This is a genomic window from Alteromonas sp. ABH4_456, assembly GCF_056160645.1.
In genome coordinates, this window is record NZ_JBSWXO010000011.1 from 115,343 (window position 1) to 167,654 (window position 52,312).

The 52,312-nt window shown below is 47.8% G+C and carries 41 protein-coding genes and 2 tRNA genes (1 of these 43 only partly in view); 29 read left to right on the forward strand and 14 right to left on the reverse strand.

What is annotated here, in order from left to right; genetic code table 11:
• The 4 genes in view from ACXAG2_RS16450 to ACXAG2_RS16465 are tightly spaced (at most 41 nt apart) and all read left to right on the forward strand, a layout consistent with a single transcriptional unit that may run on beyond the window.
• On the forward strand, positions 1–23 hold the end of the coding sequence (locus ACXAG2_RS16450) for a molybdenum cofactor biosynthesis protein MoaE (RefSeq protein ID WP_474868731.1). 454 nt of this gene lie to the left of the window's left edge; only the last 23 of its 477 coding nucleotides appear in the window; its start codon lies beyond the left edge, outside the window; its stop codon occupies positions 21–23.
• A gap of 41 nt (positions 24–64) precedes the next feature.
• Complete coding sequence (gene modA, locus ACXAG2_RS16455; RefSeq protein ID WP_474868733.1) at positions 65–817, forward strand: molybdate ABC transporter substrate-binding protein; 753 nt, start codon at positions 65–67, stop codon at positions 815–817.
• A 1-nt stretch (position 818) separates the two neighbouring features.
• The gene (modB, locus tag ACXAG2_RS16460) at positions 819–1,484 is read left to right on the forward strand and encodes a molybdate ABC transporter permease subunit (protein ID WP_474868811.1); all 666 of its coding nucleotides are present in this window, start codon (positions 819–821) and stop codon (positions 1,482–1,484) included.
• The gene (locus ACXAG2_RS16465) at positions 1,472–2,485 is read left to right on the forward strand and encodes an ATP-binding cassette domain-containing protein (protein ID WP_474868736.1); all 1,014 of its coding nucleotides are present in this window, start codon (positions 1,472–1,474) and stop codon (positions 2,483–2,485) included. The genes modB and ACXAG2_RS16465 overlap by 13 nt, the downstream gene beginning before the upstream one ends.
• On the opposite strand, the gene hemN is transcribed toward ACXAG2_RS16465, so the two are convergent.
• From hemN to ACXAG2_RS16490, 5 genes are all read right to left on the reverse strand, one after another.
• On the reverse strand, positions 2,478–3,851 hold the full coding sequence (gene hemN / locus ACXAG2_RS16470; protein ID WP_474868739.1) for an oxygen-independent coproporphyrinogen III oxidase: 1,374 nt from the start codon (positions 3,849–3,851) through the stop codon (positions 2,478–2,480). The genes ACXAG2_RS16465 and hemN overlap by 8 nt on opposite strands.
• Before the next feature lie 133 nt (positions 3,852–3,984).
• Positions 3,985–6,540: a TonB-dependent receptor gene (locus ACXAG2_RS16475; protein ID WP_474868741.1), complete on the reverse strand. Its 2,556-nt coding sequence runs from the start codon at positions 6,538–6,540 to the stop codon at positions 3,985–3,987.
• Between the two features lie 263 nt (positions 6,541–6,803).
• Positions 6,804–7,088: a hypothetical protein gene (locus ACXAG2_RS16480; protein ID WP_474851871.1), complete on the reverse strand. Its 285-nt coding sequence runs from the start codon at positions 7,086–7,088 to the stop codon at positions 6,804–6,806.
• Between the two features lie 391 nt (positions 7,089–7,479).
• Positions 7,480–7,875 carry a DUF3718 domain-containing protein gene (locus ACXAG2_RS16485; RefSeq protein WP_474845640.1) on the reverse strand — a complete coding sequence of 132 codons (396 nt, stop codon included), beginning with the start codon at positions 7,873–7,875 and terminating at the stop codon, positions 7,480–7,482.
• A 330-nt stretch (positions 7,876–8,205) separates the two neighbouring features.
• Positions 8,206–8,601 carry a DUF3718 domain-containing protein gene (locus ACXAG2_RS16490; protein ID WP_119501013.1) on the reverse strand — a complete coding sequence of 132 codons (396 nt, stop codon included), beginning with the start codon at positions 8,599–8,601 and terminating at the stop codon, positions 8,206–8,208.
• Positions 8,602–8,870: 269 nt separating this feature from the next.
• Here ACXAG2_RS16490 and ACXAG2_RS16495 point away from each other — a divergent pair, with 269 nt between their 5' ends.
• From ACXAG2_RS16495 to rpsO, 11 genes are all read left to right on the forward strand, one after another.
• Positions 8,871–9,176 (forward strand): 4a-hydroxytetrahydrobiopterin dehydratase, encoded by a 306-nt coding sequence (locus tag ACXAG2_RS16495; protein ID WP_474868744.1) that lies wholly within the window; start codon positions 8,871–8,873, stop codon positions 9,174–9,176.
• 161 nt (positions 9,177–9,337) lie between these two features.
• A tRNA-Met gene (locus ACXAG2_RS16500) sits at positions 9,338–9,414 on the forward strand.
• A 37-nt stretch (positions 9,415–9,451) separates the two neighbouring features.
• A tRNA-Met gene (locus tag ACXAG2_RS16505) sits at positions 9,452–9,528 on the forward strand.
• A 184-nt stretch (positions 9,529–9,712) separates the two neighbouring features.
• A complete protein-coding gene (locus ACXAG2_RS16510) occupies positions 9,713–13,033 on the forward strand; it encodes an MHYT domain-containing protein (RefSeq protein WP_474868746.1) in 3,321 nt (1,106 codons plus the stop codon).
• 2 nt (positions 13,034–13,035) lie between these two features.
• On the forward strand, positions 13,036–14,049 hold the full coding sequence (locus ACXAG2_RS16515) for a response regulator (RefSeq protein ID WP_474868749.1): 1,014 nt from the start codon (positions 13,036–13,038) through the stop codon (positions 14,047–14,049).
• Positions 14,050–14,334: 285 nt separating this feature from the next.
• Positions 14,335–14,793, forward strand: coding sequence for a ribosome maturation factor RimP (rimP, locus tag ACXAG2_RS16520; protein WP_119501016.1), 459 nt, complete (start codon positions 14,335–14,337; stop codon positions 14,791–14,793).
• Between the two features lie 45 nt (positions 14,794–14,838).
• Positions 14,839–16,341 (forward strand): transcription termination factor NusA, encoded by a 1,503-nt coding sequence (gene nusA / locus ACXAG2_RS16525; RefSeq protein WP_303574330.1) that lies wholly within the window; start codon positions 14,839–14,841, stop codon positions 16,339–16,341.
• Between the two features lie 16 nt (positions 16,342–16,357).
• Positions 16,358–18,967 carry a translation initiation factor IF-2 gene (gene infB / locus ACXAG2_RS16530; protein ID WP_474868752.1) on the forward strand — a complete coding sequence of 870 codons (2,610 nt, stop codon included), beginning with the start codon at positions 16,358–16,360 and terminating at the stop codon, positions 18,965–18,967.
• 83 nt (positions 18,968–19,050) lie between these two features.
• The gene (gene rbfA, locus ACXAG2_RS16535) at positions 19,051–19,449 is read left to right on the forward strand and encodes a 30S ribosome-binding factor RbfA (protein ID WP_474868754.1); all 399 of its coding nucleotides are present in this window, start codon (positions 19,051–19,053) and stop codon (positions 19,447–19,449) included.
• On the forward strand, positions 19,449–20,426 hold the full coding sequence (gene truB, locus ACXAG2_RS16540; RefSeq protein WP_474868757.1) for a tRNA pseudouridine(55) synthase TruB: 978 nt from the start codon (positions 19,449–19,451) through the stop codon (positions 20,424–20,426). The genes rbfA and truB overlap by 1 nt, the downstream gene beginning before the upstream one ends.
• A 97-nt stretch (positions 20,427–20,523) precedes the next feature.
• Positions 20,524–20,793: a 30S ribosomal protein S15 gene (gene rpsO / locus ACXAG2_RS16545; protein WP_070125244.1), complete on the forward strand. Its 270-nt coding sequence runs from the start codon at positions 20,524–20,526 to the stop codon at positions 20,791–20,793.
• 158 nt (positions 20,794–20,951) lie between these two features.
• Here the strand turns inward: rpsO and ACXAG2_RS16550 are convergent, their stop codons facing one another.
• Complete coding sequence (locus tag ACXAG2_RS16550; protein ID WP_474868759.1) at positions 20,952–21,743, reverse strand: hypothetical protein; 792 nt, start codon at positions 21,741–21,743, stop codon at positions 20,952–20,954.
• Between the two features lie 196 nt (positions 21,744–21,939).
• Positions 21,940–23,493 carry a bifunctional GNAT family N-acetyltransferase/carbon-nitrogen hydrolase family protein gene (locus ACXAG2_RS16555; RefSeq protein ID WP_303574325.1) on the reverse strand — a complete coding sequence of 518 codons (1,554 nt, stop codon included), beginning with the start codon at positions 23,491–23,493 and terminating at the stop codon, positions 21,940–21,942.
• Between the two features lie 162 nt (positions 23,494–23,655).
• On the opposite strand from ACXAG2_RS16555, the gene ACXAG2_RS16560 reads away from it, so the two are divergent.
• Entirely contained in the window at positions 23,656–24,315 is a 660-nt protein-coding gene (locus ACXAG2_RS16560) for a 2OG-Fe(II) oxygenase (protein ID WP_474868762.1), read from the forward strand.
• Here ACXAG2_RS16560 and ACXAG2_RS16565 read toward each other — a convergent pair.
• The gene (locus ACXAG2_RS16565; protein WP_474868764.1) at positions 24,296–28,042 is read right to left on the reverse strand and encodes a PAS domain S-box protein; all 3,747 of its coding nucleotides are present in this window, start codon (positions 28,040–28,042) and stop codon (positions 24,296–24,298) included. The two genes, ACXAG2_RS16560 and ACXAG2_RS16565, sit on opposite strands and share 20 nt — an antisense overlap.
• 92 nt (positions 28,043–28,134) lie before the next feature.
• Between ACXAG2_RS16565 and ACXAG2_RS16570 the strand changes: the two genes are divergently transcribed.
• The 4 genes from ACXAG2_RS16570 to ahpF all read left to right on the forward strand — a co-directional run bounded on the left by ACXAG2_RS16570 (position 28,135) and on the right by ahpF (position 33,548).
• Complete coding sequence (locus ACXAG2_RS16570) at positions 28,135–29,082, forward strand: diguanylate cyclase domain-containing protein (protein WP_474868767.1); 948 nt, start codon at positions 28,135–28,137, stop codon at positions 29,080–29,082.
• Between the two features lie 198 nt (positions 29,083–29,280).
• On the forward strand, positions 29,281–30,957 hold the full coding sequence (locus ACXAG2_RS16575) for a response regulator (RefSeq protein WP_474868770.1): 1,677 nt from the start codon (positions 29,281–29,283) through the stop codon (positions 30,955–30,957).
• A 361-nt stretch (positions 30,958–31,318) separates the two neighbouring features.
• The gene (gene ahpC / locus ACXAG2_RS16580) at positions 31,319–31,882 is read left to right on the forward strand and encodes an alkyl hydroperoxide reductase subunit C (protein WP_119501027.1); all 564 of its coding nucleotides are present in this window, start codon (positions 31,319–31,321) and stop codon (positions 31,880–31,882) included.
• 82 nt (positions 31,883–31,964) lie between these two features.
• Entirely contained in the window at positions 31,965–33,548 is a 1,584-nt protein-coding gene (gene ahpF, locus ACXAG2_RS16585; RefSeq protein WP_474868772.1) for an alkyl hydroperoxide reductase subunit F, read from the forward strand.
• Between the two features lie 69 nt (positions 33,549–33,617).
• Here ahpF and ACXAG2_RS16590 read toward each other — a convergent pair whose 3' ends face one another.
• Complete coding sequence (locus tag ACXAG2_RS16590; protein WP_119501029.1) at positions 33,618–34,127, reverse strand: hypothetical protein; 510 nt, start codon at positions 34,125–34,127, stop codon at positions 33,618–33,620.
• A 133-nt stretch (positions 34,128–34,260) separates the two neighbouring features.
• Between ACXAG2_RS16590 and ACXAG2_RS16595 the strand changes: the two genes are divergently transcribed.
• The 5 genes from ACXAG2_RS16595 to ACXAG2_RS16615 all read left to right on the forward strand — a co-directional run bounded on the left by ACXAG2_RS16595 (position 34,261) and on the right by ACXAG2_RS16615 (position 41,146).
• The gene (locus tag ACXAG2_RS16595; RefSeq protein ID WP_474868774.1) at positions 34,261–34,830 is read left to right on the forward strand and encodes a TetR/AcrR family transcriptional regulator; all 570 of its coding nucleotides are present in this window, start codon (positions 34,261–34,263) and stop codon (positions 34,828–34,830) included.
• Positions 34,814–35,914 carry an efflux RND transporter periplasmic adaptor subunit gene (locus ACXAG2_RS16600; protein ID WP_119501031.1) on the forward strand — a complete coding sequence of 367 codons (1,101 nt, stop codon included), beginning with the start codon at positions 34,814–34,816 and terminating at the stop codon, positions 35,912–35,914. The genes ACXAG2_RS16595 and ACXAG2_RS16600 overlap by 17 nt, the downstream gene beginning before the upstream one ends.
• The gene (locus ACXAG2_RS16605; RefSeq protein ID WP_474868776.1) at positions 35,911–38,955 is read left to right on the forward strand and encodes an efflux RND transporter permease subunit; all 3,045 of its coding nucleotides are present in this window, start codon (positions 35,911–35,913) and stop codon (positions 38,953–38,955) included. Before ACXAG2_RS16600 ends, ACXAG2_RS16605 begins: the two co-directional genes overlap by 4 nt.
• Positions 38,956–39,182: 227 nt before the next feature.
• A complete protein-coding gene (locus ACXAG2_RS16610; protein ID WP_474868779.1) occupies positions 39,183–39,740 on the forward strand; it encodes a hypothetical protein in 558 nt (185 codons plus the stop codon).
• The gene (locus ACXAG2_RS16615; RefSeq protein WP_474868781.1) at positions 39,737–41,146 is read left to right on the forward strand and encodes a PepSY-associated TM helix domain-containing protein; all 1,410 of its coding nucleotides are present in this window, start codon (positions 39,737–39,739) and stop codon (positions 41,144–41,146) included. Before ACXAG2_RS16610 ends, ACXAG2_RS16615 begins: the two co-directional genes overlap by 4 nt.
• Before the next feature lie 35 nt (positions 41,147–41,181).
• On the opposite strand, the gene ACXAG2_RS16620 is transcribed toward ACXAG2_RS16615, so the two are convergent.
• Together ACXAG2_RS16620 and ACXAG2_RS16625 are read right to left on the reverse strand one after the other, a co-directional pair.
• Positions 41,182–43,383: a YgiQ family radical SAM protein gene (locus ACXAG2_RS16620; RefSeq protein WP_474868783.1), complete on the reverse strand. Its 2,202-nt coding sequence runs from the start codon at positions 43,381–43,383 to the stop codon at positions 41,182–41,184.
• A gap of 160 nt (positions 43,384–43,543) precedes the next feature.
• On the reverse strand, positions 43,544–44,005 hold the full coding sequence (locus tag ACXAG2_RS16625) for a hypothetical protein (RefSeq protein ID WP_474845679.1): 462 nt from the start codon (positions 44,003–44,005) through the stop codon (positions 43,544–43,546).
• A 165-nt stretch (positions 44,006–44,170) separates the two neighbouring features.
• On the opposite strand from ACXAG2_RS16625, the gene ACXAG2_RS16630 reads away from it, so the two are divergent.
• The gene (locus tag ACXAG2_RS16630; protein ID WP_474868786.1) at positions 44,171–44,644 is read left to right on the forward strand and encodes an EVE domain-containing protein; all 474 of its coding nucleotides are present in this window, start codon (positions 44,171–44,173) and stop codon (positions 44,642–44,644) included.
• A 69-nt stretch (positions 44,645–44,713) separates the two neighbouring features.
• Here the strand turns inward: ACXAG2_RS16630 and ACXAG2_RS16635 are convergent, their stop codons facing one another.
• Positions 44,714–46,462: an amidohydrolase family protein gene (locus ACXAG2_RS16635; RefSeq protein ID WP_474868789.1), complete on the reverse strand. Its 1,749-nt coding sequence runs from the start codon at positions 46,460–46,462 to the stop codon at positions 44,714–44,716.
• Positions 46,463–46,680: 218 nt separating this feature from the next.
• Between ACXAG2_RS16635 and ACXAG2_RS16640 the strand changes: the two genes are divergently transcribed.
• The 3 genes from ACXAG2_RS16640 (at position 46,681) to rluF (ending at position 49,045) form a co-directional block, all read left to right on the forward strand.
• Positions 46,681–47,826 (forward strand): sensor domain-containing diguanylate cyclase, encoded by a 1,146-nt coding sequence (locus ACXAG2_RS16640; protein ID WP_474868792.1) that lies wholly within the window; start codon positions 46,681–46,683, stop codon positions 47,824–47,826.
• 98 nt (positions 47,827–47,924) lie between these two features.
• A complete protein-coding gene (locus ACXAG2_RS16645; RefSeq protein WP_474868795.1) occupies positions 47,925–48,143 on the forward strand; it encodes a hypothetical protein in 219 nt (72 codons plus the stop codon).
• 146 nt (positions 48,144–48,289) lie between these two features.
• Positions 48,290–49,045, forward strand: coding sequence for a 23S rRNA pseudouridine(2604) synthase RluF (gene rluF / locus ACXAG2_RS16650; protein ID WP_474868797.1), 756 nt, complete (start codon positions 48,290–48,292; stop codon positions 49,043–49,045).
• Positions 49,046–49,184: 139 nt separating this feature from the next.
• Here the strand turns inward: rluF and ACXAG2_RS16655 are convergent, their stop codons facing one another.
• Complete coding sequence (locus ACXAG2_RS16655; protein WP_474868799.1) at positions 49,185–50,603, reverse strand: hypothetical protein; 1,419 nt, start codon at positions 50,601–50,603, stop codon at positions 49,185–49,187.
• 11 nt (positions 50,604–50,614) lie between these two features.
• A complete protein-coding gene (locus tag ACXAG2_RS16660) occupies positions 50,615–51,808 on the reverse strand; it encodes a hypothetical protein (protein WP_474868801.1) in 1,194 nt (397 codons plus the stop codon).
• Between the last annotated feature and the right edge of the window lie 504 nt (positions 51,809–52,312).

A 52,312-nucleotide genomic window follows, 5' to 3' on the forward strand; every position in this document is an offset into this window, starting at 1 on the left:
AAGGTTTATCAGACAATTTATGAAGAACAGGATGTGTCGGGCGTATAAAGTCTGTCTGTGTGTCATGCTACTTCTGGCAGGTAAAGGATTTGCCGCAGATCAGGTAGTAAATATTGCCGTTGCCGCCAATTTTGCCGGGCCGGTTAAACATTTCGCCAGTGCTTTTGAAGAAAAAACCGGTATCCGTCCGGTTATCACCGTCGGTTCAAGCGGCACTTTATTTGCGCAAATTGGCCACGGTGCCCCCTTTGACGTATTTCTTTCTGCTGATGCAGCCAGACCTGAAGCGCTGGTGGCCGAAGGCAAAGCCGATAAACAAAATCTGCGCAGTTACGCCAGAGGGCGTCTGGCACTGGTAACCAGACAGTCAGCGGCGTCTGGCCTGGATGAATTTCTGACAAGGCAGTTCAGCAAACCTGTTGCCATTGCCAATCCCAAACTCGCGCCTTATGGTCTGGCGGCTGAACAGGTGCTCTCCACGCTGCCTGAAAATACTGCACTTCCTTTTAAACTGGTGCGTGGAAAAAGTATTTTACAAGCGTGGCAGTACTTTACTGCAGGTAATGTGGACGATGCGTTTGTAGCGTGGTCCCTGGTGAAAAATTCGAAAGCAAATTACTGGTTAATCCCTGCCTCCATGCACGATCCCATCGTGCAAAAAATGGTGATTGTAAAACACAACCAGCACCCTTATGCCGCACGGCGGTTTATGCAATACATGATGTCACCGGCGGTGCAGAACGCGCTGGCAGACTGGGGATACCAGCCGGTAAAAGCGCGGCAAAAGAAAAATAAGGATAAAACCGGTGAGCGGTGACATGGATGCTATCTGGCTGACACTGGAACTGGCACTGATCACCAGTCTGGTGCTGATGTTGATTGCCACGCCGCTGGCATGGAAGTTATCCCGCTGGCAGCATAAAGCAAAGAATCTGGTACTTGCTGTGGTGGCGTTGCCGCTGGTGTTGCCGCCTACTGTGCTGGGTTTTTATCTGCTGGTGGTGTTTTCCCCGGATGCACTGGCAGGGCAATTATGGCAGGCCGTTACCGGTCAGCAACTGGCCTTTTCTTTTTCCGGTCTGGTGGTGGGTTCGGTGATTTATTCACTGCCCTTTGCCGTACAGCCTCTTTATGCCAGTTTTATTCAGCTGGACAGTCGTTATATCGATGTAGCCCGAACCATGGGAATGTCCAAATGGTCACGTTTCCGTCGCATCATTATGCCTATCTGTAAACCCGCCTTTATCGTTGCACTTGGATTAAGTTTCGCCCACACCATCGGTGAATTTGGTGTGGTGCTGATGATAGGCGGCAATATTCCGGGTGAAACTCAGGTACTGTCTATTGCGTTGTTTGAGCATGTGGAGGCACTTGAATACGGTCAGGCTCATGCGCTTGCTCTTGGCTTGCTGGTCTTTTCCTTCCTCTTGATGGCGCTGCTTTACCGCTATAACCGAAACGGAGTGTCGTCATGGAAGTCGTAGTGCAGGCAACATGGGACAATCTGCAACTCAATGCCAGTATTCAGTTACCGGCAACGGCACAATTTATTGGCCTGAGCGGACCATCCGGCGCCGGTAAATCAACATTTCTGCGTTGCCTGGCCGGACTTACCGGTTCTGCAATAGTCACCGGGCAGTGGGAAAATAGTCGCATTGCCAGGGTCCGCACAGGGCTCGTGTTTCAGGACAGTCTGTTATTCCCCCATTTATCAGTGGGGCAGAATTTACTGCTGGCGGCAGATTTTGCAAAACAGCAGACCTATCACTTTGACGAGGTGGTTCTGGGGTGTAAATGTAATCACCTGATGACACGTATGCCCGATACACTCTCGGGAGGCGAAGCGCAGCGGGTAGCCATTGCCAGAGCCATTTTAAATTCACCGCAAATCCTGTTACTGGATGAACCGGTGAGCGCGCTGGATGATACGTTAAAACACGATGTGCTTAAGTATTTAACAAAGCTGGCCCGCAGCGGTCTGAAAATGCTGATGGTGTCCCACGACCTCCGTGAACTGGCTTTGTACAGTGAATACATGGCATGGATGGAGCAGGGCAGTATTGTCCATCAGGGCGCATCAAATGATGTGCTGGCACAGTTAACTCCGTCTATGCCAAATTTCGAACAGCAGTTCAGTGTGCTTAAAGGCGCACTAAAAGCACATCTGCCCGAGCAGGCTTGTTATGCCATAGAATGCGAAGGGCATACGCTCTATGCACGCTATCCTGTGGTCAGTAAGGAACAGGCCATGCTGACCATCGACGCCAGGGATGTCAGTATCGACCGGCAGGAAGCTAATGCCTCTTCCATTGTCAATGCCTTACCCTGTGTCATTGAGTCCGTGTCTGAAAGCCGGGGCGGGCAGGTAATGATAAATCTGATGTGTGGCCGCAGCAGATTGTTTGCGCTGATCAGTCAGTTGTCCCAGGAACGGTTACAGTTCCGTGAGGGAGAAGCTGTAACCGCCAGGTTTAAACTCAGATAACTCGGGAATACCGGTGCTGAATTGCGGCGCTGCCTTTAAGGTAAGCGTCGAAAGTCATACAGATGATGCGGATAAACAGTCTTGCTGACGGAAATACCTCGATACCCGTTCCGGTTACCTGTAATAAACCATCTTCTTCAAATTCTTTCAGTGCCGCCAGTTCCGGCTCAAAATGCTGGCGGAACTGAATACCGAAAAGCGCCTCTGTTGCAGAAAAGTCCACGGTAAGATTGCACATTAATTGTTGGATAACGTAGCGTCTGAGCAAATCTGAGGGCGACAGAAACACGCCTTTTTCTGCAATTTCTTCATTGTTATCAAGTTTGCCGTAATAGTCATTCAGGGTTTTCGGGTTTTGCAGGTAAGCATTGCCTGCGGCACTGATAGAGGAAACGCCCAGTCCCAGTAAATCCAGATCCCCCCGTGTGGTGTAGCCCTGAAAATTCCGGTGCAATTTTTTATTCCGTTGCGCTTCGGCCAGTTCGTCAGACGGCAGGGCGAAATGGTCCATGCCAATCATTTCATAACCTGCCTGTGTAAGGCTGGTGATGGCTTGTTTCATGAGCCCTGTTTTTACCTGTGCAGAAGGCAGCCACTCATCTTTTATTTTGCGCTGGGCAGCAAACCGCTCAGGCAGATGGGCGTAGCTGAACAGGGAAATCCGCTCCGGCGTCATCGCCTTTACCGCTGCCAGTGTAGAAGCAAAGGTATCTGCTGTCTGATGAGGCAGGCCGTAAATCAGATCCAGATTCACAGATTTAAATCCGGCGGAACGGGCGCAATCTACCAGCGTGGCGATATGCGATGTGCTCTGAACCCGGTTTATCGCTTCCTGCACACGGTAATCCGTATCCTGTACGCCAATACTCAGGCGGTTATAGCCTAAAGAGGCAAGGTGTCGCAAATAAGCAGGCGTGGTACGGCGGGGATCGATTTCAATACTCATTTCTGCATCGTTGACCACATCAAAAGCCGATTTCAGCATACCTGCCAGGCGTGTTTGCTGTTGCTCTGTGAGGAACCCCGGCGTGCCCCCTCCCAAGTGTATTTGTTCCGCTTTACGGTGCCGGAAAGCAGGCGCGCGCCGTTGAATTTCTTTTTCCAGATAATCCAGATAACGATCTGCTTTTTCCTGATGTCTGGTCACAATTTTATTGCAGCCGCAGTAATAACAAAGGCTGTGGCAGAAAGGAATATGTACATACAGCGAAACGCCGCTGGCCTGAGTGACACTCAGTGCTTTTTCCAGAGGCGCTGGTTCAGATAACCCGGAAAACGTTAATGCGGTTGGGTAAGAGGTATAGCGCGGCCCGTTAATATTGTATTTCTTCAGGCGTGCGGGATCGAATAATTCGTTTGCTGACATGGTTATTCCGGCTTGAGTAGAATGCACGGAAAGTATAATCAGCAGACAAAGAGGTGTTGTTGATCTACTTCAAGTTTTCGCCAGCCAGTTTTGTAAAACGCAACCGGCCGGCGTTTACTCTTCGAAATGACAATCAGAACTTGCGGGTAACAGTGACACCCCAGGAGAGCGGCTGGCCGGGATAAGCCATAAGCTTGCCGGCCTGAACAGGTACATCGAAACCGTTTCTGGCGATGTACTCTTTATTTGTCAGATTCCTGCCCCATAACGTGATGCGTGTATCCCACTGCGGGACTGACAGTTCAACCCGTGCGTTCACCAGGGCATAACTGCTGCTGTGTTTATACGGATCGTTAGTATCATCAAGGAACAAGTCTCCCGTATATTGATAATCTGCAGCCATGACAACCGGATACCCGCCTGCCATTAATGTGTGTTGCAACGTCAGGCTGGCAGAGGTTTCCGGTTCAAACCCCAGGCGATCACCGGTTCTGGAGCAGTAGGGTGTATCTGCAGAAGGCCGGCCGGGATCATCCGTCCCGGTATGCCAGGGATAAGCAACCTGGCAGGTGCCTTTTTCAAAATCGTCAAAACCGGTAAGGGTACGGGCAAGGGTCAGGCCGGCACGGGTATCGGAAACAGGAAACCAGACAATTTCAAGTTCATACCCTTTAGTATGTAAGTCGCCGGCATTTTGTAAATTAAAACCAAGACCGGTAAAAGTCGAGGCCTGAAAATCTTTGATTTGGGTGTAATGCAGTGCACCGTTAATGCGCAGGTTTTGCTCCGGAAATTGTTTTTTCACACCCAGTTCGTAAGCGGTGGCTTTTTCTGCGTTAAATTGGGGGCTTAACCCTTCGGCAATACGATCTGTATTCATGCCTCCCGATTTAAACCCTGTGCTGGTACTGGCATACCAGAGGCTATTGTTATCTGGTTGCCAGCTTATTTTCAGCGTCCCTGTAAGTTGTCCGTCGTTACGTTTTTCGTCCAGATCACTACGGGGAAGTACCGATGCTGTACCGAGAAAGTAATAGCCCCAGCCCGCCTGAGTAAAAGGAAGCAGCGCACTGAGTTGCGTGTAATCAGGGGGATTGCCGGTTGCCAGGCTCTGAGCAAAAGAGCCAAGGGCGACAGCGGCACTCAGCGGATCAGGAATGTTTTCAGTACCTGTTGGTAATCCGTCAATGCCAGGACCCTGTTCATCAAAGCGGGCGGTCAATGTTTTATCCTCGCGGGTGTATCGTAATCCGGCGGTGAGGGTAAATTCTTCAGCAAATTGCCAGTCAGTCTGGCTGAATACGGCCAGGCTGTCCTGCTGCTGATAAGCATTGTGGGCAAACTGAGTCTGGCCGGGCGTGGCTGATGCAACAGCGGGGACAAGGCCGGATGTTGCTGCACTCAGGGCATTTACGCCGTCAGTCAGGGGTTGCAGTTCAGCCGCAGACGCTGCGAAAAATGCCGGAAATGCGTCACCGGTGGTGATAGCAAAATCCAGGTCAAGGTTCTGGCTGAAATACCACAATCCGGCGATGGTAGTGACATGCTCACCGGACCAGGTTGCCCGCAACTCCTGGGAAAACGCCTGTTGTCGGGCGTTATTGGTAGTGGAAAGCAAGTCTGCATCAGTAAAATCTGTATCTGTCTGGTCGAAGCTGTCAAAGCCACGCCAGGCTGTGATGGAGGTGAGCAATAATGCGGGGGATGTTTGCCAGTTTATTTCTGCAGAAAGCCCCTTGTCCTGCATGCGGGATTCGGGCAGGGAGCTGAGTGCCGTGGTATAGCGGTAAAACTCATCACCGGTAAATAAGGTGGCATTGTACGGTGGCATCATCAGCAAGGTGTCTGTTCCGTATTTCCCTTCGACACCGTTTGCTTGCCGGTTATCCTGCAACGTTAATGCGCCGCAACAATGTTCATCGAGTTCTGCGTAATCGGCAATTATCCGCACTGATACGTCGTCTGACGGCGTATACAGGGTTTGAAGACGCACACCGGAACGGTTCCTGTCATTAATTGTGTCGTCACCATAGCCTGTGTCATCAATCCATCCATCCCTGCGCGTACTGAAGCCTGATACTCTGGCAGCCAGTTTATTATCAATTACATTAATTGACGTTGCTCCGCTTAGCCGGATCAAATCACCATTGCCGGCGGTTACTGTAATAAAACCATTGCCGGTTTCAAAATCAGGTTGTCGCGTTCTGAAAACCACTGCACCAGCCGGTGTATTTTTACCGAAAAGTGAGCCCTGAGGGCCGCGAAGAATTTCTACAGTATCAATATCGACTAAATCATTGATCACCGCATTCTGACGAGACCGGTAGACGCCATCTACATAGAGACCGGTAGAAGACTCAAAACCGTAATTCTGCGAAGAGGTACCAATTCCCCGAATGGAAAAACTGGAGTTGACCGCACTTTGACTTTGAAAGGCAGAAAAAGCGGGTACGTAACCCTGAATGTCGAAAACGTCCATTGATGCTGTTTCATTAATCATCTTTCCGGTGATGGCAGACATGGCAACAGGCACATCCTGCATATCCCGCGGGCGCTTCTGAGCGGTAACTTCAATATGTTCAAGTTTGGTCGGAGAAGGATCTTGCCGGGCAATACTTTGAAAAGAGGTGATTAAGGCGGTACTGATCAGAGAAAAATAAAACAACCTGCCTGTTGAGCTGTGCGACATGAACAATTCCTGTTTCTTATTTTGTCCGGTCCTTCGCTGCGATGAATAGGTTTTTCAGACTCCTTTTGAAAAACGGCCATTATTCTGCCCGAATAATCAGCAACTTTCATGACAATTTTATAAAAACAGAAACAGGTATGAGCAGGGCGGGAGGAACTATATACGGATAGCACAAAAAATTGCGGCCCGTAAAACGGGCCGCGGAGATGCAGATGTTACTCTGCTTACCATGTTGAAAGGTTCAACACCTTCCCTGGTGCATGTTACGGGTTAGCCGCAACAAGATGGTCTGGTAAATTTTTTAAAAGAAGTGTCTTTTTGTTTTCCTGCAGGGAGCTGAAGATGTCTGCAGTTTGTTGTTCTTCTACGGCTGCCGCCGTCAGAATAGTTTTGTCTAAGGATTTACCTGCGCGAACTTTCTTTTTCACTGAAATCTCTGCAACACCGGAAGCCGCTGCTACGGAGGCTGTTTCGCTAGTGCCGGCCAGAACAACATTGCTGGAAGCCAGCAGAGATAAACCGATTAGTGTTGCTTTGATAGTTTTCATTCTGTTTATCCTGTTTAAAAAACAGGGCGCCGGAAGCGCCCGTAATGATGTTGTTTGTTCGCTATCTATTAAAGGCGATAATGACGCCGTTAGATACGCCTGGGCTGATACTTGGGTATTTGATAATATACGATAAATTTGGTATCTATATATTTTACAACTAGTTACGTCATTTTGGCGGGTGTGTTTTCTCCCGAAAATTGTTGTTTTTTACCCTGTGACCAGCTTTATCCAGCTATTTCGTATTTTCAACTATAACTTTTATGATGGGGTGAATTTTTATTATTTATCAATTCTATAAAAGAAAAAAGCGACGTTCCCGTCGCTTTTTAGAGTGCAGGCGTTAACCTGCTACCATGTTGAAATGGTATCTTCTGTTTCGTCTTAATCCTTAGAGGCGCTTAGACAAAACATCCGCGATAGGGCTTCCCTGGTTACCGGTTTCGTTTACCCAGGCCTGAAGGGTTTTGCCATCAGCTTCCGGTGCACTCAGGTCGCTCTTGGGCATTTTCTTCACCAGCAAGGTGCCGGTTTCTACTGCGTTGCTGCTGATGGCAGTACGGATAAGGCTGTTGCCACCACAGCTGATGCCAGAGTAGTAATCACGCAGCTTCAGGCGGTAATCAGATTCTACCAGACGAATTTTCTTACGCAGCTCACCTTTATCGTCAGCTTGTACAATAGTGCAAATGTTAGCCAGATCATCATTGATGTCCGCTTGCGCTACGCCAGTAAAACCTAAACCCATTGTTGCTACGATGAGAGAAGTCTTAACAATTTTCAACATGGTTAATTCCTCAGAAATAAAATTAAAAAGTGGTGTTGTTTGTTCGGGTTTAATTAAACTAAATTAATGCAGAATGAAAAATAGCAGGATGAATACTAAGGTATGCCGTGAAATACATTAATCTGATGATTGTTAGATAAGTAATTGTATTTGTTTGCTTAATTATCTTTTTGCGGTCTGGCATTTTAATGTTTTTATCTCAGAGCATCAGCGAAAAAGACCTGGCCGGATTTAAGACGAAAAAAAGCGGCGTTTCCGCCGCTTCTTAAGTGCAGGCTTTCGCCTGCTACCATGTTGAAATGGTACTTTAAATTTTTAGTCGTAATAAAATTACAGACGCTTAGCCAGTTCGTCAGCGATAGGGCTGCCCTGGTTACCAGTTTCGTTAACCCATGCCTGCAACGTTTTGCCATCAGCTTCCGGCGCACCCAGGTCACTCTTAGGCATTTTCTTAACCAGTAGCGTACCAGTTTCTACTGCGTTACTGCTGATGGCAGTACGGATAAGGCTGTTGCCACCACAGCTGATGCCAGTGTAATAGTCGCGCAGTTTCAAACGGTAGTCAGATTCTACCAGACGAATTTTCTTACGTAGTTCACCTTTGTCGTCAGCCTGAACGATTGTGCAGATGTTAGCTAAGTCGTCGTTGATATCAGCCTGAGCTGCGCCAGCGAATGTTAAACCCAGAGTTGCAGCGATGATAGAAGTCTTAACAATTTTCAACATGGTTAAATCCTCGAAGTAGTTAAAAGTTTATGTTGTGTTGTTTGTTCGGGACCTATTAAACAAAAGTTGAAGAGAAAGAAAAATACCAGGGGATAAACATGGGTATTTGAACTGATACCTAACTGAAGGGGCTTGTAAAGTTTGCAGCCCGGACTGGACTTCACTTTCTGCCGACGAAAACTTGAAGAGTGAATCCGCTAAGGACAAAGTAAGCGTAATAACTATATAGACAGATTTACACTTCTAATAATGAAAGCAGGAGCAATGACATGACAGAAAAGCTAGATGATCAGGCGATTGCCGCAGCGCTCACGGAATTGAACGAAGGTTTAGCAGAAGATAAGCAGTGGGTTTTAAAAGAAGGGAAGTTGACGAAGCAATTTGCTTTCAGAAACTTTATCCGCGCCTTTGGCTGGATGTCTCAGGCTGCCATATGGGCTGAAAAACTACGCCATCACCCGGAATGGTTTAATGTTTACAATAAAGTAGATGTTGCATTGACGACCCATGATGCAGGTGGAATTACCGAGCTGGACTTCAAATTAGCTACCAAAATGGAGAGTCTTTTACAGTAATTTGTATGCGGTTTGAGCGGTCTGCCGGAATATTGTCCGAACAGTCAAAAAATTGCAATATTCTTACTTCTATCCCTTGCCAAGGATTAATGCCTATGTATAATACGCACCACTCAACGGCAGGGGGCTTTCAAACAGCCAACAGCCGGTAAGTAAACGGACGCGGGATGGAGCAGTCTGGTAGCTCGTCGGGCTCATAACCCGAAGGTCGTTGGTTCAAATCCAGCTCCCGCAACCACTTTACTTCTTTGAGAGCACAATCTATTTAATTCGGACGCGGGATGGAGCAGTCTGGTAGCTCGTCGGGCTCATAACCCGAAGGTCGTTGGTTCAAATCCAGCTCCCGCAACCACTCCGAATGTTTAAATTCTAATTTATTCCCGTATTTTTTCCACAAATAAGTCATCACTTTTTATTAAGTTGCGCTTCACCGTACTTTTTCGGCAACTTCACGACTTTCGCCCTGCAACTAATTTGTACTTCACTCAATAGCTGTTACGCTAACTATTGATAATAAACTATACACGGACTTACTGATGCTCGAATGGCTGATGTCTTTTTTTGTCATTCCTGACACCTCTCTGTTACTTACCGGCGAATATTCACCTGTTCTGGTAACTATTTCCATTTTTATATCGGTTGCTTCTTCTTATATGGCTTTCCGCGTAGCCGGTCAGGCCGCAGAATCTGAAGACAATAACCGGAGACTAATTTTGCTTGGTCTGGGAAGTCTGGCGCTGGGAGGCGGAATTTGGGCCATGCACTTCATTGGCATGCTGGCTTTTGAATTGTGTACTCCCGTTAGCTGGGCTCCGTGGACAACATTTATGTCCTTTATTCCCGGCGTGCTGGCAGCATTTGTTGCATTGCAAAGTTTGACTCACCGGAAAGTGAAATTTTCACAGATATTTATTAGCGGCGTCCTTGTCGGCTCGGGTATCGGGGCGATGCATTATACCGGGATGGCGGCTATGGAAATGGCGCCTCTGTTACGGTACAACCTGCCTGTTTTTGCCTTATCCATCGTTGTGGCGGTATTGCTGGCCATGTTGTCTTTATGGATAAAGTTCGGTCTGAAGCGATTTGCAATTTCCCGCGGATTTAAAGGTACCCGTGTTATCGCCAGCGTTGTGATGGGTTGTGCGATCACGGCAATGCACTATACCGGTATGGCTGCCGCCCGCTTTGTTGCCCCTCCCGGACTGGAAACCTCTGATCAGGATCAATCTCTGTCGTACATCCTTGCTGGCTATGTGAGTTTCTTCACGTTATTGATTATTGGCATTGTGATGGGCGTTACATTGTTGTTCCGTTACATGGATATTTCTCAAAAGGCTGAGAACAGCCGCCGTACCCAGCTTGCGCTGATGGATACTGCTATTGATGGCATCCTTACCGTCAATGGCCAGGGAACTGTGCTGAATATGAATCAGGCGGTGACAACCATACTGGGCTGGACAGAGGAAGATCTTACCGGTCACTCTATTCATCGTATGATTCCTGAAGAAATGCGCAGCCGCTACAATGAGCAATTTTTCCGGCAGGAAGTGGTTCCTGTTGATGAACAAATTATCGGAGTTAGCCGTGATGTGGAAGCACTTAATAAAACGGGCCAGCGGGTTCCGGTTCGGGTGGGTGTGGGCCACACCCGATTAGGTGAACAAAATCTGTTTGTGGTCATCGTGGGCGACAACCGCGAACGCATCGAAATGGAAAAGACTATCAGGGACAACGAAGCTAAGTTCCGGTCTTTTTTCCATAATATTCCCGGCATTGCTTATCGCAGTATGAATACACCCGGCTGGCCTTTCGAATTTGTCAGTGCGGCTGTTGAGGAATTCAGCGGATATCCGGTTTCAGCATTTATCCGTTCAGACTCACCGGTTACCCTTGAGCAACTGGTGCATGAGGACGACCGGGAGTCGTTCCTTACTGCCCGCCGTTCCGGCGCTGACTTTTATGTGGAATACCGTCTTGTTCATAAAGACGGAACAATAAAGTGGTTGCGCGAGTACGGCAACGTTGTACACAGCACCGACAAGTCAGTGAGCTGGGTCGACGGCTTTATTATGGACATCACTTCCCGTAAGGAAATGGAGGAAGAGCTGCGTCATGCGAAAAATGATGCCGAGCAGGCCGCTGCGGCCAGAGCCAGCTTCCTTGCTAATATGAGTCATGAAATCCGTACACCCATGAATGCCATTATCGGTTTCAGTGATATTTTACTGGATGAAAAACTCACAGACGGCCAGCATAAACACCTGACAACCATTAACCGGTCTGCGCGCTCGTTACTTCATTTACTGAACGATATTCTCGACAGTGCCAAACTTGATAAAGGCAAGCTTGATCTTGAATATCGTGATTTTTCAATTACCGAAGAAATTGACACGGTGATTTCTACCTACTGGCTTGAAGCGAAGAGAAAGGGGCTGATGCTGGGGGTCAGTGTTTCGCCATCTTTGTCTGATTACTATTACGGTGCTCCTGAGCGTATCCGGCAGGTGCTGAATAACCTTATCAGTAATGCCGTGAAATTCACTGCCCACGGCGAAGTTGATGTAGAAGTCTACCCGGACGCCGACGGTATGATCGCATTTTCCGTCAGCGACAGCGGTATCGGCATGACCAGCGACCAGGTGAGCCGGGTTTTTGATGCCTTTGCACAGGCAGATGCTTCCATGAGCCGCAAATATGGCGGTACAGGTCTTGGTACGACAATCAGTAAACAACTGGTTGAGTTAATGGGCGGCACGATCTCGGTGTCCAGCGAACCGGGAAGAGGCACTAATTTCACTTTCACGCTGCCTCTCACTGCGGTGGAAAAACAGGTCAGCGAAATCCGTGCAGCAACCGTTGAATTACCGCCACTGCACATTCTGGTGGTGGATGATATCAGCCAGAATATTGATCTTATCAGTTTGCTGCTAAACCGCGCCGGTCACACTGTTGATTTTGCAGAGAACGGTGCCAGAGCACTGGAAAAAATGAATAAAGGCAGTTTCGACATTGTGCTGATGGATTTACAGATGCCGGTAATGGACGGTTTGACAGCGGCGGCACGACGCCGTGAATATGAGCAGGTACATCAGCTGAAACAACTGCCTATTGTGGCCTTAACCGCCAGTGTACTGGTACAGGATAAACAGGATGCGATAAATGCCGGTATGGAAGGCTTTGCGAACAAGCCCATCGATTTTCCTGTACTGGTGAATGAAATTGCCAGAGTGCTGGGTTTTGAAACAAAGGAAAGTGTGCGTGAAACAGAAACAGCCAGAGAGGCCTGTGCAATAGATTATCGCCGCGGTGTGCAGCTTTGGGGCGATAAGGATACCCTGAATAAGGAAATCTCACAGTTCCTGCGCAACAGTCATGAAACTCTGACTAAACTGGTGAATTTCTTCGCTGATGATGATTACGAGCAGGTTGTGAAATATCTGCACGGCATGAAAGGTGTCAGCGGTAATCTGGGCTTAACAAAGCTGATGAATTTGTGCGGTGAGTTCGAGCGCAGCGCAAGAAATGATCATTTAAGCGCCGAAGATATTCCTACCCTTAAGACGGCATTGCGGGAAGTCGAAAATGAACTCAACCGGCAGACGGAAGAGCCTGCTGCAGAAGAGTCCCGTGAGGAAGTCGACATTACTGCCTTGCGTAACACACTGAATGCACTGCTGGTTTCAGCGGCGCAGAATCAGTTTGACGAATCTACCTATCAATATTGTGAAGGCCAGTATTTTGGCAGCTACAATGTACAGGTGCAGGGGATTTTACAGGATATGGATGATTTTGAATTTGAGCGTGCCGTTGAACGAATTAAGCAACTACTTGCATCTACAGAACAAACAGGGGAATAAGTGTGTTTGGTGAACCCGGAAAACCCAAATTACTGCTGGTAGATGACGAACCGGTTAACTTGCGGGTACTGAAACAATTATTAGGTAAAGACTACACCCTCTATTTTGCAAAAAGCGGTGATGAAGCCTTAAAGCTGGCTGAGAAACAACGTCCTGATCTTATTTTAATGGATGTGATGATGCCGGAAATGACAGGTTTCCAAGCCTGTACACATCTTAAAAAAACATCCGGTCTTCAGCATATACCGGTTATATTCGTTACTGCTCTTAACGATGCGACTGATGAAGCAGAAGGGTTTGCTGTCGGAGGTGTGGATTATATCACCAAGCCAATTTCGCCACCTGTGGTGCTGGCGAGGGTAAAGACCCACCTTTCCCTGGTGCAGTCAGACGAATTACGCCGCACCCGTATGCAAGTCATACAGCGACTCGGCCGGGCGGCGGAATATAAAGATAACGAAACAGGCATGCACGTGCTGCGCATGAGTCACTTCTCAAAAATCATCGCGCTGGCGTACGGTTTTTCTGAGGCGAGGGCAGATATGCTGCTTCACGCTGCCCCCATGCACGATATTGGTAAAATCGGGATTCCGGACAGTATTATGCTCAAACCCGGCAGACTCACTGATTCAGAATTTGAAGTCATGAAGACCCATCCCAAAATTGGTGCAGAAATACTCGGTGATGCAGACTCTGACCTCATGAATCTGGCGCGAATTGTTGCACTGACACACCATGAAAAATGGGATGGCACCGGGTATCCTGAAGGTCTCGCCGGGGAAGACATTCCCATTGAAGGGCGTATTGTGGCAGTGGCGGATGTTTTTGATGCGCTCACAAGCCGGAGACCATATAAAGAAGCCTGGCCGGTGGATAAAACCCTCGACTTTATGCATTCTCAGAGTGGTATTCATTTCGACCCGGCACTCATCGTATTACTCGACCAGTGTCTGGATGATATTTTAGAAGTGAAAGAACGCTGGAAAGATGATGATCCGAACCCGTTACTGAGTTGATATCTGGTCTGAGTACCAGTATAATGCGCTCCAACTAGTTAGTTAGCGGGCTTACTGGAGTATTTTACACGGTATACGCCTAACTATTTTGCAAACTTTTCTGCGTATTTTGCGTAGTTAAACCTGTATTGTTTGCAACTGCCTCTGGCAGACAGGGTTCAGATTCTTGCAAAAAGCCCCGCTAGTACGGGGCTTTTTGTTGTATTTAAACTGATTTATTCCCTTTTCAGGCAGTAAATTAAGTAGTTGGGCTATATGCCCTTTTTTCGTTTTTGGAGGTAAGGATTGGCAAAGCTTGAAGATAAACTGACCGAGATGCTTGAGCCGGGTGTTGAAGCCCTGGGTTACGAACTGGTAGGCGTGGAATTTGTACGTGCAGGTAAGCATTCGATTTTGCGTGTTTTTATCGACCATGAAAATGGTGTAACCGTTGATGATTGCGCGGAAGTCAGTTACCAGGCAAGTGCGATTCTTGATGTTGAAGATCCAATTACTACGGAATACAACCTGGAGGTGTCTTCTCCGGGTATGGATCGACCTTTGTTCAAGGCCAGGCACTATGAGCAGGCCGTGGGTGAAGTTATTCAGGCGCGTTTGACTGTGCCTATGGATAACCGGCGGAATTTCAAAGGAAAGTTATTGTCATGTGAAAATGGCATGATCAATATTGAAGTGGATGGCCAGCAGTTCCAGTTAGCTGTGGCGAATATCGAAAAAGCAAACATTGTTCCCACATTTGACTAATGGAACAGCACGCTTTCAGCGTAAGAAAGCATCAGTGAGGCGAAAATGAATAAAGAAATTTTGTTAGTGGCAGAAGCCGTTTCAAATGAAAAACAAGTGCCTAGAGAAAAGATCTTTGAAGCACTGGAGTACGCGATTGCCAGCGCAACGAAAAAGAAAAACGAAGGCGAAATTGAAGTACGCGTAAGCATTAACCGCACCACCGGTGATTTTGATACGTTCCGCCGCTGGGAGGTTGTTCCTGACGATCACGAACAGGAAAATCCGTATGCAGAAATGTCGCTGTCTGCCGCACAAGTTGACGATCCTGACGCACAACTGGGCGATTATGTTGAAGAGCAGATTGAATCTATTGCATTCGACCGTATTACTACGCAAACCGCCAAGCAGGTTATCGTACAAAAAGTACGTGAAGCTGAACGCGCGCAAATGGTTGCAGAATACGAAGACAAGGTTGGCGAACTGGTTACCGGCACGGTGAAGAAAGTTAACCGTGACAACATTATTATCGACCTGGGTAATAACGCTGAAGGTGTTATTTACCGTGACGATATGCTGCCCCGCGAAACCTTCCGTCCGGGCGACCGTGTACGTGGTCTGCTTTACGTTATCCGTCCTGAAGCCCGCGGTGCACAGCTGTTTATCAGCCGTACTCATCCTGACATGCTGGTTGAACTGTTCCGTCTGGAAGTGCCGGAAATTGCCGAAGAGACGCTGGAAATTAAGTCCGCTGCCCGCGATCCGGGTTCACGTGCAAAAATCGCTGTGAAGACAAACGATAAGCGTCTTGATCCTGTCGGTGCCTGCGTAGGTATGCGTGGTTCACGTGTGCAGGCTGTATCCGGCGAACTTGGCGGTGAGCGTGTTGATATTGTGCTTTGGGACGAAAACCCGGCACAATTCGTTATTAACGCAATGGCACCTGCTGAAGTGGCTTCTATCGTAGTAGACGAAGACGCCCATGCGATGGATGTTGCAGTGGAGCAGGACAACCTGGCACAGGCCATCGGCCGGAGTGGTCAGAACGTTCGCCTTGCAAGCCAGCTGACCGGCTGGGAACTGAATGTCATGACAGTTGCCGACCTGAACAAGAAGCACGAAGAAGAAACTGCCAAAGTACTTCAGGTGTTTGTTGAAGGTCTGGATATTGACGAAGATTTTGCAGAATTATTGGCTAGCGAAGGCTTTAGCACACTTGAAGAAGTAGCTTATGTCCCTGTTAGCGAACTGCTGGCCATTGACGGCCTTGATGAAGACACTGTTGAGGAACTGCGTAATCGTGCACGTGCTGCACTGACTACCCGTGCTCTGGCGAATGAGGAAACGCTGGAAGGCGCTGAACCGACTGAAGCGCTGTTGAACCTTGACGGTATGAATAAACACATAGCCTATGTCCTTGCTAGCCGTGGAATTACTGACCTTGAAGAGCTGGCTGAGCAGGGAACAGACGATATTAGTGATATCGAAGGATTGACCGAAGAAGACGCCGGAAAACTCATCATGGCGGCACGGAATATTGTCTGGTTTGGTGAAGAAGAAGGTCAATAAGGGGAAAAAGACTAAGATGGCAGAAGTATCCATAGAAAAGCTCGCCAGCGACATTGGAACAACCGTTGACCGACTGGTAACTCAGTTTAAAGATGCCGGTATTACGAAAGCAGTTGATGATTCCGTTACAGAAGATGAGAAACGTCAACTTCTTGAGCACCTGAGCAAGCAACACGGTAGCGCCGGTTCTGGCGAACCGACACGAATGACGCTGCAGCGTAAAACTACCAGCACGTTAAGTGTAGGCAAGTCTAAGTCTGTAAAAGTTGAAGTACGTAAGAAACGCACGTACGTGAAGCGCAGCGAAGTTGATGAACAGAAAGCGGCTGAAGAAGAGGCCCGTCTGGAAGAAGAACGCGCACGTCTTGAAGCTGAACAGAAAGCAGCAGAAGAAGCCGCTGCTGAAGCCGCCCGCAAAGTGGCTGAAGAAAAAGCGCGTGTAGAGGCGGAAGCGAAGAAGAAGGAGGAAGAAGAGCGTGCCCGTAAAGCTGCTGAAGAGAAAGCCCGCAAAGAATCTGAAGCGCCCGAGCTGAGTGCTGAAGAACTGGCTGAGCAGGAAGCTGCACGTCAGGAAGAAGAGCGCCTGCGTAAGCAACAGGAAGAAGAAGCGAAGAAAAAGCTTGAAGAAGAAGCAAAGCGTGCGGCTGAAGAAGCCCGTAAGCTGGCTGAAGAAAACGAGCGTCGCTGGAAAGAAGAAGAAGAGCGTCGTAAACGTGATGAGGCTGCTGAAGTTCATATGCACTCAAACCGTTACGCGCAGGAAGCGGAAGACGAAGAAGACATGCAAGTTGAGCGTTCTTCACGTCGCCGTAAAAAATCGAAGAGAAATGCCGGTGAGCATCTGAAGCAAGGCTTTAATAAGCCGGCTCAGCCAGTTGAACGTATTGTTAAACTAGGTGCGACTATTACCGTTGGTGAACTGGCTAACCGTCTGGCTGTTAAGTCTAACGAAGTTATCAAGACCATGATGAAAATGGGCGAGATGGCTACCATCAACCAGGTATTGGATCAGGATACTGCCACACTTGTTATTGACGAAATGGGTCATAAGTATGAGCTGGTTAATGACAATGCGCTGGAAGATGAACTGATGTCAGAATCCGGTCAGGGTGAGAAAATTACCCGTGCACCGGTTGTTACCATCATGGGTCACGTTGACCACGGTAAGACGTCATTACTCGACTACATTCGCCGCGCTAAAGTAGCCGCAGGCGAAGCCGGTGGTATTACTCAGCACATCGGTGCATATAAAGTTGAAACGGATAACGGCGAAATTGCCTTCCTGGATACACCGGGACACGCCGCGTTTACTGCAATGCGTGCACGTGGTGCAACCGCAACTGATATCGTAATCCTGGTTGTTGCAGCAGATGACGGTGTAATGCCGCAAACTAAAGAAGCGGTACAGCACGCGAAAGCGGCTGGCGTACCTCTGATTGTTGCCGTTAACAAAATGGATAAAGAAACAGCGGATCCTGATCGTGTTAAAACTGAACTGTCTCAACTGGAAGTTATTTCAGAAGAGTGGGGCGGTGAACACCAGTTTGTAAACGTATCTGCGAAAACAGGTATGGGTGTTGATGAGCTGCTTGAAGCCATCACGCTGCAAGCTGAACTGCTTGATCTGAAAGCTGTACCGAATGGTCCGGGTCGTGGTCTGGTGATTGAGTCGCGTCTTGATAAAGGCCGTGGTCCCATTGCATCGGTTCTCGTTCAGGAAGGTGAAGTGCGTGCCGGCGATATCTTATTGTGTGGTGAAGAGTACGGCCGTGTTCGTGCTATGCGCGACGAAAACGGTATCGAGCTGAAAGTAGCTGGTCCTTCTACACCTGTTGAAGTACTGGGTTTATCCGGTGTACCGGTAGCCGGTGAAGACGCAGTCGTTGTACAGGACGAGCGTAAAGCCCGTGAAGTAGCTGCCAAGCGTCATCAGAAGAAACGTGAACTGAAACTTGCCCGCCAGCAGAAAGCGAAACTGGAAAACATGTTTGCAAACATGGAAGCCGGTGATATCAGCGAACTGAACATCGTACTGAAAGCTGACGTACAAGGTTCTGTGGAAGCGATTTCTGAATCACTGCTGAAACTGTCTACTAACGAAGTTAAAGTGAACATTGTTGGTAGTGGTGTAGGTGGTATTACTGAAACTGACGCCACACTTGCAGCGGCCTCCGGCGCTATCATTCTTGGTTTCAACGTACGTGCCGATGCAACTGCCCGCCGCGTCATTGAAGGTGAAGAAATCGATCTGCGCTACTACAGCGTTATCTATAACCTGATTGACGAAGTGAAAGCGGCAATGAGCGGTATGCTTGCCCCGGAATTCCGTCAGGAAATCATCGGTCTTGCTGAAGTACGTGATGTGTTTAAATCACCGAAACTGGGTGCCATCGCAGGTTGTATGGTTACTGAAGGTATCGTGAAGCGCAGCAATCCAATCCGTGTTCTTCGCGACAACGTAGTTATCTACGAAGGTGAGCTGGAATCACTGCGTCGCTTTAAAGACGACGTGCAGGAAGTACGTAACGGTATGGAATGTGGTATCGGCGTTAAGAACTACAATGACGTAAAAGTTGGCGACCAAATCGAAGTATTTGAAGTCATCGAAGTTGCACGTCAAATTTAGTCCTGAAATGGCTGAATGACAAAGCGGGGGCGTTAGCCCCCGTTTTTGTCCTTATAGCCTGATGCAGGTATGAGGAGTTAACTATGGCACGGGAATTTTCTCGTACAGACAGAGTGGCGCAACAGGTTCACAAAGAAGTTGCCAGCATTCTGCAAAATGAATACAAGCACCGGGTGGGTAATATCCCTATTATCACGGTGGCAGACGTGGAAGTCTCCAGAGATTTGGCACACGCGAAAATCTTCATTTCAATTTATGGTGCCGAAGAAGAAGAGGCCAAAGCGCATACAAAACAACTGGAAGAGTCAAAGGGCTTCGTTCGTTCGTTGCTGGCTAAACGCTTGCGCATGCGCAGTGTGCCGCATTTGCATTTCTTCCGCGATGAATCGCTTACCGAAGGTATTCGCATCTCTAACCTGGTCTCTAAAACAATTGCGAAAGATGAAGCGAAAAGTAAACAGCGGGACGAAGAGCAGGATTAATGGGCAGACGTCGTAAGGGCCGTAGTATCAACGGTGTATTGCTGTTGAATAAGCCAACAGGCGGTTCATCTAACCAGATTTTACAAAAAGTACGCTGGTGCTATAAAGCGGCGAAAGCCGGTCATACCGGCGCGCTGGATCCGCTGGCCAGCGGCATGTTACCCATATGCCTGGGCGAAGCGACAAAATTTTCCCAGTTTCTGTTAGATGCTGATAAAACTTACGAAGTCACCATGCACCTGGGCGTCAGAACGACCACGTCCGATGCTGACGGCGAAGTCGTGGAAGAAAAGCCGGTAAATGTTTCTGAGGATGAAGTCCGCAGTGCCTGCATGGCGTTTCTTGGTCAAAGCAAGCAAATCCCTTCCATGTTTTCAGCATTGAAGCACCAGGGAAAGCCGCTTTATTACTATGCGCGTCAGGGCATTACAGTAGAAAGAGAAGCCCGGGATATCACCATTTTCGAGCTGGAAATTACCCGCATGGCGCTGCCGGATGTTGACATGCGTGTGCGTTGCAGCAAAGGTACTTATATCCGTTCACTGGTGGATGACATTGGTCAGCAATTGGGTTGCGGCGGTTACGTTACCCGTCTGCATCGTACGGAAGTTGCTGATTATCCTGCAGATAAGATGGTATCTCTGGATGACGTAATTGCTATGCAGGAAGCTCTGGATGAGGGGGAGTTTGACACCCTTGATCAACTGCTGTTACCCATGGACACGGCTGTTTTATCATTACCGGAAATCATGCTGGACTCGCAGCAATGTGCCCGTTTTGAACATGGTCAGAGTGTTCTGCCTGACAGCACGGCAACACTTGTTGCCGGTGAACAATACCGGGTGTATACCAGACAAGATGATGAAGTATTGTTTCTGGGAGTTGGAGAAGGCGTGTTATCGCCGAAAGACCAGCCCCGTGCAGATGCCGGTGAGGTATTTGTTTCGCCGAAACGCAGAGTCGTCTACACAGATTGATTTTACTTGCGTATGGTAACGTCATCGTTATAATACGCGCTCTCATAATTTCGCTGAATTAGTGATCGGCGGGATTTAATCCAATCAGGAGAAAATTATGTCACTAACTAAAGAAGAAACAGCACAAATCGTAGCTGATTATGGCGTTAAAGAAGGTGATACTGGTTCACCTGAAGTACAGGTTGCACTGTTGACTCACAACATCAACAAACTGCAAGGTCACTTCTCTGGCCACAAGAAAGATCACCACTCACGTCGTGGTCTGCTGCGCATGGTTAGCCAGCGTCGTAAGCTGCTTGATTACCTGAAAGGTAAGAACGCAGAACGTTATCTTGATCTGATCAAGCGTTTAGGTCTGCGTCGCTAAGACACAGTTCTGAACGAAAAAAGCGCCGTAAGGCGCTTTTTTTGTGTCTGCAGATTTTTCTAGCCGGGGTTAGTATCTGCTGAGCAGACCGGTAGATGGCAGAAAACAGTCTCTAAAATACTCTGGCTTGCGGCAGACTGTCGCCTGCCGGCAACAGATTACTGAGGTTGGGGCTGACTGACGACGACTTTTGTCGCTATTTCACGGATTTCGTTTTCCATGCCGCTGATACGGCCTGCCAGGCTGTTGTTACGGTTTTCCAGAACTGAAATCTTGTCAGACAGGCTCTTAACCGTTTGCGCCTGTGATGCTTTATCACCGGCCGCCTGTTCAAGCTGAACATTAAGGGCAAGAATTTCATCAGCCAGACCACTTAACTGGTTGTTCAACGAAACCACCTTACTTTGCTGGGCTTTTAAATCTTCAGCGACGGCAGTAACCGACTTCTTCAGTCCGTTTTCTGTGGCGTTAAGTTTATCACCTAAATCCGTGATTTCTTTCTGATTACGGCGCCAGGCTGAGGCCCAGAGCTTATCCATCTGATCCCACAATTCATTGCTTTTGTCCGTCAGCTCACTCACTTTCACCTGTAGCGCAACAGTGGATTCACCCATTTCTTCGCCCGTTGCAGAGAGTTTTCTTTCCAGCTGGGCAATACGTGAATCAGCATCTTCAGCAGCGATTTGTTGTTTCTGCAGTTGATCATACAAGTAATAGCATCCGCCACAGCCGCCCAGAGCCACCACGGCGACAAGGGCAATCCACAATCCGTTACCGCCACCGCCACTTTTTTCAGAAACAGGTGACGCCGGTTTTTTGGTGCCTGACGGTGAACTTGTGTCCGCTTTAATGGTGTGCGCAGCGGTGTGCTTTTTTTGCTGGTAGTCGCGGCGATCTTCATCATCCAGTCTGATGGTAGGAAAATCATCGTTTCTTGAATCGTTAGACATACTTACTCTTTTGAAAACTCAACTTCAGGTGATTAATCTTGCTAATAAGGAAGATGGTATCCTTAATCCCATACCAATACCATTCTCCGCGGGAAATAACAATGCACGCAGGGTGCATTGTTATTAAATTCCCACAAGTTACAGCAAAGGGCAGGCCAGTTTGCTGTTTATGGCAGTCAACTGGCCGGTTAACGACTTATTTATCACCAATCCACTGAACACGGTAGAGATCACGACGTCTGTCCAAATAGTTGCGGACAGACCCTTCATTTTGCAGTTTGGTGAGCTTGTCGAGGTCAAGATCAACAATCAGCGTCATCTCAGTGTTTGGTGTTGTCTCAGACACGATGGCATCGTGAGGGAACGAGAAATCAGAAGGTGAGAACACCGCAGTTTGTCCGTACTGAATATCCACGTTATCTACTTTCGGCAGGTTGCCCACGCTGCCGGCGATGGCCACATAACACTCGTTTTCAATGGCACGGGCCTGTGCACAACGACGTACCCGCAGATAACCATTCTTGGTATCCGTCCAGAAAGGAACAAACAGGATCTGCATTTCTTGTTCTGACTGGATACGGGCGAGTTCAGGGAACTCCACGTCATAACAAATCAAAATGCCAATTTTACCAAAGTCTGTGTCAAAGACATTCAGGGCGTTACCGCCTTTCATGATCCAGTCTTTCTTCTCATGTGGGGTAGGGTGAATTTTATACTGGCTGTCTATGGTACCGTCGCGGCGGCACATGTAACTGACATTATATAATTCTTCGTCTTCCACAACCGGCATTGAACCGGCAATGATAGTAATGTTGTAACTCACCGCGAGATGAGAAACGGCGGTAAGAATTTCATCCGTATAGCTTGCCAGATGCCAGATGGCATCAATGGACTCCTGTGACTCACTAAGTCCCATCAACGGTGCATTAAAGAACTCGGGAAACAGCGCAACGTCGCAGCCATAGTCTGATAAAGCATCCACAAAATACTCTACCTGTTGCAGTAACTCTTCAACGTTCTCAAAGTAACGCATTTGCCACTGAATACAGCCGATGCGGGCATTCGATTTCTTGCCGCCGAATAAACGTGGATTACCCGGTTCATAATAGATATTGTGCCACTGAAGCAGTGTGGCATAACCCCGGGAGGCTTCATCTTCCGGCAAATAGGCCTTCAGAATTTGTTTTACCTCGAAACCGTTGGATAACTGAAAGGTTAAGATAGGGTCATAAATGTCTTTCGACTTCACCGCTTCAATGTATTCATACGGCGTCATTTCGTGACTGTGTTTGCCGTAATTCGGAATGCGGCCGCCAGCCATAATAGACTGCAGATTCAGATTCCGGCATAACTCTTTCCGCGCTTCATATAAGCGCCGGCCAAGTCGAAGTCCGCGGTAATCCGGACATACAATGACTTCTACTCCGTAGAGCACATCACCGTTAGGATCGTGGGTGGTGAGGTATGCGTCACCGGTAATCTCATCATAGGTATGTTTGTCGTCAAACTGGTCGTAATCCACAATAACTGAAATGGCAAACGCAACCACTTTGCCTTTATCTTCTATGCAAATCTGGCCCTCAGGAAAGGTGGTAACCTGAGCTTTGTAATTTTTAAATGGCCAGGCGCCTCCCACGTTGGCGTAAACCTTGTCCATCAGTTCTTTCACATCATCATAGTCATCCAGCGTTAAGTTACGCAGTTCCAAATGATGCTCTGTTTCTTCGTTATGATGAATATCCTGACTCATTAAATTCGCCTTACTCTCTGATTTTACTACACCGGATGTATACACCATGACAGAAAGAAAAGATCCTTTCCATCGCCTTGTCACAGTGGTTAAAAATTGATTGCCAAAACCACTTTTCCGTCGTATAAGTCCGCCAGTTTTTTTACTTACTCACACACAATAATGACTGCACTTCTGGCTGATGACATTCCTGTCGACACGTCGCTTTTTACCCGTATCGCGGATGACATTTATTCGCAGGGATACAGCGTACAAGAATATGCTCTACCTGAAGCATTGGCGAATGCTTTATTTTTGCAAAACAATGCGATGAGTGAAGCGGAGTTTCAGGCTGCCGGTATTGGTCGTAGTACTGATTTTCAGGAAAACAGCTTCGTACGCCGCGATGAAATTTGCTGGATAGACGGCTCGTCAGCGGCGGGTGCTGACTGGCTGTCCTGGACAGCACAGCTTAAACAGTTTCTGAACCGTAATCTGATGCTGGGTCTGTATTCCTTTGAAAGCCATTTTGCCGTGTATCAACCCGGGGCATTTTATAAACGTCATCTCGATGCCTTCAAAGGTCAGGCGAACCGTGTTCTGTCTCTGGTCACTTATCTGAATCCGGACTGGCAGGAGGTTGACGGCGGTCAGCTGGTCATTTATACCAGTGAAGAAGACAAAACCGGTATTCGCGTATTACCTAAATTCGGTACCGTTGTGGTGTTTCTGAGTGAGGAGTTTCCTCATGAAGTATTACCGGCTACCCGCAGCCGGTCGTCTATTGCTGGCTGGTTCAGGGTTAACGGCACCATCGGTGACGTCATTGACCCTCCTCAGTAACCAGCAGATTCATCGCTTCTTTGTAATCAAGGTTTATGATGGCAGTGATAATAGCTTCACTGCCATCCTCACCGTACTTGTCTTCCAGTGTATTCCGGTAAGGTTCAACGTCGCTCTTGCGCAGATAATGATGGTTTTTAACGGCCAGAATTAATTCATCCAGTCCGGCTTTCGTTTCCCCGCCCTCCGGTTCAATAAAAGGCTTGCAAGCCTTCAGCGCCTTACCGGTATTGTTGTAAACGATATTAAATTCTTTTCTCAAATCCCGCGTTGACTGCAGTTTACCTGATTTGTGTAAGTGCTCTGCTTCTTTAACCAGGGTTTCCAGCCGGGTGGCCCCGATGCACATGGATAAGCCTTTCATCGTGTGCAGGCGCCGGCCAATCTTTTCATCGTCGCCATGCTCACTGAGTTCTTCATCAAATTTGGCAAAATGAAGATGGAAGTTTTCCAGCAAACCCAGATACGTCAATACATCATTTCCCAGTCTGCCTGTGGCGGCATCAATGTCGAAGCCAATCAGCGTGGTCGCCAGAGCTTTGCGGATAGCTGCATTATCCTGCTCCTGTTGGTCCCGGGGCAATCTGACGACTGAATCTGCTCTGGCAATTTTTTTAACGAGTACTCTTTCCAGCAGATTGTATAAGTCTTCTCTGACTACAGGTTTGGCGATATGTCCGTCCATACCGGTCGACACCACTTTTTCTTTATCCGACTCCATCACCGCAGCAGACATGGCATAAATGGGAATAGTTTTACCTACCGGCAAGTTGCGAATTTTGCGGGCAGCGGTAAATCCGTCCATATTCGGCATCTGCAAATCCATCAATACAATATCAAAAGGTTTTTTCTGAAATTTACTGATGGCCTCAACACCATCTTCAGCTACGACTACTTCCAGCCCTACAGCATTCAACAACTCTGTAGCGACAAACTGGTTTGTAGGATGATCTTCCACAAGCAGCACAGATGCGCCGCTGAACATCAGTGGCGGTTTTTCTTTTGTCCTGTCTTTTAACGTGTGATTACGATTTAAAATAGCGGTGACGGATTCTTCAAGGTCGGACATCACAAAAGGCGTGACAAGCCAGGCCGATGCCGTGCTTAAAATAATATCACTGGCTTTTTCATGAAAATGGCTTTCAGAACTCAAAAAGATAACGCCTTTCGTTATCATATTATCGTGCTGATTGCTGAGCAGTGCTTCCATAACTGAGCCTTTTTCTGCATTATTCAGTGTTGTCATATCAATCATAACAACGTCGAAATCTGTGTCCCATTTCTGATGCAGGTAGTTGTAATTATCGACAATGCTGACCTCGCAGCCCACAGAGGTAAAGTACTGTTCTATAACAGGAATATGCCGTGAAGAATTCCCGATAATCAGTGTTCTGGCATTCAGCAATTTCCCTTCCAGCGTGGTGGCATGGTGCGCGTCAGCGACAAGTGGCAGGGTGAGAGTAAAGGTGCTGCCTTCACCCGGCGTACTTCTTACGGTCAATGAGCCGTATAACAGTGTGGCAAGGTGTTTACAAATTGACAGGCCCAGACCGGTGCCGCCAAACCTGCGGCCAATAGAACTGTCAGCCTGAGAGAAAGACCTGAACAGACTTTCAAGCTTCTCCTTATCAATGCCGATGCCGGTGTCAGATACCGCAAACTTCACCATATACGTGCCGGATACGGGGCTGAGTTCAGCTGTTACAGACAGGGTAACTTCCCCTTTTTCAGTAAACTTAATGGCATTACCTAACAGGTTGTTGATGATTTGAGCAATGCGTGTGGCATCACCGATAACAAACCGGGGAACGCTTTTTCCGATGTCTGAATCGATAAACAGGTTCTTTTGTGTCGCCGTGGTAGAGAACAAGTGCAGGCTGTTTGATAACATTTTGTAGAGATCAAAAGGCGTGTTATCGATTTCCAGTTTGCCGGCTTCCAGCTTAGAATAATCAAGAATATCATTGAGAATTTGCAGTAAAGAGCGGGATGAGGCCTGCACTTTTTTCAGATATTCCCGCTGCTTATTACCCATTTCCATTTTCAGCACCATGTCTGTTAATGCGATCACAGCATTCATGGGGGTACGGATTTCATGGCTCATGTTAGCTAAAAATTCACTTTTAGACTGATTGGCATCTTCAGCACGGTCTTTCAGTGATAACAGATTGTCCTGCATCTTTTTCAGTGGTGTGATATCCAGAAAAGATCCCATGATTTTGAGTGGCCGGCCTTTGTCGTTTCTGTCAAAGACCACATCCTGCGCCATTAACCATAACCAATTTCCGTTAATGTGTTTTACACGGTACTGGAGGGTGAATACATTACCGTCGGTAGGATCACTGAGCAGATGATGGAAATGATGTTTTACCTTGCCCAGGTCTTCGGAGTGGATCAGCGAACTGATACCTCCGTTCAGATTATTGAGCTGTTCAAGAGAGTATCCGGTAATTGCAGTATAGCGGTCGTTAACAAACTGATTTTTTCTGTTTTTTACATCGAAAATGTAGACGCCTGCAATGGAAGCGTTAATTGCTCTTCGCGTGATGCTTTCACTTTCAATCAACTGCCCCTGAAGCTGTTTTGCTTCAGTGACATCTTCAAACATCACGACCAGCTTACCCGGGGAAGTATGAAACAAATACAATTGAAGGCTCTGTAAACCGGGAACGGGGAGAGTAATTTCGGTTTTAATCGCTTTTTCATGGCCTTCTGCGACAGATTGCATCTTTGCTGTCAGCGCTGGCTGTGAAATAAATACATCAGGCTCGCATTCCGAAAGCAGTCCGTCAGCAATAGTATTTGATTTCAGTAATACAAACTCTTCCTGATGATATTTATAAAAATGGACACCCAATGGCATATGTTCAATGAGGCTGTCGGTGGTGGAGCGGCTGGCCGCTAATGCCTGCTCGTTGTGTAACCGTTCGCTGATATCCTGCACAGACACATAAACCATGTGCGCATCGTGTTGAGCACGGTTAAGACGGATCTCCAAAGGTACAGGGCTGCCATCTTTTTTATAACCCGTCACTATCCGGTTCATGCTCAGTGCTGCATCAATGGCGCTGCCGTCGATGAATTGTTGCATGAGTTGATCATGTTTTTCCGTGAACTCAGTGGCCACCAACAGATTGATATGGCGATTTTCAAGTTCATCTTTTTCATAACCAAAAATAGAGCAGGTCGCTTTGTTAGCGACAGTAATTATACCATCGGAAGCCAGCACCATGATGCCCACATGGGCACTGTCTGTACTTTCACGCAATATTAAATCCTGCTGGTGCTCATTTTCCAGGCGTAAATTTTCCAGCTTGGCATTGCTGGCGTCTTCCATCGCTTTTTTTAACTGATTAACGTTTGGCAATTGCAGAGCGGCAGGAATGGAACTATATACTTTATAGGCGGTAATACACGAAACAATGGCGGTGACGAGTTTGGCGATACCATGGAGGCCGGAAGTACCATGCCAGATAAAGAAGATACTGATGAGATGCGTCACACCACATAAAGCTATGAAAAGAGAGAAAAGGATAAAAATACCTTTAAACTTTAGATCGCTTCGCTGCCTGACAAAGTAAAAAATGGCAATGGGAATTGAGAAGTATGCCGTGGCAATGAGCAGGTCAGAGATGACATTTAGCCACAAAATTTCCGGGTTCCACAGGTAGCAGTGTCCGTGCGGCATGAAGTTAGTACGCAATAAGTTATCTAATACGTTGGACATAAAAAGTCGTTTTGTTCGCCATGTATTTCATAATAGAAAGGTTTTTGTATTACTGCGAGTTGTTATTGGTTTAAGAAACAGGATTTCAAAAAATGCCCATATCACGTTCCCGCGTGCTAATTGTCGATGATGACATTACGACAATCAGGCTGATCGCCGAAGCACTGGCGACAGATTACGAAGTGATTATTGCAACGGATGCAGAGGATGGCTTGGAACAGGCTATTTCAACTGAGCCTGAGCTTATTCTTCTTGATGTATTGATGCCGGAAATTAACGGCTTTTCTTTATGTCGGAAATTAAAGTCTGACGAGCGTACCCGCCGTATTCCCGTAGTGTTTGTTACCGGTTTAACCGAAGTCAGTGACCAGGCTAAAGGTTTCGAAATTGGTGCGGTTGACTACATTACTAAGCCTATCGAAGTGCCGTTGTTGCGGGCGCGGGTAAAAACCCATGTGCGCCTTTACCGGCAAACTATGCAACTGGAGTCGCTGGCCGCCACAGATCCTCTCACCGGGCTTTCTAACCGGCGTAAGTTCGATGAGAGTCTTGCCCATGAAATCGAGCGTTGTCAGCGTAGTCAGAGCGAACTGGCATTGTTGATGATCGATATAGATGATTTCAAAGCCTATAATGATAAATACGGCCACGGTAAAGGTGACGATTGCCTGATCACCGTAGCTAAGTTACTTAAAGACAATGCCCGCAGGGGAACAGATTTATGCTGTCGTCTGGGCGGGGAAGAATTCGGTATTATACTGGGTGAGACCGACAGAGCCGGCGCAATGACGCTGGCTGAGTACATCATTTCTGTGTTCAACGAGTTAAAGCTGCCTCATGAAACGGCCTCAGCCTTCCCTTTTTTGACTGTAAGTATTGGGGTGTCAGTTATGGATATGCGCAGTGCCCTGAAAAACCGCGTATATGGCCGTGACCTGGTAGACAAAGCGGATGAAGCGTTATACCGGGCTAAATCTCTGGGCAGGAACCGCGCCGAATTTATACCTCTTGCATTTCCTATGGTAAAAAAAATAGGATAAAACCCGTAGCCGGTCTGCTTCATATTGCTACTAAAGTCGTAACAGTTTATTGTAAACGGTAAATATTGCGAACTTTACACAGATGGCAGGCCGCATTTCATTCCGGTGAGACGGAATTAACATGGTGAGTGTGTGCTGCCACTGAACAGGGAAGAAACGCAAAGGCATTCGGATTAGCAGTAAGATTGGATACACAAATTGGAAAAGTTTCCTCCACTTGTCCCCGCAGAAGAGTTAAAAGTCCTGATTATCGATAATCAGGGTCTGGTTCATGATGTTATCAGCAACGCCTTAAAAGAAGTCGGCATCCGCCGTGTGGACAGTGCATTTAATGCCTTTCACGCTGTTCGCCTTTGTGAGCAGAACACTTATGACTTTGTCATGATCGCTTTTAATGTGAGTGTGGATAAAGACGGCTTTCATTTGTTTGAAGAGCTCAAGCACCACAGTCATATCACAGATAAGACCACGGTTATCTTTCTCAGTGCCGAAACCAGTCAGGCGCTGGTGAACTGCATTGTTGAGTTGCAACCTGCAGATTTCTGGGTCAAACCGCTGGATCGCAACCGTATTGAGCAACGGTTGCGCTATCTGATTAACATCAGAAGTAAGCTGCATAAGCTGCAATGTTGTCTTAATCAACAGGATTATTCTACCGCTGTTTATTACGCAGAGCGTCAACTGATGGATAAATCCGTCAGCGAATACCATCCCCGCCTGAAGCGTATAATCGGCGAAAGCTATCTTGCATTGCGTGACTACACCACTGCAGAAGTGTATTTCAGGAAACTGCTGCAGCAATACGATCATGCCTGGGTGCATATGGGACTGGCCAGATCGTTACTTCGTCAGAATAAACTGGAAGAAACTGAAACCCTGGTGGAAGATTTGCTGCAACGTGATGATACCCGCTTCCTCACATACGATTTACTTGCACAGTATTACATTGAAAAGGAAGAATTTGATAAGGCGTATGAGCAGATGCGTGAGGCCAGTAAGCTGGCGCCGCGGAATATCGAACGTAACAAACGCTTATGGGATCTTGCCAGGTTAAACCATGACAAGCCCGGTCAGTTAATGGCTGTGCAAAATATGGCAAAGTACGCCAAAAATTCAATTCACGATTCGCCGGAACTGACCCTTAATGTTATGCGTGCAACGCTCGATATGGCTACCACCGCTTCTGCCAGTGACGCTGAAAAGCTGGTGAGAAAAGTTGAAGCAGAACTGGCGGAACTGAGTAAACAGCAGGGACTGGATAAAGTACTGACCGAGCAATTTTCTGTACTCAATGCCAGAGTATTGTGTTTGCGTAATCAGAAAAAATCCGCCGAAGCGATCATGAAGACCAAAAAGCCGGATACGGACGGTCTGTCTATGGAAGACAACCTGGATAAAATGAAAGCGTTCCATGAACTGGGTATGCGGGAGCATTGCCTGGCGTTACTGGAAAAACTGCATAAACAGATTGCCGGGGATACCTTTACCAGTCAGGTTGTTGATGAATACCTGAAACAGGAATCTATCGAGCGCAAAGAGATTAATTTTACCACCCGTGAGCTAAAAGACATGGCTGCGGTAAATTACAAAGAGAATCGTTTTGTGCCGGCGTACAATAACCTGCGACAGGCACTCACGTTATCTCCCGGCAATAAGCAAATTGCGCTGAGCCTGCTTAAGGTACTGGTGCAACTGAATAAGAAAGAACCTTTGAGCGACGAACAGCTGGAACAGGCTGTAAAAGCTGCTACTACGTTATCCGGCGACGGTCTGGGCACTACCCAGGCAGAAAAGCGCAACGAATACGTGCATTTGCTGAATATCGAAGAGCAACTGAGCGGGGTTGATGAACCAGCCTCTTCTTTACTGACCTGACACATCGCCCGATGCCGGCAGCTACGGGTTAGCTGCCGGCATCCCGCGCCGCTGTGCTGTGTTGCGAAATCTTCATTGTATTGTCACTTGATCCCGGCAACATACTTTGCCAGACTATAAATTGCATTTTTCGCTCAAATTCAAATTCAATAATCAGAAAAACTGATTAAGCCTTTCAATATTACCAATTATCTTTTTGAACCCTGCACGACTATTCTAATCACAAGTCAACGGGGACGGGTTCAACAAACCATAAAGTTCGAACCATGTTTCTGATTAATTCGTAGATACCGTGTCCATTAGTCAACCGGTTGCCCGGTGCGAACGACACACAACAAACTAACTTAATGGAGATTAACCAATGGCAATTATCAACACTGCTATCAAACCTTTTAAAGCAAATGCATTTAAAGACGGTGAATTTGTTGAAGTAAGTAGTGAAGACATCAAGGGTAAATGGGCGGTATTCGTATTCTATCCTGCAGACTTCACTTTTGTTTGCCCGACTGAACTTGGCGACATTGCTGACAAGTACGAAGAGCTGCAAGCCCGTGGCGTAGAAGTATTCTCAGTATCAACTGATACACACTTCACTCACGCTGCATGGCACGCGTCTTCTGAGACCATCGGCAAAATCAAATTTGCAATGATCGGCGACCCTACCGGTGAGATCACACGCAACTTCGATTGTATGCGTGAAAATATGGGTCTGGCTGACCGTGGTACGTTCGTAGTTGACCCTGACGGTATCGTACAGGCAATGGAAATCACTGCTGAAGGTATCGGCCGTGAAGCAGACGACGTAGTACGTAAAGTTAAAGCAGCACAATACGTTGCTTCTCACCCTGGTGAAGTTTGTCCTGCTAAATGGAAAGAAGGTGAAGCGACATTAGCGCCTTCATTAGACCTGGTCGGCAAAATCTAAGGTAACGTTGTTTACCAACTCTTTGTGACGGTGCAGGCAGCTGCCTGCACCTCCTTAACACTAAGCAAAAGGCAGAATTACCGTGTTAACTAAAGAAATTTTACAGGCATTGAAAGGCTACACCGCGTCAATGCAGAAAGAAGTAACATTCGTTGTCCAGACTGGCGAGCACAGCAAGCGTGGCGAATTGGTTGAATTTCTGTCTGGCGTAGCAAGTGTAAGCGACAACATTAAGTTGGAAGAACGTAATACAAATGGCGTTTTACGCAGCGCGACAAGCTTCTTGCTTGAAGCTGACGGTGAAGATACCGGTATTCGTTTCTCCGGCATCCCGGGCGGACACGAGTTTAACTCGTTAATCCTGGCTATCTTACATGCGTCAGGCACGGCGCTGAAAGTAGACGACAATCTGCAAAACATCGTTAAAGGTGTCAACGAGCCGCTGCACTTTGAAGTGTTCATCAGCTTAAGTTGCCATAACTGTCCTGATGTTGTGCAGGCGCTGAATCAGTTTGCATTATTAAACCCTAACATCACATCTGAAATGATTGATGGCGGTGTTTATCCGAAACTGATTGAAGAAAGAGATATTCAGGGTGTACCGAGTGTTTACTTAAACGGCGAATTATTCGCTAACGGCAAGGTAGATGCGTCTACTCTGCTTGATAAACTTTTAGAGCGCGACCCGTCGCTGAAAGAAGCGAACAAGGGTAAGAGCATGCCGCTGCAGGACGTAACCGTGATTGGTGGTGGTCCGGCAGGTGTGAGTGCCGCAATCTACAGTGCACGTAAAGGCTTAAACGTGACCATCGTGGCCGATCGTTTTGGTGGTCAGGTAAAAGATACCATGGGTATCGAAAACTTAATCTCAGTGCCGAAAACCACAGGACCCGAACTGGTGGGCAACCTGATGGAGCACATGAAAGATTATGACATCACGTTGAAAGAGCACGTGAAAGTCGAAAACATTGAACGTGGCGACATTAAAATCGTGGCGTTGTCATCCGGCGAAGAAATTCGTACCCGCTCTATCATTGTGGCCACAGGTGCCCGCTGGAGAGAACTGGGTGTACCGGGTGAGAAAGAAAACGTAGGTAATGGCGTGGCATACTGTCCGCACTGTGATGGTCCTTTCTTTAAAGGAAAAGACGTAGCTGTTATCGGCGGGGGTAACTCAGGCATCGAGGCTGCTCTTGACCTGGCGGGTATCGTGAAGTCTGTCACCGTGTTCGAGTTTATGCCAACGCTGAAAGCCGATGATGTTCTGGTTAAGCAGGCTGAAAAGCGTGACAACATTACCATTCTGCGCAATGTAGCAACGAATCAGATTGTGGCAGAAAATGGCAAAGTAACGGCCATTGAGTACACAAATCGCGAAACGCAGGAAGTGACCACGTTACCGCTGGCAGGTGTGTTTGTCCAGATTGGTCTGGTACCGAACAGTCAGTTCATGCAAGGTGTCGTGGATATGACCAAACACGGTGAAATCATCGTTGATAATAAGTGTGTTACTTCTGAGAAAGGCATTTTTGCAGCCGGCGACGTCACCACCGTGCCGTACAAGCAGATTGTCATCTCAATGGGTGAGGGCGCAAAAGCATCATTGTCTGCCTTTGAATACCTGTTGACTCACGAAGTCCCTGCAAACGAACAGGCAGATGCATAACGCATCGCAATAAAGAACTGACCGGCATCCTGTGATGCCGGTTTTTTTACGTCCGCCGTACTGTGATAGTTATTCCCGCCACGCCCAGTCTGTATGCTGCAAACCCAGCAGGGTAATAAACTGGGAGTAATCGTTTTTGCCCATCGCCATGGCAACGGTTTTAAATACCGACTTTGCCCGTGAAGCTTTTGCCTGAAGCAGTTCAAGGCGTTTCTCAGAGTGGCTGTCGAAGCGGCTGGCGAGGATGTCGTCTATTTTATTTACGGTATGCCAATACGCCAGAACGTTGCTGATAAGCTTCTGGTAAATGCTTACCAGTCTTTTGTCCTTAAATACGTTTTCAAGTCCGGCACTGCTCACTGCCTGTTGAAAAGAGTGTACCGTTTCATGCTCAAGCATGCCTTCCAGTGCTGACAGTTCTCTGAGTAAATCATTCAGGTATTTTTGATGTTCAGCACCGGCGTAAAAACCGCTTTCCTGCATTTCGATATCACTGAGAAGGATATCTATATTCACCAGGTGCCGCTGTGTCGTGGCGATCATTACAACATCAGAATAAAGAAAATAATCAGTGAGCATACACGAATTTCCCGCGTAAAGGGTAGGGAGAGCCTGATAAAACCTCTCTGATCCATAAACAGATCTGCATATTGCTTGACAAAAGCGCTTATTTGATTTAAAAACCGACCAGTTGGTTTGTTTTGGGGGAGTGATGACAGAATCAAAAGCGGATACGTCGCGAAAGCGTATTTTGGATGCTGCCACAGAAATTGCTATTGAACAGGGGCCCAAGGTGCTAACCCTGGACAATGTGGCAAAGCATTGCGGAATGAGCAAAGGTGGTGTTATGCATCACTTTAAAAACAAAGATGCATTACTGGCCGGTATGGTGGAAAGCATGATTGGCATGATGAAAACTGAACTGTGTGAAGTTGAGAAAGCTCATGCTGATGCGTTACCGGTGACAAATTTGTTGCGTACCCGCCAGCGGGCACACGAAAAGCTTGCTGTGCATCAGGCCAAAATTTTGCTGGTCACGGCGGTGGAAAATTCGTCGTTATTGGCACCCATGCTCGAAATGATGCAAAGCAAACGTGAAGAAATTGAACAGCGCGACGCGGTGGATGAAAGCACCCTGTTGTGGCTGGCGGCTGATGGACTAAGCTTTCAGGAGCTGATGGACATCAGTCCGTTCACAGAAGAAGAGCGCATTGCCCTGCGCGGGAAATTAATTAATAAAGCGATTGCCTTAGAGGAAGCACGAAATGAAAATCAGGATTAAATTACCGTCAATTATGGCAATCGCAGCAGCATCTGCGGCTTTTCTGCTCGCAGGATGCAGCGGTGAAGCGCAGGAACAGAAAGCGCCGCCGCCACCGTTGGTTCAGGTTTATGAGGTCGGCGCAGACGATCAAACAGTCGTCAGACACTTTGTTGCCAGAGTGGATGCTCTGAGTACGGTGGATTTATCTTTTCAGGTAGCCGGACGCATAAACCAGCTGGCAGACCGTCAGGGGGTTGTGGTACCGGAAGGTGAATTGCTGGCCGCTCTGGATCCGCAGGATTACGAGCTGGCCCTGAAACAATCTGAAGCCAGTTTCCGCAAGGCAAAGTCTGATTTTGAACGTGGAAAACAGCTGCAGAACGATAATTACATCAGTCAGAGTGAATTCGATGCGCTGGAAACCGCTTATGAAAATGCGGAACTGGCTGTTGAGAATGCCGGTATCAATATTGAATATACCGAACTGCACGCGCCTTTCGATGCGCTGATCACTAACCGTCTGGTTGAAAAGTTCTCGTATGTGCAACCGAATCAGTCTGTGCTGCGGGTTCAAAACATTAATTATCTGCGGGTTCACGTGAATGTGCCCGAGCAGCTCATGCGCTACGCCGTGGAAGAAAACCCGGTGTACCAGGCGTATCTTGAAGATGAAGACGGTAATCTGATTTCAGGTGATGACGGCAAACCGGTAACCTTAAGTTATCTGGAGCATAAAACTGAAATCAATACTTCAACGCAAACTTATCAGGTGACATTTAAATTGCCCCGCCTTGAGCATCTGGACTTGCTGCCGGGTATGGTGCTGACAGCGCGTATTGTCGTGGCAAACCCCATCGGGCCGGTCGGTCTGTGGGTGCCGGTGAGTGCTGTTGATACTTCTGGCAGTGAAGACTTTGCGGTATGGCGGCTGGAAGGGGATAAAGTGGTTTATCACCCGGTGACAGTAGGTCTTATCCGTGATGATAAAGCGCAGGTAACAGCAGGACTGGAGGCCGGTATGCGGCTGGTGGCTGCGGGCACAGACAGCCTGCAGGATGGTATGACAGTACGGGAATTTAACAAGGAGAAGCCTGTACTATGAGAATCGCCACTTATTCAATTAAGAATCCGCTGACAGTATGGCTGCTCATGCTGATCTGCCTGCTTGGCGGTGTCACCGGTGTCGTTGCCATCGGCAAGCTGGAAGATCCGGCTTTCGCGGTGAAAACCGCTATCGTTACTACCACGTATCCCGGCGCCACTGCCGAGGAAGTGGAGCTGGAAATTACCGAACCGCTTGAATCTACTATTCAGCAACTGGCGCAACTGGGTGATATTACCTCCCGTTCTCTGCCCGGTCAGTCTCAAATCACGGTGGAAATCCGTGACGACTTCAACAGTGACAATTTGCAACAGGCCTGGGATGAATTGCGCCGCAAGGTGTCTGCGGCAGCCATGAAATTGCCGTCAGGAGCAAACAGTCCGGTGGTGAATGATGACTTCGGCGATGTATATGGCATGTTTTACGCTGTGGTGGCTGAAGGTTTTTCAGACCGTCAGCGCCAGGAGCTGGCAACACGGTTAAGACGTGAAGTGCTCACTGTGCCGGGCGTAACACAGGCACAACTGGCCGGCGTGCCGGAAGAAACTATTTATGTGGAAGTGACGCAGGAAAAGCTGGCCAGTCTGGGGATTTCTATGTCCAGTATTGCCAGCGTATTTCAGACCGAAAGTGATATTGCCAATGCGGGCAGCATGCGTCTGGGCGAGCGCCGGATCCGGCTGGTTTTGCCTGCCGGTGATGATTCCGAAGAAACCATTAAAGGTTTGAAATTCGGTGTGCCCGGCACCACCGAACAACTGCACATCGGCGACATTGCCCGTGTGTACCGTGTGGAATCTGAATCGCCGTCACAAGTTGTCAGACATAACGGTCACGAAGCATTTACTCTGGCCATTGCCGGTCGCAGTGACCGGAATATTGTAGATATAGGTCACGCGGTCGAAGCGCACCTCGACGAACTGCGTACCCACTTACCTCTTGGCGTGGATATTCTGCCGATTTATGAACAGCATATTGTGGTAGATACAGCTATCAGCGACTTTCTGGTGAACCTGGCGGCTTCTGTTGCCATTGTTGTTGCTGTACTTTTGCTGGTCATGGGCTGGCGCGTCGGCGTTGTGGTTGGCGGTACATTACTGCTTACTGTACTTGGTACCGTGCTTACCATGTGGATATTTGAAATCCAGATGGAGCGGATTTCCCTGGGCGCACTTATTATCGCCATGGGGATGCTGGTGGATAACGCTATTGTTATTGCCGAGTCTATGCTGTTAAGCATGCATAAAGGTCAGGACTCGGTATCCGCTGCCGAAGATGCGGCACAACAAACCCAGTACCCGCTGCTGGCTGCCACCGTCATCGGCATTCTTGCCTTTGCCGGTATCGGACTTTCACAGGATACCACCGGCGACTTCATGTTCTCGCTGTTCGCGGTGATCTGTATATCACTGCTGCTCAGCTGGATTCTGGCTGTTACGGTAACGCCTCTGCTGGGGCACTACCTGTTTACCCAAAAAGAAGCTGGTGAAGATGCCGGTCACTACGACGGCGGTGGTTACCGCTTTTATAAGGGGTTACTGGGTGCAGCGCTGCGCTTTCCCCGCATTACCGTACTTGTGCTGGTTGCCACGACGGCGGTAAGCGTAATGGGTTTTGCGCTGGTGAAACAGTCCTTTTTCCCGCCGTCCAATACGCCCATTTTCTATATTAACTATACCTTGCCTCAGGGCAGCGACATCCGTGCTACTGAAGCTGACATTGCTGATATAGAAGCGCTGGTGAAAGCCCGTGACGAGGTAGTCAACGTGACCAGTTTCATCGGTATGGGCGCCAGCCGGTTTATGCTGACGTATTCACCGGACCTGCCAAATCCGTCATTTGGTCAGTTAATTGTGCGCACGCATAACCGTGAAGAAATACCGCTGGTGATGAACGAATTGCGGGCGCAAATTCGTGAACGGCACCCTCAGGCTGATGTATTTACCCAGCGTTTATTCTTCGGTCCTGCTACCGGTGCGAAAATAGAGGCACGGTTTAAAGGTAATGATTCTGCCGTGCTACGGGAACTGGGAGCAAAAGCTGAAGCATTAATGCGTCAGGAGCCTACCATTACCGATGTGCGTCAGGACTGGCGTCAGCGCGAATTCACCATCTATCCGGTAGTGGATGAGCAGAAAGCGAAAATTGCCGGTCTGTCGCGTACTAATATTGCTGACGCAACGGAATTTGCCACGGTAGGTAAAACCGTAGGTATTTATCGTGAAGACGAACGTCAAATCCCGGTGGTGATCCGCCCGCCTGTATCAGAGCGTCAGAACATGGACTGGCTCAGAGATCGTTTGATATGGAGTGAAGTGCAACAGGACTTTATCCCTATCACACAGGTAATTAAAGAGTTTGATGTGCAGGCACACGACGGCATTATCAAACGCCGTAACCGTGTACGCACGCTGACCGTTCAGGCAGAACCCGCCGGCGATTACACCGCGGAGGAAGCCCGCCGGAACGTGGCAGCCGTGATTGAAAACATGCCTCTGCCGGACGGCTACAGTTTTGAGTGGGGCGGTGAGTTTGAAAGCTCCCGCGACGCGCAAAAAGCGCTGGGACAGCAGTTGCCGCTGAGTTTTCTCAGTATGATTCTGATCACCGTATTGCTGTTTAATGCGGTCAGGCAGGCATTGCTCATCTGGTTTATTGTGCCGATGGCGATTTGCGGTGTTACAGCAGGCCTGGTGTTTACCGGCATGCCATTCAGCTTCACGGCATTACTCGGGTTGTTAAGTCTGTCGGGCATGCTGATTAAAAACGCCATCGTACTGGTGGATGAAACCGATCTGCGCCGGAAAGAGGGCGGAGCACTGAGAGACGCGATTGTCGGTGCCAGCCTCAGTCGTGTAAGACCGGTAGTGCTTGCCGTGTTAACCACTGTTCTCGGTATGATCCCGCTGCTGTGGGATGCATTCTTTGCAAGTATGGCTGTGACTATCATGTCCGGCCTGACCTTTGCCACGTTACTCACGCTGGTGGCGGTACCGGTATTGTATTCGCTGTTTTTCAGTGAGAAGGACATGGGTCACTGATTACGACTTATTTGTGTGTGAGTGTCATATCCCTTCGTACCGGCGCATATTTTGCGCCGGTGCTTTTTCTGCTCCGTTAATCACGGCGTATACTGCGCTGCAGTTTTCGTGACATTAATGATAATGAATATCTTTTACATTTCTTAAGGGTGTTTGTACTATTAGCGTTTAAATGACTAGCGCACAGGACAAGTGCACAAACCTGCCTTCAGGTCAATCCGGACGTTATGACAAATATCATTCTTTCCTGCGGGATCAGTGCCTTATCACTGGTTCTGCTTTATGTAAGCTGGCAGAAGCAACATCGTGTCTGGCTGTGGTTTTCTTTGCTCGCTTTCGCGGGATCTTTTTTCATGTGGAGCAGGGCAACCGGCTGGGAGACAGGTAGTGTGTTCGCCCTTTGTCTGCCTGCTATCGGAGTGTGGCCGTTAATTCTAGCAAACCGGCAAACGCTGCCGTCACCTAAAAATCAGCCGGCACCCAAACCGTTGAGTTTCGTCAGACGGGAGGTGTTGCAGCACGCCGGCCACTATCTGGTGATGCTGATCGTGCTGTTAGTCGTCAGTCTACTGTCCAGTCTCGCTGTCAGTCTGGCGCTGCCCATGAAAGAAACAGGACAACTGGCTATCTGTATTGTGTTGTTGCCGGTTATCTGGGGCCTGCTGGGATATCACTACTTTGCCGTTGCATCAAAACCAAAAGCCCTGGCGCTTTACACAGTAATTGGTGCTCTCAGCGCAGCGTATCTTCTTTTCATTCCGGCATTTCAGGCAGTATCAGTATGAATAAAACAACAAAACAAGCTGCATTAAATGCCCACAGCTGGGTGGGTGTGTTTCTAAGTGTATTGCTTTTTCTTGTGTGCTGGTCCGGTACGCTGGCTGTGTTTCATCAGGAATTTGAACGCTGGGAGCAACCGGGTGTTATGGAACTGGAAACGGTATCAGGAGACGTTATTGATACCGCCATGGCCAATTTCCTTGCTGAACATAAAGAAGAAACTCATCATCTTTTCGTCGTTTTGCCAACCTCGAATATTCCGAGGCTTGTGGTTGAAAACGATCACACCGCCTGGTTTGCCGGTGAATCCGGTGAACTGCTGGAGGAGGAATCCGTGTCCTTCACTAAAATGCTGGTGGATTTGCACCTGTATCTGAATTTGCCGGCAAGCTGGGGCATGATTCTGGTGAGCGCGCTGGGTGCCATTATCGTCACGTTAGTGATTACCGGTATTGTGGCGCATAAACGCATCAAAAAAGATGCCTTCCGTTTACGACAGGGCGGAAACGGCCAGCAGTATCAAATTGATTTACATAACCGTTTCGGGTTGTGGGCATCACCGTTTCATCTGATCATTGGTATCACCGGTGCGTACTTTGGTCTGGCGGGTCTTGTGCTGGTGCTGGTCGCTCAATTATATTATGGCGGTGACCGTGATGCGGTGATGGAAAAGATTTTTACACCGGACCCTGAATTGTCGCAGCCTGTTTCGACTCCGCAAATTGGTAAAGCCGTAGAACAGATGGCCACCATCGCCCCTGATAATCAGCTGATTTTCCTCACCGTGCATGAGGTGAATACACCGGAGCAATTCATCGAAATTTATGCCAGAGTGCCGGGTAAAATGATTTACTCAGAGAATTACCGGTTTGACAGTGCGGGGAATTATCTCGGTACAGCCGGCTATGCAGACGGGCACTGGGGCAAGCAGGTGATTTACGCTATGTACCGTTTACACTTCGGTGATTTTGCCGGTATTCCCTCTAAGCTGTTGTATTTCGTTCTTGGCCTTATGCTTACCGTGTTGTGTATTTCCGGTATGGAAATCTGGTTGGCGAAGAAGGCCAATCCGCCGCTGGCTACACGCTTATGGCATTGTGTGGTATGGGGAAGCGTATCAGCCCTGGCGCTTACTGCGCTGGTTGATATGTTTGCTGCCATTCCGCTCATCCCTGTTTTCTGGATAGTGATGGCCCTCAACCTCACTCTTACGGTGGCGGTTAAGTCGCTGGATAAATCCGCCTGGCTTGGATTGTCGGCGCTGTCGGTGTTAGTGATGCTGTTCGCTTATGTCATCTGTCACGGCGGGGATGCCATGTCATTGCCGGCATTGCAACTGAACATACCTATGCTCGCTTATGTTGGCTGGGCATTACTCAGGTGTAAACAGTTAAGGGCGGGAACGAACTGAAACAGGAGGCTGATGCCTCCTGTTTTTTTATGCTTTTAGCGGGCTCTTTGCTGGCGCTGACCGGGTTTCCCTTTTGCGCCGTTTCTGCCTTTACCAGAGGCATTTTTTTCGCGGAAGCCTTTTGGCGGTAAACCGGTGTGCTTCGTTAAAGCCCGTTCACCCCGTTTGCCTTTTTGCACCTTCTGGCGTTTTTCGTCTGCGGTTTCCGGCGGAACCAGATGCTGAGGGCCACGACCAATCAGATCTTCACGTCCCATTTTCTTCAGTGCTTCACGGATTTGCGCAAAGTTCTTCGGATCATGGTAACGCAGCATAGCCTTGTGCAGACGGCGGTGAATTTCACCTTTTGCTGAGGGTACCTGTTCACTGTCTTTATTGACCTTACGCAGCGAATTCACCCCGGTGTGATACATCGTGGTGGCTGTCGCCATAGGCGACGGATAGAAATTCTGTACCTGATCCAGCTTAAAGCGGTTTTCTTTCAGCCAGATTGCCAGGTTCAGCATATCTTCATCCGTTGTGCCCGGGTGAGAGGCGATAAAATAAGGGATCAGATATTGTTTCTTACCGGCTTCGGCAGAATACTTATCAAATAATTCTTTAAACCGGTAATAACTGCCCATACCGGGTTTCATCATCTTACTGAGTGGCCCTTCCTCGGTATGCTCCGGCGCAATTTTCAGATAACCACCGGTATGGTGAAGTGCCAGTTCTTTCACATATTCAGGGTCTTCAACCGCCAGGTCGTAACGTACGCCAGACGCAATCAGCACCTTTTTGATGCCGGGTAATTCCCGTGCACGGCGATACAAATCGATAGTCGGCTTATGGGCGGTATCCATATGTGCACAGATAGACGGGTACACACAGGATGGACGGCGACAGGTAGCTTCCGCTTTGGCACTTTTACACCGCAGGCGGTACATGTTTGCAGTAGGTCCGCCCAAGTCGGAAATGACACCGGTAAAGCCCGGCACCTTATCGCGGATCTCTTCTATTTCACGAATGATAGAATCTTCAGAACGGCTCTGAATGATGCGGCCTTCGTGTTCTGTAATCGAACAGAAGGTACAACCGCCGTAACAGCCACGCATGATATTAATTGAAAAACGAATCATGTCGTAAGCCGGTATTTTTGCATCACCGTAAACCGGGTGGGGGATACGCTGGTACGACAAATCAAATACCGCGTCCATTTCATCGGTTTCCAGCGGCATGGCCGGCGGATTGATCCAGATGTGACGGTCGCCATGGCGTTGCATTAATGCACGGGCACAACCAGGGTTGACTTCCTGATGCAGAATACGGGAAGTATGGGCATAAAGTGCTTTGTTGTCTTTCACCACTTCATAAGCAGGCAGTTTGACATACACGTGTTCCCAGGGCTTGCGGCGTTCAACCGGCTGGATAACAACCCCTTTCGCTTCCGGTGCTTCAGAGGACGTTGTGTCTTCTTTATCACATTCCGGCAATTCCTGATAAGGCGAGGGGATCGGGTCTATTTTCCCCGGGCGATCCAAAGAAGTGGAGTCGACACCCTGCCATTCCGGCAGTGCCTCTTTTACGATTATCGCTGTACCGCGCACATCACGGATATCTGCAATGTCTTCACCGGAGGCCAGTCTGTGGGTTACCTCAACCAGCGGGCGCTCGGCATTACCGAAAAATAACATGTCAGCTTTACTGTCAAACAGCACGGAACGTCTGACTTTTTCTGACCAGTAATCGTAGTGTGCAATCCGGCGAAGGCTGGCTTCAATGCCGCCAACAATAACCGGTACGCCTTTAAAGGCTTCACGGCAGCGCTGGGAATACACGGTTACCGCACGATCAGGCCGTTTGCCACCCACATTGCCCGGGGTATAGGCATCGTCATGGCGAATTTTCTTATCCGCGGTATAACGGTTGATCATAGAGTCCATATTTCCGGCAGTCACACCGAAATACAGATTGGGTTTCCCCAGTTTCATGAAGTCGTCTTTGCTGGTCCAGTCAGGCTGGGCAATAATACCCACGCGGAAACCATGGGCTTCCAGTACCCGTCCGATCACCGCCATACCAAAACTGGGGTGGTCCACATACGCATCACCGGTGACCAGAATCACATCACAGCTGTCCCAGCCGAGCTCGTCCATCTCTTCCTTTGACATGGGTAAAAATGGCGCAGTACCGTAGCAATGAGCCCAGTACTTCGGATAGGAAAACAGGCCGCGGTCAGCCTTGATGGTAGCTTGCATGACAATAAACCGGAAAGAACGACGTAAAGGCGTAATTATATCAGCTACCCGCGGGGTGACGATAGTTAAATACAAAAAAGCGTGCCCGGTCCGGCACGCTTTTGCCGTGTTTCAACCCCCGGTTGCCACACGGCAGACCACATCGTTGCCTGCAGGCGGCTCAGGCGGTGGTATTAATGCCAATGCTGGAAGTGAGTCTGTCCATCAGAGATGCGGACGCAGAACCCAGTTGTTCATTGCTGGCATAGGTTTGTGTCTGGCTGTTACCCGGCGGTGGTGGTGGCATATCAGTAGCTGCTGACTGTCTGGCAGACTGCTGATCGTGCTTCTGTTGAAAGAAGCTCTCCAGATTGATGCCGTTCTCTTCTGCAAAAGCCTGCATGGTGGCCGGCGCGTTGGCGGCAAGGCTTTGCGCATCAAATTCGCCTGATGTTTCCATGTCCATTATGCTCTGCATAAAGGCTTTTACATCTTCATCACTGCCGGATTCCGCCATGTATTCTGATAATGCATCCTGCTGAGGTGGCGGTGGTGGCGGGCTCTGGTTTTTAATACTATTAACGTTACTGGTGCCGGTCAGTGCGCCGGTTTGCATGGCACTGTTTAGTTGAGAGATTTCCATTAGGTTGCTCCTGTGGTCGATGCCCGAATTGGCATGATGTTAAAATAGCAACCTGTATTCCGGTGTGTGTCAGTATTGTGTAAAGGTGGGTAAAGCGGACGTTGTCCACGAAATCGGATGCTGTGATAGACTGCATTTTTAAAGAAAGCGTTTTCAGGAGACATTGTGGCTTACTGGCTGTTTAAATCAGAACCGGATGCATTTGGTATTGACGAGCTTGCTGCCCGTCCGGATAAAACTGAGCCCTGGGACGGGGTCAGAAACTATCAGGCAAGAAATTTCATGCGCGATGAGGTGAAAGCCGGGGATTTACTGTTTTTCTATCACTCAAGCTGCAAGGACGTTGGCATTGCCGGTGTTGCAGAAATTTCCCGTGATGCCTATCCCGATGCTAGTCAGTTCGATCCCGAAAGCAAATATTACGATCCTAAATCAGACCGCGATAATCCCCGCTGGTTTTGCGTGGATGTGACGTTTAAAGAGAAGTTTGCTTTGGTGCTTCCGCTGGCGACAATCAAAGCCATGCCGGAAATAGAGCAACTGGGTGTGGTTAAAAAAGGGCACCGTTTATCGGTGATGCCCGTTACACCAGATGAATGGGACGCACTGTACGCAAAGGCAAAAGGTTCCCGTAAATAAAACCCTGCGCTGCTAAACCAGGCGCAGAACAAGCCACGACCCGGCGTCAAAAACCGGGCCTGCTTTACGTTAATAGAAACTGATGTCGTCCATTGACATCCATACTGAATCACCGGCTTTACCGTGCTTTCCGGTCTCCAGCATCAACAACTGTGTACTGTCCAGTTTTCCGTCACAAAAGGCACTGAAAGGTAACTGCACCGTTTGCCAGGCCGGTGTGGCTGAGAATGAGGTTTCACATTCGCCGCTGCCCGTGGTCAGGCTGACAAAATATTCTCCCTCACCACGTACTGAAAGCGTGATGCCTTTATAAGCGGAAGTGTCCACCGGTACTACTGCGCCCGGAGTAAAGTGCATCCGTACTGAAGCTTCCGGTTCTTCCTTATTAGACAAAGCAGCCTGCATGAAATAGGCATAGCCACTGCCATCTTCTTTCGGTACCCGCTGAGACAATGACCGGCTATGTCCTACGCCGGTATCCCGGTGATTGATATACACCGTATTTAATGCCGTTCTGCCCGATGAAGACTCAAAATCATCAATCAATGCAGTGGCTTTTACCGCTGGCGGTAAGCCTTCGGGCTGCGGCGTGACAAGAGTGTTGTTACGCGCCTTCAGTTCGCCGTCAATCCAGACCTGCTCAACCTTGCGGGTATCTGAGATGGATTCCCAGGGCATACCGTCAATGATCACAAGATCAGCCCGTTTGCCGGCTTCCAGCGTCCCTCTGTCTTCCAGCAAGTTCAGGGCGGCAGCACTGTTTCTGGTTGCAGCAACCAGTGCCTGCTCCGGCGTCAGTCCTCCGGCAACTAAAAGCTCCATCTCACGGTGAGTGGAACTGCCGTGTGGTGTTTTAGGCATACCGGCGTCAGTCCCTGTTGCTACAGGAATGCCAGCTTCACTGAACAACTTTAAGTTGTACATGGAGTGTTTCTGACGGTTGTCTGCCATGGCCAGTGCTTCTTCGTCGTAGTAAGCCTTTTTCGCTTCTGTGACTTCATATACTGCCAGGCTGGGCGAATAGGTCATGTTAGCTGACAGCATGGCCTGCACCAGTTCTTCATCTGCGTCGCCGTCCTGAACAGCATGTACCAGCACATCCACACCGGCACCGGCAGCTTTTTTCGCCCGGTCAACCGTTACCACGTGAGCCACAACGGGCAGACCCAGAGGGTGAGCAGCGTCAGCCATCCCCTTCATGGTGAGTTCATCCATGCTGGTATTTTCTTCCTTACGGCCGTACCGCCAGCCATCAGCAAATAATTTAATGAGATCAGGCTTGTAGGGCGCCAGCGTTTTCATGGCAACAGCGGCATCTTCCGGAGTGGAAATTTTATACGTGGTGTGGTTATCTGCCCACATTGCGCCATGACCACCCGGTGTGCTCATTCTGGCAGCGAAAGCCACATGCGGGGCACTCAGGTTCGCCAGCCAGGCGCGCTTGGGAGCATAAGACTCCGGCGCAGAATGAAAATCGGTGACCGTGGTAACACCATGAATGACATATTGCTCAGCAATGGCCGGAATGGAAGGTGGTTCACCACCCGGTGTCCAGTGCACGTGGATATCAAAAAAACCGGGTAACATTGCTTTGCCGCTGGCATCTATAACCTCAGCATTTCCCGCGTCGCTGATGGAAGCGGCTATCTGACTGATGCGGCCGTCTTTTACCAGCACATCTGCAACGAAAGGTTTTTTACCTGTGCCGTCGAACAGCGTAGCCTGTTTAAAAAGGGTATCTGCACAGGCAGCGTTGAATAGCGAAAAACAAAGAGAACCGGCCAGAACAAGAGATGAACCAGTTGGGCGTAAACGCATAATAACAATCCGTATTGTATGCTCAAGCGTTGGCAGCGCGTGAAGCGGGTAGGGCGTCCTGACAAATCTGATATTTGCAGATGGCTGCCGGATAACCTACAGGCTAAAGATAAATCGCTAATAAAATGCGTTCTGTGACATATAGGCTATACTTTTGTTGTAGAGATTGTGGTTGCAAAAAGTAGCCGCTGTTTTTTCTCAGGTAGCAGGGAAACACCTTGAATAATCACAGTACACCTATGTCTGCTCAGCCACTACTGAACAATCAGCTGGCTTTCACAGAATTGCTTTCAACTCTGACCTCAAGATTAATCAATGTAACACACGCTGAACTGGATCCTCTGATAGAGCAGAGCCTTGGCGCATACGGTAAATTCCGTGGTGTGCAGCGGTGCTATCTGTTCCGCTTTTCTGCAGACAAAACCACCATGGACAATACCCATGAATGGGTGGCAAGTGGTGTGCAGCCCTATAAGCAGCAATTGCAGGGCGTGGTAACAACAGAACTCCCTTACTTTACCCGCGCTATGTTGTCTGAGCAGCTGTTCAGAATAAATGATGTTAATGATCTGCCGGAAGAAGCCGCCGGTGAAAAGGCGGAGTTTCAGCGTGAAAATATCAGTTCTATTTTGTGTGTTGCCATTCGAATCAACGATGAGCTCACCGGATTTGTCGGGTGCGATGTGGTGGGTTCACCCTATGAGTGGGAGGACAACGACGTACGTTATCTTAAGCTCATCGGCGAAATTCTGAGTAATACACTGGAAAGTCAGGCAAACCGCATCGCCCTCGAGCGGGTAAGTAACGAATTGCTGGCCGCGAATCAAAAGCTGGATGTACTGGCAAATTCAGACGGACTGACCGGTATTGCCAACCGGCGCTTTTTCGACAACAGTTTGCAAAAGGCCATCCGCCGATGTGCCAGAAGCTGCAACACATTGAATCTGGTTATGCTGGATGTGGATTTTTTCAAACAGTACAACGACACATACGGCCATGTGGCCGGTGACGAAGTACTGAAAAATATCAGTGAAGTATTGAGCAGGGTTGCCCGCAGACCGGATGATGTGGCAGCACGGTATGGTGGAGAAGAGTTTGCTGTACTGTTGCCCTGTATTCCCGCTGAAGAAGCGCACAGTATTACGCAAACGTTGCTGGATGAAATTTCTGCGCTGGCAGTACCTTTTCCGGAATCTGCAGTGAGTAACTTTATCACTGTCAGCGCCGGCATTGCGTCTTTGCGTTGCGACAAAAACACCAGGCCGGTAGAGCTTATACTGCTGGCAGACAAGGCCCTTTACCGTGCAAAGCAAAACGGCAGAAAAGGAATTGTCCACGGAGACGTGAATAACACGCCCGGTTGATTCAGATCGGGTTTTAAGAAAAAAGCAGCCCTTACACCTTGATTCCCGACGTTGAAAAGGAATAATACGTCACTCAGTTCATCTTCCGGAGTTTTCTGGTGAAATACCTTCCGCTTTTACCGTTATTTTTATTCGCTGCCCCCTCTTATGCAGCAACCGGCACCACCTTCATAGGCATGATCATCGTTGTGGTTTTTGTCATTATTATGCTGGTCCTTTATTTTCTCGTGGTAACCGAAGCCGGCAGTAAAAACAAAGACAACAATGACAGTGAGCAGGCTGCCCCGGCGGAAGAGAGTGGCAAACAGGAGCGTTGATCCACTGGTCCAGCGTATTTGCACTATTTTGGCTATTTTCTGGTCCGAAAAGTATTCTCAGGTGAAGTTTACTAAGTGAAAAAGCCGTGAATCATGTATTCTTGGCAACTTTATAAAAAGTTGTCAGTTAAAGGTTATTCCCCGTTATGAGTTCAGATCAGGCAAAACGTCTTAATAAATACATCAGTGACACCGGCCACTGTTCCCGGCGTGAAGCAGATAAACTCATCGAACAAAAACGGGTAACCATTAATGATAAGCTCCCGGAGCTGGGCACCAAAGTGGATCCGGGGGATAAAGTCAAAGTCGACGGTAAACTTATAGGTGCGGTGGCTGCGGATAAATCAGACCGGATTTACATCATGTATAACAAACCGGTTGGTATTACCTGTACAACGGAACGTCACGTCAAAGGCAATATCATCGACGCGATAGGCCATAAAGAGCGGATATTCCCCATCGGTCGTCTCGACAAACCTTCCGAAGGCCTGATCCTGCTCACCAGTGACGGCGACATTGTGAATAAAATCCTGCGGGCAGAAAATGCCCACGATAAAGAATATGATGTGACTGTGAATCAGCCCATCAGCGGACGCTTTTTACAAAAAATGTCCCGTGGCGTACCCATCCTCGGCACAGTCACCAAACCCTGCCAGCTGGAATCCCGTGGCCGTGATCGCTTTACCATTATCCTGACTCAGGGGTTAAACCGCCAAATCCGCAGAATGTGCGAATTCCTCGGCTATGAAGTCACCAAACTGAAACGCACCCGCATCATGCACCTGACTTTAGGCAATCTGCGCCCCGGCCAATGGCGTAACCTCACTGAAAAGGAACTGGATTTACTAAATAAAGCTGTGCGGGGTTCTAAGAAGACTGCGCCGGAGAAAGTAGAGAGGTAGAGGATTACCTCGATTCTTTGCTCAGTTTACGCTGAAAAACTCTAAAAAGGCATGCCGCTAATTTAGGGGAGGTTTACACATTTAGTCGCAAGATTTTTATACTCATCTTCTTCATCAAGAAGATGAGTAGCCAATGCCATTAGTCGCAGGTTTTAGATACTGCTTTACCTGCATTAATACCTGCTTCGGTTAGGGTTTTAAGTTGAGATAGGCAGGCTATTTTAGCGTCAACATAGCCATCGGAAGTCGAATTTAGAGCTTTGAGTTTGATATATGCGCTATCAAAGTTAATGATCGCAATTTGATAGTTTAGTTCGTTATTGCTATTAGCGATCTTTTCTTCATTTGAATAATTATCAAACACTTTGTCAGACTTTGTTTTTACGTATTCTTCTATAGTCGGCTGTAATGTCTCAGAGGTGAACGCCAACGCTTTCCAGAATTTATCTACGTCTCCTACTTCTGTAACTGTAGCTTTAATATTAACAAGGTTGCTTTTTGTACGCGCCGTTGTACTAAAATCTCGTAGAAATAACTGTATTGCCTTTGATGCTGCTTGTAGTTCTGCATTTTTGGAGGTTAGTGTTGTTTTAAGTTTTTTACAATCATCAGTATCTTGGGAGGTTTCATCAGAACACGATACTTCATAAATTGTTTGAGCGGTATTATATGCACTTTCTGCATTGTAAAGAGTTGTATTGAGCGCTTTTGCTTTAGATAGTTGTTTAGAAAGTAAGGTATCCGGTGTTAGCGAAGGATAAGCGTTTTGTGTGTAAAAAGATTTGGTTTTATTTAGAAAAAGCTGCTGTGGCTTCAAATCTTTATAGGTAAAAGCCATTTGGTGAGAAGGTGAATCAGCCTTACTCGGTTCTGAAATTTCGATAGTGATGGCAAGATCCATATCTTTGCTAGATTGTTTCGCGCCAAGTCTATGCATATAACTCAGTATAGCTGGCTCCACGATATAGCTAGTTCTATCTTTACTGTTTTTGATCGCGATTTGGAAAAGTAAAGATGGGACGTAATTTATTCCATTTTTGACAAGAAGTGTATTGAGTGCACCGCCATGGTTAAATTTAGAGTCCATTTGAGTTTGCCAATTGGAATTTTTTAATTCGATATTGGATTCTTTTATGACGGTAATACATCCAATATTGAGCAATGAGTTAGCGACTAGCTCTCCATTTTTGCCGCTAGTTTGCATTGTGGTAGTTACAGCGGATGCTGTGGTGTTAGCTGAAAAAGTCTTACCTTCTACGTCTTCAGTTGCTTTGGAAATGGCATATGCGTTAAACGCTTCAAATCCTTTGCTAACGGCTGCTTCTATTAGGGTCGCAGCGAGGAGTGCTATAACCGGGGCGGTTTCTGTACCTACTATTTCTTCTGATAGAGGAGTGACTAAACATTGTTCCCCTGTCAGGACGATAAGTTCAGCAGGTGTTTCTATTTTCTCTATCTCATATGTTCGGCTTGTGTTTCCAGATTCTGATGTGGCTGTGCAAGCCGTTAAGCACAATAGCGTGCACATTTTTACGCTAAGTAACTTGAGTTTTTTCATGGAATTTATCCCTAAATTTCGGTGGCGTTAACAAACATTGGGTTGCTTATTTTGTTTATTGGTATAGCTACGTTAATACGTGTGAATACTTGCTTGTAAGTTGAGTTTAGCTCCCCACACTGGTTGACTAGTGACCTGTCGAGAATGCCCACGTGAATTCCGATTAGCTTATTTTGGTTGTTGTTAAATTGGTAAACTGGTGCGCCGGAGTTGGTGGGCAGTGCTGAGCAATTGTGAAAGACGCATTTATCATTCGCAGCTATGATTGAACACATCGGTTTGTTATATTCTCGAATGGCATTATCGAGTTCATCTTGATCCTGGACTAAAAAACGATTAACTGTAGTAAGTTGTGCTTGTGAAAGCTTAATTGGGGGGTGAGATGAATATTCGGAGATATCGGATGAAGAAGATTCTGATAGATTTAAAATTAGTGCATCAGTGTAGTGCCCTATCTTATTGCCTTGTTTTAAAAACGCTCTGATTGTGTGTCTTGCCTTCATATCTGAAAGGGGCGAGTATTCGAACTGTACTGCAGCAATGAGTTCGTTATCTTCGAAGATGGTATTTCTCGTTATTGCCTCAGGAACGTAGTTATTGATGTAAAAACAATGTCTCGCCGTGATAATGTAGTCTTTAGTTTTAAAACCTGAACATAAATATGTATCTTGTATATAGATCGCGATGGTTGTTGAAAGACGCTCGTTTCGATTGGGGAGACTTTGACCTCCTTGGCAAGCTTTGTCATACGCCAAAGCCTTATGAATTACCTCATCTGGTATTGTATGGCCTCGAACACAATTGCCTGACGGACAACTACCATTAGATGCGAATATTGTCTGAAACGCTTCCCCTTTTCTTCCGCACTCTTCGTTTTCATTATTGTTCTGCGCTTCAAGGTATCTTCTTAATGCATTGATTTCAGCTGATGAAGGGAGTTTTACTAAGTCTTCCAAGGTTTGTCCTATGGGAATAACTCGCTTATTACCTTCGTTACTCAGTAGGGTTTGTAGTTCACTAGTTAATTGTTTTGAGCTGATGTTGGACGAAAAAATTAAATCGTTTTGGAGAAGTAATTTTTCATTACCTTTAAATTCCTCTGACAGAGTTATAATGTTGTGGTTTGGATCGGTTTTTATTTGGATCTCATTACTTGCGATCGTTTCCAAGCAATAAAATAATAATGCTAAAGTAATAATTTTCATTTTTACAGTCCGTTGTACAAATTCCCTTAATTGTGCAAAAAGTGATTATTTTGTCAAGGGGACGATATGGCTTTTATTCGAACTGAGATTGATTTTTTTGAAGCAGTGAAAGGTATAGATGTAATAATTAGTGGGCTAAAAAAAGCAGTTAATAGCGAGGAAAACTAGTATTTATTTTTTACGGATGAAAAATGTAGCAATTTCTTTAAACCTAGATTTATATAAATACAAATTAGCAAATTATCAATGATATAGCTACTCGGAGAGACTTTTGCTCACAAGGTTTTTTAATTTAACGGAATGCCTTTTCAATCTCAAACCAATCCTTAGAAAGGTTACTGAAGGTGTGCTGGTGGACTGACTTATGTTCTTCTTGTTGGCGTTTGCGGTCTTATTGAGGATCTATGGCTTGGGCTAAATAACTGTTCTTAAGTGTAGAGCACCCCATAGGGGAACTCAGTGTGATTTCTGCGATCAGATCAATCGCCAAAAAGAAATTACCGA

What these genes read in the sequence shown, in the direction of transcription:
- modA (WP_474868733.1), top strand. Translation starts at nt 65, where the DNA reads ATGCTACTTCTGGCAGGTAAAGGATTTGCCGCAGATCAGGTAGTAAAT.
- modB (WP_474868811.1), top strand. Translation starts at nt 819, where the DNA reads ATGGATGCTATCTGGCTGACACTGGAACTGGCACTGATCACCAGTCTG.
- ACXAG2_RS16465 (WP_474868736.1), top strand. Translation starts at nt 1,472, where the DNA reads ATGGAAGTCGTAGTGCAGGCAACATGGGACAATCTGCAACTCAATGCC.
- hemN (WP_474868739.1), bottom strand. Translation starts at nt 3,851, where the DNA reads ATGTCAGCAAACGAATTATTCGATCCCGCACGCCTGAAGAAATACAAT.
- ACXAG2_RS16475 (WP_474868741.1), bottom strand. Translation starts at nt 6,540, where the DNA reads ATGTCGCACAGCTCAACAGGCAGGTTGTTTTATTTTTCTCTGATCAGT.
- ACXAG2_RS16480 (WP_474851871.1), bottom strand. Translation starts at nt 7,088, where the DNA reads ATGAAAACTATCAAAGCAACACTAATCGGTTTATCTCTGCTGGCTTCC.
- ACXAG2_RS16485 (WP_474845640.1), bottom strand. Translation starts at nt 7,875, where the DNA reads ATGTTGAAAATTGTTAAGACTTCTCTCATCGTAGCAACAATGGGTTTA.
- ACXAG2_RS16490 (WP_119501013.1), bottom strand. Translation starts at nt 8,601, where the DNA reads ATGTTGAAAATTGTTAAGACTTCTATCATCGCTGCAACTCTGGGTTTA.
- ACXAG2_RS16495 (WP_474868744.1), top strand. Translation starts at nt 8,871, where the DNA reads ATGACAGAAAAGCTAGATGATCAGGCGATTGCCGCAGCGCTCACGGAA.
- ACXAG2_RS16510 (WP_474868746.1), top strand. Translation starts at nt 9,713, where the DNA reads ATGCTCGAATGGCTGATGTCTTTTTTTGTCATTCCTGACACCTCTCTG.
- nusA (WP_303574330.1), top strand. Translation starts at nt 14,839, where the DNA reads ATGAATAAAGAAATTTTGTTAGTGGCAGAAGCCGTTTCAAATGAAAAA.
- infB (WP_474868752.1), top strand. Translation starts at nt 16,358, where the DNA reads ATGGCAGAAGTATCCATAGAAAAGCTCGCCAGCGACATTGGAACAACC.
- rbfA (WP_474868754.1), top strand. Translation starts at nt 19,051, where the DNA reads ATGGCACGGGAATTTTCTCGTACAGACAGAGTGGCGCAACAGGTTCAC.
- truB (WP_474868757.1), top strand. Translation starts at nt 19,449, where the DNA reads ATGGGCAGACGTCGTAAGGGCCGTAGTATCAACGGTGTATTGCTGTTG.
- rpsO (WP_070125244.1), top strand. Translation starts at nt 20,524, where the DNA reads ATGTCACTAACTAAAGAAGAAACAGCACAAATCGTAGCTGATTATGGC.
- ACXAG2_RS16550 (WP_474868759.1), bottom strand. Translation starts at nt 21,743, where the DNA reads ATGTCTAACGATTCAAGAAACGATGATTTTCCTACCATCAGACTGGAT.
- ACXAG2_RS16555 (WP_303574325.1), bottom strand. Translation starts at nt 23,493, where the DNA reads ATGAGTCAGGATATTCATCATAACGAAGAAACAGAGCATCATTTGGAA.
- ACXAG2_RS16560 (WP_474868762.1), top strand. Translation starts at nt 23,656, where the DNA reads ATGACTGCACTTCTGGCTGATGACATTCCTGTCGACACGTCGCTTTTT.
- ACXAG2_RS16565 (WP_474868764.1), bottom strand. Translation starts at nt 28,042, where the DNA reads ATGTCCAACGTATTAGATAACTTATTGCGTACTAACTTCATGCCGCAC.
- ACXAG2_RS16570 (WP_474868767.1), top strand. Translation starts at nt 28,135, where the DNA reads ATGCCCATATCACGTTCCCGCGTGCTAATTGTCGATGATGACATTACG.
- ahpC (WP_119501027.1), top strand. Translation starts at nt 31,319, where the DNA reads ATGGCAATTATCAACACTGCTATCAAACCTTTTAAAGCAAATGCATTT.
- ACXAG2_RS16590 (WP_119501029.1), bottom strand. Translation starts at nt 34,127, where the DNA reads ATGCTCACTGATTATTTTCTTTATTCTGATGTTGTAATGATCGCCACG.
- ACXAG2_RS16595 (WP_474868774.1), top strand. Translation starts at nt 34,261, where the DNA reads ATGACAGAATCAAAAGCGGATACGTCGCGAAAGCGTATTTTGGATGCT.
- ACXAG2_RS16600 (WP_119501031.1), top strand. Translation starts at nt 34,814, where the DNA reads ATGAAAATCAGGATTAAATTACCGTCAATTATGGCAATCGCAGCAGCA.
- ACXAG2_RS16605 (WP_474868776.1), top strand. Translation starts at nt 35,911, where the DNA reads ATGAGAATCGCCACTTATTCAATTAAGAATCCGCTGACAGTATGGCTG.
- ACXAG2_RS16610 (WP_474868779.1), top strand. Translation starts at nt 39,183, where the DNA reads ATGACAAATATCATTCTTTCCTGCGGGATCAGTGCCTTATCACTGGTT.
- ACXAG2_RS16615 (WP_474868781.1), top strand. Translation starts at nt 39,737, where the DNA reads ATGAATAAAACAACAAAACAAGCTGCATTAAATGCCCACAGCTGGGTG.
- ACXAG2_RS16620 (WP_474868783.1), bottom strand. Translation starts at nt 43,383, where the DNA reads ATGCAAGCTACCATCAAGGCTGACCGCGGCCTGTTTTCCTATCCGAAG.
- ACXAG2_RS16625 (WP_474845679.1), bottom strand. Translation starts at nt 44,005, where the DNA reads ATGGAAATCTCTCAACTAAACAGTGCCATGCAAACCGGCGCACTGACC.
- ACXAG2_RS16635 (WP_474868789.1), bottom strand. Translation starts at nt 46,462, where the DNA reads ATGCGTTTACGCCCAACTGGTTCATCTCTTGTTCTGGCCGGTTCTCTT.
- rluF (WP_474868797.1), top strand. Translation starts at nt 48,290, where the DNA reads ATGAGTTCAGATCAGGCAAAACGTCTTAATAAATACATCAGTGACACC.
- ACXAG2_RS16655 (WP_474868799.1), bottom strand. Translation starts at nt 50,603, where the DNA reads ATGAAAAAACTCAAGTTACTTAGCGTAAAAATGTGCACGCTATTGTGC.
- ACXAG2_RS16660 (WP_474868801.1), bottom strand. Translation starts at nt 51,808, where the DNA reads ATGAAAATTATTACTTTAGCATTATTATTTTATTGCTTGGAAACGATC.